Origin of the sequence: uncultured Roseovarius sp., from assembly GCF_963972555.1 — a bacterium.
GTDB classification, from domain to species: domain Bacteria; phylum Pseudomonadota; class Alphaproteobacteria; order Rhodobacterales; family Rhodobacteraceae; genus Roseovarius; species Roseovarius mucosus.
Genome location: NZ_CAXAUM010000001.1, coordinates 53,436 through 110,167, shown reverse-complemented (window position 1 = coordinate 110,167; position 56,732 = coordinate 53,436). Strand labels below are relative to the sequence as shown.

55 protein-coding genes (2 of these 55 cut by a window edge) are annotated in these 56,732 nt (G+C 61.9%); 32 read left to right on the top strand and 23 right to left on the bottom strand.

Annotated features, from left to right (window positions below; genetic code table 11):
- From AACZ65_RS00580 to AACZ65_RS00555, 6 genes are all read right to left on the bottom strand, one after another.
- Positions 1-1,051: the 5' portion of a CpaF family protein gene (locus tag AACZ65_RS00580; protein WP_037272221.1), read on the bottom strand. Its footprint begins 395 nt before the window's first position; 1,051 of the gene's 1,446 nt are visible here — the first part of the coding sequence; its start codon is at positions 1,049-1,051; its stop codon lies off the left edge, out of view.
- Between the two features lie 16 nt (positions 1,052-1,067).
- The gene (locus AACZ65_RS00575; protein ID WP_339667434.1) at positions 1,068-2,318 is read right to left on the bottom strand and encodes an AAA family ATPase; all 1,251 of its coding nucleotides are present in this window, start codon (positions 2,316-2,318) and stop codon (positions 1,068-1,070) included.
- Between the two features lie 256 nt (positions 2,319-2,574).
- On the bottom strand, positions 2,575-3,237 hold the full coding sequence (locus AACZ65_RS00570; protein WP_339667433.1) for an OmpA family protein: 663 nt from the start codon (positions 3,235-3,237) through the stop codon (positions 2,575-2,577).
- 16 nt (positions 3,238-3,253) lie between these two features.
- Entirely contained in the window at positions 3,254-4,672 is a 1,419-nt protein-coding gene (locus AACZ65_RS00565) for a type II and III secretion system protein family protein (protein WP_037272227.1), read from the bottom strand.
- Positions 4,673-4,863: 191 nt separating this feature from the next.
- Positions 4,864-5,733 carry a Flp pilus assembly protein CpaB gene (cpaB, locus tag AACZ65_RS00560; RefSeq protein ID WP_339667432.1) on the bottom strand — a complete coding sequence of 290 codons (870 nt, stop codon included), beginning with the start codon at positions 5,731-5,733 and terminating at the stop codon, positions 4,864-4,866.
- Between the two features lie 220 nt (positions 5,734-5,953).
- Positions 5,954-6,154 carry a hypothetical protein gene (locus AACZ65_RS00555; RefSeq protein WP_339667431.1) on the bottom strand — a complete coding sequence of 67 codons (201 nt, stop codon included), beginning with the start codon at positions 6,152-6,154 and terminating at the stop codon, positions 5,954-5,956.
- Between the two features lie 356 nt (positions 6,155-6,510).
- On the opposite strand from AACZ65_RS00555, the gene AACZ65_RS00550 reads away from it, so the two are divergent.
- Positions 6,511-7,329: a lytic transglycosylase domain-containing protein gene (locus AACZ65_RS00550; protein ID WP_339667430.1), complete on the top strand. Its 819-nt coding sequence runs from the start codon at positions 6,511-6,513 to the stop codon at positions 7,327-7,329.
- Between the two features lie 48 nt (positions 7,330-7,377).
- Here AACZ65_RS00550 and AACZ65_RS00545 read toward each other — a convergent pair whose 3' ends face one another.
- From AACZ65_RS00545 to tldD, 6 genes are all read right to left on the bottom strand, one after another.
- On the bottom strand, positions 7,378-8,007 hold the full coding sequence (locus AACZ65_RS00545; protein ID WP_339667429.1) for a 3-oxoacid CoA-transferase subunit B: 630 nt from the start codon (positions 8,005-8,007) through the stop codon (positions 7,378-7,380).
- Positions 8,007-8,702 carry a CoA transferase subunit A gene (locus AACZ65_RS00540; RefSeq protein ID WP_339667428.1) on the bottom strand — a complete coding sequence of 232 codons (696 nt, stop codon included), beginning with the start codon at positions 8,700-8,702 and terminating at the stop codon, positions 8,007-8,009. The genes AACZ65_RS00545 and AACZ65_RS00540 overlap by 1 nt, the downstream gene beginning before the upstream one ends.
- A 137-nt stretch (positions 8,703-8,839) precedes the next feature.
- Positions 8,840-11,518, bottom strand: coding sequence for a type I DNA topoisomerase (topA, locus tag AACZ65_RS00535; protein ID WP_339667427.1), 2,679 nt, complete (start codon positions 11,516-11,518; stop codon positions 8,840-8,842).
- Positions 11,519-11,642: 124 nt separating this feature from the next.
- Positions 11,643-12,776, bottom strand: a complete 1,134-nt coding sequence (gene dprA, locus AACZ65_RS00530) for a DNA-processing protein DprA (protein ID WP_339667426.1) — start codon at positions 12,774-12,776, stop codon at positions 11,643-11,645.
- Between the two features lie 489 nt (positions 12,777-13,265).
- Entirely contained in the window at positions 13,266-14,468 is a 1,203-nt protein-coding gene (locus AACZ65_RS00525) for a hypothetical protein (RefSeq protein WP_339667425.1), read from the bottom strand.
- A 506-nt stretch (positions 14,469-14,974) separates the two neighbouring features.
- A complete protein-coding gene (gene tldD, locus AACZ65_RS00520; RefSeq protein ID WP_339667424.1) occupies positions 14,975-16,396 on the bottom strand; it encodes a metalloprotease TldD in 1,422 nt (473 codons plus the stop codon).
- Positions 16,397-16,596: 200 nt separating this feature from the next.
- Between tldD and coxB the strand changes: the two genes are divergently transcribed.
- The 9 genes from coxB to AACZ65_RS00475 all read left to right on the top strand — a co-directional run bounded on the left by coxB (position 16,597) and on the right by AACZ65_RS00475 (position 24,105).
- Positions 16,597-17,481 (top strand): cytochrome c oxidase subunit II, encoded by an 885-nt coding sequence (coxB, locus tag AACZ65_RS00515; RefSeq protein ID WP_037272252.1) that lies wholly within the window; start codon positions 16,597-16,599, stop codon positions 17,479-17,481.
- Between the two features lie 85 nt (positions 17,482-17,566).
- Positions 17,567-18,523 (top strand): heme o synthase, encoded by a 957-nt coding sequence (gene cyoE / locus AACZ65_RS00510; protein ID WP_339667423.1) that lies wholly within the window; start codon positions 17,567-17,569, stop codon positions 18,521-18,523.
- Positions 18,520-18,684, top strand: coding sequence for a hypothetical protein (locus AACZ65_RS00505; protein ID WP_296630072.1), 165 nt, complete (start codon positions 18,520-18,522; stop codon positions 18,682-18,684). Before cyoE ends, AACZ65_RS00505 begins: the two co-directional genes overlap by 4 nt.
- Entirely contained in the window at positions 18,684-19,265 is a 582-nt protein-coding gene (locus AACZ65_RS00500; RefSeq protein WP_339667422.1) for a cytochrome c oxidase assembly protein, read from the top strand. The genes AACZ65_RS00505 and AACZ65_RS00500 overlap by 1 nt, the downstream gene beginning before the upstream one ends.
- A 25-nt stretch (positions 19,266-19,290) precedes the next feature.
- On the top strand, positions 19,291-20,091 hold the full coding sequence (locus AACZ65_RS00495) for a cytochrome c oxidase subunit 3 (RefSeq protein ID WP_339667421.1): 801 nt from the start codon (positions 19,291-19,293) through the stop codon (positions 20,089-20,091).
- A 99-nt stretch (positions 20,092-20,190) separates the two neighbouring features.
- A complete protein-coding gene (locus AACZ65_RS00490; RefSeq protein WP_339667420.1) occupies positions 20,191-20,874 on the top strand; it encodes an SURF1 family protein in 684 nt (227 codons plus the stop codon).
- Positions 20,871-22,259 carry a threonine synthase gene (gene thrC, locus AACZ65_RS00485; RefSeq protein ID WP_339667419.1) on the top strand — a complete coding sequence of 463 codons (1,389 nt, stop codon included), beginning with the start codon at positions 20,871-20,873 and terminating at the stop codon, positions 22,257-22,259. The genes AACZ65_RS00490 and thrC overlap by 4 nt, the downstream gene beginning before the upstream one ends.
- Positions 22,256-23,518: a pitrilysin family protein gene (locus tag AACZ65_RS00480; protein ID WP_339667418.1), complete on the top strand. Its 1,263-nt coding sequence runs from the start codon at positions 22,256-22,258 to the stop codon at positions 23,516-23,518. Before thrC ends, AACZ65_RS00480 begins: the two co-directional genes overlap by 4 nt.
- A gap of 2 nt (positions 23,519-23,520) precedes the next feature.
- The gene (locus AACZ65_RS00475) at positions 23,521-24,105 is read left to right on the top strand and encodes a GNAT family protein (RefSeq protein ID WP_037272956.1); all 585 of its coding nucleotides are present in this window, start codon (positions 23,521-23,523) and stop codon (positions 24,103-24,105) included.
- 9 nt (positions 24,106-24,114) lie between these two features.
- Here AACZ65_RS00475 and AACZ65_RS00470 read toward each other — a convergent pair whose 3' ends face one another.
- Together AACZ65_RS00470 and AACZ65_RS00465 are read right to left on the bottom strand one after the other, a co-directional pair.
- A complete protein-coding gene (locus tag AACZ65_RS00470) occupies positions 24,115-25,422 on the bottom strand; it encodes an HlyD family type I secretion periplasmic adaptor subunit (protein ID WP_037272290.1) in 1,308 nt (435 codons plus the stop codon).
- A complete protein-coding gene (locus AACZ65_RS00465; protein WP_037272295.1) occupies positions 25,419-27,143 on the bottom strand; it encodes a type I secretion system permease/ATPase in 1,725 nt (574 codons plus the stop codon). The genes AACZ65_RS00470 and AACZ65_RS00465 overlap by 4 nt, the downstream gene beginning before the upstream one ends.
- A 219-nt stretch (positions 27,144-27,362) precedes the next feature.
- Between AACZ65_RS00465 and AACZ65_RS00460 the strand changes: the two genes are divergently transcribed.
- Together AACZ65_RS00460 and AACZ65_RS00455 are read left to right on the top strand one after the other, a co-directional pair.
- Positions 27,363-28,127 (top strand): VacJ family lipoprotein, encoded by a 765-nt coding sequence (locus AACZ65_RS00460; protein ID WP_339667417.1) that lies wholly within the window; start codon positions 27,363-27,365, stop codon positions 28,125-28,127.
- A complete protein-coding gene (locus AACZ65_RS00455; RefSeq protein WP_339667416.1) occupies positions 28,117-28,722 on the top strand; it encodes an ABC transporter substrate-binding protein in 606 nt (201 codons plus the stop codon). Before AACZ65_RS00460 ends, AACZ65_RS00455 begins: the two co-directional genes overlap by 11 nt.
- Positions 28,723-28,774: 52 nt before the next feature.
- Here AACZ65_RS00455 and AACZ65_RS00450 read toward each other — a convergent pair whose 3' ends face one another.
- A complete protein-coding gene (locus AACZ65_RS00450) occupies positions 28,775-30,919 on the bottom strand; it encodes a transglycosylase domain-containing protein (RefSeq protein ID WP_339667415.1) in 2,145 nt (714 codons plus the stop codon).
- A gap of 255 nt (positions 30,920-31,174) precedes the next feature.
- Between AACZ65_RS00450 and AACZ65_RS00445 the strand changes: the two genes are divergently transcribed.
- The 5 genes from AACZ65_RS00445 (at position 31,175) to AACZ65_RS00425 (ending at position 36,885) form a co-directional block, all read left to right on the top strand.
- Positions 31,175-31,513, top strand: coding sequence for a P-II family nitrogen regulator (locus AACZ65_RS00445; RefSeq protein ID WP_008279099.1), 339 nt, complete (start codon positions 31,175-31,177; stop codon positions 31,511-31,513).
- 25 nt (positions 31,514-31,538) lie between these two features.
- Complete coding sequence (locus AACZ65_RS00440; protein ID WP_339667414.1) at positions 31,539-32,873, top strand: ammonium transporter; 1,335 nt, start codon at positions 31,539-31,541, stop codon at positions 32,871-32,873.
- 124 nt (positions 32,874-32,997) lie between these two features.
- Positions 32,998-34,833 (top strand): DNA mismatch repair endonuclease MutL, encoded by a 1,836-nt coding sequence (gene mutL, locus AACZ65_RS00435; RefSeq protein ID WP_339667413.1) that lies wholly within the window; start codon positions 32,998-33,000, stop codon positions 34,831-34,833.
- Positions 34,830-35,999 carry a DNA recombination protein RmuC gene (locus AACZ65_RS00430; RefSeq protein WP_339667412.1) on the top strand — a complete coding sequence of 390 codons (1,170 nt, stop codon included), beginning with the start codon at positions 34,830-34,832 and terminating at the stop codon, positions 35,997-35,999. The genes mutL and AACZ65_RS00430 overlap by 4 nt, the downstream gene beginning before the upstream one ends.
- A 73-nt stretch (positions 36,000-36,072) precedes the next feature.
- A complete protein-coding gene (locus tag AACZ65_RS00425; RefSeq protein WP_339667411.1) occupies positions 36,073-36,885 on the top strand; it encodes an MBL fold metallo-hydrolase in 813 nt (270 codons plus the stop codon).
- Between the two features lie 137 nt (positions 36,886-37,022).
- Here AACZ65_RS00425 and AACZ65_RS00420 read toward each other — a convergent pair whose 3' ends face one another.
- From AACZ65_RS00420 to AACZ65_RS00405, 4 genes are all read right to left on the bottom strand, one after another.
- On the bottom strand, positions 37,023-37,388 hold the full coding sequence (locus AACZ65_RS00420; protein ID WP_339667410.1) for a hypothetical protein: 366 nt from the start codon (positions 37,386-37,388) through the stop codon (positions 37,023-37,025).
- Between the two features lie 182 nt (positions 37,389-37,570).
- Positions 37,571-38,797, bottom strand: a complete 1,227-nt coding sequence (gene ispH / locus AACZ65_RS00415; RefSeq protein ID WP_339667409.1) for a 4-hydroxy-3-methylbut-2-enyl diphosphate reductase — start codon at positions 38,795-38,797, stop codon at positions 37,571-37,573.
- A gap of 132 nt (positions 38,798-38,929) precedes the next feature.
- A complete protein-coding gene (locus AACZ65_RS00410) occupies positions 38,930-39,382 on the bottom strand; it encodes a YqaA family protein (RefSeq protein ID WP_037272323.1) in 453 nt (150 codons plus the stop codon).
- A 42-nt stretch (positions 39,383-39,424) separates the two neighbouring features.
- Positions 39,425-39,997 (bottom strand): NYN domain-containing protein, encoded by a 573-nt coding sequence (locus AACZ65_RS00405; protein ID WP_297540858.1) that lies wholly within the window; start codon positions 39,995-39,997, stop codon positions 39,425-39,427.
- Positions 39,998-40,173: 176 nt separating this feature from the next.
- Between AACZ65_RS00405 and folK the strand changes: the two genes are divergently transcribed.
- The 13 genes from folK (at position 40,174) to recO (ending at position 50,649) form a co-directional block, all read left to right on the top strand.
- Complete coding sequence (folK, locus tag AACZ65_RS00400) at positions 40,174-40,710, top strand: 2-amino-4-hydroxy-6-hydroxymethyldihydropteridine diphosphokinase (protein WP_339667408.1); 537 nt, start codon at positions 40,174-40,176, stop codon at positions 40,708-40,710.
- Positions 40,711-40,789: 79 nt separating this feature from the next.
- A complete protein-coding gene (gene rpoZ, locus AACZ65_RS00395) occupies positions 40,790-41,143 on the top strand; it encodes a DNA-directed RNA polymerase subunit omega (RefSeq protein ID WP_037272337.1) in 354 nt (117 codons plus the stop codon).
- A gap of 30 nt (positions 41,144-41,173) precedes the next feature.
- Complete coding sequence (locus tag AACZ65_RS00390) at positions 41,174-43,300, top strand: bifunctional (p)ppGpp synthetase/guanosine-3',5'-bis(diphosphate) 3'-pyrophosphohydrolase (RefSeq protein WP_037272338.1); 2,127 nt, start codon at positions 41,174-41,176, stop codon at positions 43,298-43,300.
- A 23-nt stretch (positions 43,301-43,323) separates the two neighbouring features.
- Positions 43,324-44,004, top strand: a complete 681-nt coding sequence (locus AACZ65_RS00385; protein ID WP_037272339.1) for a DUF2062 domain-containing protein — start codon at positions 43,324-43,326, stop codon at positions 44,002-44,004.
- 39 nt (positions 44,005-44,043) lie between these two features.
- The gene (locus AACZ65_RS00380) at positions 44,044-44,793 is read left to right on the top strand and encodes a pyridoxine 5'-phosphate synthase (RefSeq protein ID WP_339667407.1); all 750 of its coding nucleotides are present in this window, start codon (positions 44,044-44,046) and stop codon (positions 44,791-44,793) included.
- Between the two features lie 22 nt (positions 44,794-44,815).
- Entirely contained in the window at positions 44,816-46,297 is a 1,482-nt protein-coding gene (locus AACZ65_RS00375) for an alpha/beta fold hydrolase (protein WP_339667406.1), read from the top strand.
- Complete coding sequence (gene acpS / locus AACZ65_RS00370) at positions 46,294-46,704, top strand: holo-ACP synthase (protein WP_339667405.1); 411 nt, start codon at positions 46,294-46,296, stop codon at positions 46,702-46,704. The genes AACZ65_RS00375 and acpS overlap by 4 nt, the downstream gene beginning before the upstream one ends.
- A gap of 53 nt (positions 46,705-46,757) precedes the next feature.
- Entirely contained in the window at positions 46,758-47,588 is an 831-nt protein-coding gene (gene lepB, locus AACZ65_RS00365; protein ID WP_339667404.1) for a signal peptidase I, read from the top strand.
- The gene (gene rnc, locus AACZ65_RS00360; protein WP_037272346.1) at positions 47,585-48,268 is read left to right on the top strand and encodes a ribonuclease III; all 684 of its coding nucleotides are present in this window, start codon (positions 47,585-47,587) and stop codon (positions 48,266-48,268) included. The genes lepB and rnc overlap by 4 nt, the downstream gene beginning before the upstream one ends.
- 22 nt (positions 48,269-48,290) lie before the next feature.
- Entirely contained in the window at positions 48,291-48,596 is a 306-nt protein-coding gene (locus AACZ65_RS00355) for a hypothetical protein (RefSeq protein WP_339667403.1), read from the top strand.
- A gap of 69 nt (positions 48,597-48,665) precedes the next feature.
- Entirely contained in the window at positions 48,666-49,571 is a 906-nt protein-coding gene (gene era, locus AACZ65_RS00350; RefSeq protein WP_339667402.1) for a GTPase Era, read from the top strand.
- A gap of 4 nt (positions 49,572-49,575) precedes the next feature.
- Complete coding sequence (locus AACZ65_RS00345; protein WP_339667401.1) at positions 49,576-49,908, top strand: DUF1491 family protein; 333 nt, start codon at positions 49,576-49,578, stop codon at positions 49,906-49,908.
- A gap of 6 nt (positions 49,909-49,914) precedes the next feature.
- On the top strand, positions 49,915-50,649 hold the full coding sequence (gene recO / locus AACZ65_RS00340) for a DNA repair protein RecO (RefSeq protein ID WP_339667400.1): 735 nt from the start codon (positions 49,915-49,917) through the stop codon (positions 50,647-50,649).
- Between the two features lie 116 nt (positions 50,650-50,765).
- Here the strand turns inward: recO and AACZ65_RS00335 are convergent, their stop codons facing one another.
- Positions 50,766-51,551 (bottom strand): sulfite exporter TauE/SafE family protein, encoded by a 786-nt coding sequence (locus AACZ65_RS00335; RefSeq protein ID WP_339667399.1) that lies wholly within the window; start codon positions 51,549-51,551, stop codon positions 50,766-50,768.
- Between the two features lie 165 nt (positions 51,552-51,716).
- Between AACZ65_RS00335 and AACZ65_RS00330 the strand changes: the two genes are divergently transcribed.
- Together AACZ65_RS00330 and AACZ65_RS00325 are read left to right on the top strand one after the other, a co-directional pair.
- Complete coding sequence (locus AACZ65_RS00330; protein ID WP_339667398.1) at positions 51,717-53,405, top strand: acyl-CoA dehydrogenase family protein; 1,689 nt, start codon at positions 51,717-51,719, stop codon at positions 53,403-53,405.
- A 58-nt stretch (positions 53,406-53,463) separates the two neighbouring features.
- Positions 53,464-54,588, top strand: coding sequence for a hypothetical protein (locus tag AACZ65_RS00325; protein WP_339667397.1), 1,125 nt, complete (start codon positions 53,464-53,466; stop codon positions 54,586-54,588).
- A 6-nt stretch (positions 54,589-54,594) separates the two neighbouring features.
- Here the strand turns inward: AACZ65_RS00325 and AACZ65_RS00320 are convergent, their stop codons facing one another.
- The 3 genes from AACZ65_RS00320 to AACZ65_RS00310 all read right to left on the bottom strand — a co-directional run.
- On the bottom strand, positions 54,595-55,557 hold the full coding sequence (locus tag AACZ65_RS00320; protein ID WP_339667396.1) for an SLAC1 anion channel family protein: 963 nt from the start codon (positions 55,555-55,557) through the stop codon (positions 54,595-54,597).
- Positions 55,558-55,562: 5 nt separating this feature from the next.
- Complete coding sequence (locus tag AACZ65_RS00315) at positions 55,563-56,261, bottom strand: fumarylacetoacetate hydrolase family protein (protein WP_339667395.1); 699 nt, start codon at positions 56,259-56,261, stop codon at positions 55,563-55,565.
- Positions 56,262-56,332: 71 nt separating this feature from the next.
- Positions 56,333-56,732: the final stretch of an alpha-D-ribose 1-methylphosphonate 5-triphosphate diphosphatase gene (locus AACZ65_RS00310; protein WP_339667394.1), read on the bottom strand. The gene runs 743 nt beyond the window's last position; the window shows 400 of its 1,143 coding nt (coding positions 744-1,143); its start codon lies beyond the right edge, outside the window; it ends in the stop codon at positions 56,333-56,335.

The following is a 56,732-nucleotide window of genomic DNA, read 5'->3' as shown; positions in this document are numbered from 1 at the left end:
TCATGGCCTGAAGCATGTCGATCACCTCTTCACCCCGCGTTTCGCCGACGATGATGCGGTCGGGGCGCATCCGCAGCGCGTTCTTGAGACAGTCGCGGGGAGACACCTCGCCCTTGCCTTCGACGTTGGGCGGGCGGCTTTCCATCCGGCCCACGTGGATCTGTTGCAGTTGCAATTCGGCAGTGTCCTCGATGGTGAGGATCCGCTCAGCATTGTCGATGAAGGAGGAAAGTGCGTTGAGCGTGGTGGTTTTGCCCGAGCCGGTGCCCCCCGAGACGATGACGTTGAGGCGGGTGGCGACGGCGGCCTGAAGATAGGCGGCCATTTCCTCGGAAAAGGCCCCGAATTTCACCAGATCGTCGATGCCCAGCTTGTCCTTCTTGAATTTCCGGATGGAAACCAGGCTGCCATCCACCGCGACGGGGGGCACCATGGCATTGAAGCGCGAGCCATCGGCAAGGCGGGCGTCGACATAGGGGTTGGATTCGTCCACGCGCCGACCCACCGCCGACACGATCTTGTCGATGATACGCAGGAGATGCTTTTCATCCTTGAAGGTGACGTCGCTGAGTTCGAGCTTGCCCGCGCGTTCGATAAAGATCTGGTGCGGGCCATTGACGAGAATATCGTTGACCGTGTCATCCTTGAGCAGGGTTTCAAGCGGACCGAGGCCCTTGACCTCGTCATAGAGTTCCTGGGTGAGTTGCGTACGGTCCTCGCGGTTGAGGACGATGCCTTTTTCTTCGAGAATCTCGCCGGCAATAGAGCTGATTTCGGCCCGCAGGTCGGATTCGGTGGCCGTATCGAGCGCGGCCAGATTGAGGTGATCGAGCATTGCGCGGTGCAATTCGATCTTGATCTCGCTGATCCGCTCTTTGCGCTTGCGTTCCTTGTCCATGCCCACAGGCACTGCCGCAACCTGTTGCGCGGGTTTGCGGAAGGAGGGGAGGGCGGCGGCCTCGACCGGGGCGGTTCGAGGGAGAGGCATAGGCGCTGCGGAGGCTTTTGGAGCGGTCCGGTCGTTGGCGGATTTCTTGTAACGAGAGAACATCTGGTCCTACCTCTGGTTAGGCGGCTTCGGCGTCGCTCTTGCCAAGAGCATGCAAGGAGCTGGCCAATTTGGCGATTTCGCGGCGCAGCGGATTCTTGGCGGAACTGGAGGCCAGCGGCAGGCCATGATCCGAGCTCTGGCAGACCGCCCGCCCGCCATCCGGCAAGAGAAGTTCGATGCGGATTTCCAAGCTCTCGGCCATGCGTTTAACGCGGCTCTTGCCGTTCAGGTCGGTGAATTTCGGCGACCGGTTAAGGCAATAGCGTAGTTTGTCCACTGGCAGATCCTCGGACTGCATGGCCCGTTTGAGCCGCAGCGCATTCTGGGCCGAGCGCATGTCAAGCTCGAGCGTGGCAAAATATATCTGGGAGGCGTGCAGCACCGCTTCGGTCCATTGGACCAACGAGCCGGGCATGTCGATCACGACGTAGTCGAAATGTTTGCGCGCAAGGCCGAGCAACTTGTTCACATCCTCGGAAGAAATCATGTCGAGTGGGAGCACATCGGCGGGGGCGGTCAGCACCCAGAGTTTGTCCTCGAAGGCGACAAGGGCCTGGCGGAATATGTCATCATCGAGCACCTCGGTATCGGACCACATCTCGAACACGACATCGCGGCGCGGCAAGTCGAGATAGGTCGCGACCGAGCCGAATTGCAGTCCGAAATCCAGCAGGCAGACGCGCGGCGGGCTGGCCTTGTCAACATTGGCCAGCTCCCACGCGAGGTTGACTGCGAGGGTGGTGGCTCCGGTGCCACCCGCGAGGCTTTGCACAGCAAGAATCACCCCGTCCCCAGCAGTCGGATTGGCAAGGGCAGGATGGGTATTTGCAGCAGCCGGGGCGGCATGCGCGGGCGGGGGCGCATGGCGCAGGCGGTCGATTGCGGCCTGAAGCTCGCCCTCGGGCAGGGGGTAGGGGACGAATTCATCGGCACCCTGACGCAGCAATTGGTGCAGGGCGGCTGGGCTGACATCCTCGGCGATGAGAATAACCTTGATGCCTTTCTTGTTGGCCAGTGAGATGATTTCGCCCAGCATGACAAGATCGTCTTCGTCGGCTTCGTCGATGGCAACTGCCACGAATTCCAAGGAGTTGGCCTCGGGCTGGTTGAAAAAGGCCAGCGCTTCGGCGAAGCCCAGATCGCCCCAGGATTCGCCCAGGGCGGCTTCCATATCCTCGATCAGCAGGTCAAAGTTCTGCACGTCGCGACTGATGGTACAGGCGACGATCGGGATGGGATCAGGCTGTTTCGCTACACTACTCGTCATTCTCTCGGTCCTGTTCTTGCCGTCGCCCCGGCGGTGATTGCCAATACGCGGGCTGGACATGGAAATATGGCCATCCAACCCGGCACCGCATGCGACGGAAACCTTTGGCTATGGTGCAAGATGCGCGGGAATATTGGCGACATTTGGGCCAAAAGATCGTAATTGTGCGGTCTTGAGAGACAAAAACCCGCCCAAGTGGGGGCGGGTTCGAGGTGGTCCGGACAGAGCCGAACAGGGAGAAACTGGTGTCGGCGCGTTATCCGCCGGAGTCTTCGGAGCCGGAAGACGATTCGACCATGAGCAAGGTCGAGCGCGGCGCAGCGCTGTTGATATATTCGCGGTAGACGACCTCGGCGTATTTGCCATCCATGATGATCGGATGGGACTGCACGAAGCCCGACACTTCGGTCACGGTGCGCCGGTTGCGGCGCTCGCGGCCTTGGGTCACGATCAGCGGTTGGGTTTCGCCAAAGGAGGCGACCGCCTCAAGCCGCGAGCGGCTTATGCCCTGGCTGGTGAGGAAAGCGACCACGGCCTGAGCACGGCGCATGCCGAGGGTCTTGTTATAACTGTCGGAGCCAACCGCATCGGTGTGGCCATAGACGCGAAAGCGCACTTCGGGGAATTGACGTATCCATCGGGCCTGTTCGCGCAATGTGTCGCGAGCACCTGCATCCAGCTCGGCCGAGTTGAAGGCGAAGTTGACGGTGCTCATCACCTCGCTGGCAAAGCGATTGGCGAGGTCGAAGGTATAGCTGCGCTCGCCGGTCATCACGAGGTGGTTGTTCATCACCGCCTCGCCGAAATGGCCGTTGTCCACATGCGCGCCAGCCTCACCGAAATAGGAGCGGTAGACGGCGTCCTGCGAGGTGCAGGCGGTGGCGGCTATCAGGCCGACGATTGCGAAAGCGTGTTTCATGGCCCGTTTCCCCCGCTCAATCCATCACATAGCCATAGGAGCCGGTGAAATCCTGCTTGGCCACTTCGCCCACGGCCCCCTTGTCACTGACGCCTCTTGCAACACGGCCATTAAGGAAAAGATCCTTTTCCGAGGGCAGTTTGACACGATCCGTGGGCAGGGCCAGCGCCTCACCACGGGAGGGCGACACGAGATGTGCCGAGATGATAATCACCAGTTCGGTTTGCGAACGCTGGTAATCGGCGCTGCGGAAGAGGGCACCCAGAACCGGCACATCGCCCAGCCATGGCACCTGACCGGCATTGTCGCGGAAATCATCCTGAAGCAGGCCCGCAATCGCGAAACTCTCGCCATCGCGTAGGGCCACGGTGGTCGAGGTGTCGCGGCGGCGGAAGGCGGGGATTGAAAACCCGTTTGAAACCAAGGCATTGGCCGTGTCGATCGAGGAGACGGCCGCAGCCATTTCAAGGTTGATGATGCCATCGTCGACGACGCGCGGCACGAAGTTCAGTTCGACCCCGAAAGGTTTGAATTCGATGGAGGTGGTATTGTTGTCCTGCGCCACGGGCACGGGAAATTCGCCACCCGCGAGGAACTTGGCCTCTTGGCCTGAAAGCGCGGTCAGGTTCGGCTCTGCCAGGGTGCGCACGACGCCCTTGGTTTCGAGCGCTTCGAGCAGGATGCCCACCTCGACCGAGCCCACGTCAAAGCCGAAGGCGAAGGCCGCGTTGTTTTCATTTGCGCCAGGAATGGCCCCGGCCAATGTGCCCAGAACGCCGCCTTGGGTGTTGGTGGTGTTGGTGCCGCCGATAATGCCCACTTTGTTGGCCCCGCGCGCGTCAATAGAGAGCGAGGACGAGAGCGCCTTGGACACGCTGCGCTGCATTTCGGCGAAGCGGACCTTGAGCATGACTTGCTGCTTGCCAGAGACCGACATCAGGTTTGACACGCGTTCGGGCGCATAGCGTTCGGCAAGATCAAGGGCGCGCTGCATGCGCGAGGTGCTGGACACGGTGCCGGAAATGACGATCCCGTCGTTGGCGCTGCGCACTTCGATGGGTTCGCCCGGCAGGATCTGTTTCAGCCGTTCCTTGAACTCTTCGATATCGGTGCTGACATGCACGTCGATATTCGTGATAAGTTGGCCCACGCCGTCAAAGAGGCTGAGCGTGGTGCGCCCCGGTGTCTTGCCCAGCACATAGATCGTGCGATCCGACAGGGTGGAGAAATCGGCAATCGCCGGGTTGGCGATGCTGAGTTCCGCGAAGGGCTGGTCGCTCTCGACTACCACGGCGCGGTTCATGGCAACGCTGAGGGCGCTCGAGGTGCCATTGCGCACCACGCGGATGTTTTCCGCCTGTGCAGGTTGCGGCGCATGCCCCGCAACAAGCGCAACCCCCAATAGGGCCGCGCAAATATGTCTACGCAATTTCATGTGACCTGCCTTTCCGATCACGCCTCATTTTTCGGGTCTTAGCGCCCGCATTTCGGTTACTCTGGGGCAGTTCGGGATTTTTTTCAAGAATCAATGCATTTTTGCGCATTTTTCTTGAGAGTGTGACCAAATTCCAGAATATGCAAAAGGCACCCGTGACCGGGTGCCCTTTCAGAATGTGGTGCAGCAGGTCAGTTGGTGCAGGGGATCGGGGTTTCGATCACCTCTGCCCCGCGCCGGGTGCGGATGGTGCAGGTCTCGGGCAGAGGGGCCTGTTCGACCACGGCCTCGGCGGTGATGCCAAGCAGCCTGTGTTGATCCACTTCGATCACCTCGGCCACCGTATCGTCAAGCGCGCCCACAAGCGACAGCGACAGACGCCCGGTCGATTGTGCCTGAGCAAGGGCCGCCACCTGTTGCGGTTTGACCGCGACCGTCACCGTGCGGGCGATGACCGTCTCGGAGGTATCCATGTCGGCCACCTGATCCACGGCGATGAGTTTGACCCCGTTTTCAATCAGTTTGGTGACTTCGCCAATGGAATTGCCTTCGGTGCGCATATTGCCCTCACCGACGTTGCCGGTCCAATAAATGTCGATGGTATCACCGGGCCGAAGAAAGCCCGAAACGCCGCTGGTCACATCGACCTTGATGGCAAAGGCACGCATGCCGCGTTCGAGTTGCGATGTGATGCCCACTTCGGCCCCCGGTTCCGTGACCTTGACAGCCAAAATGGGCTCGTTCATCTCCATCCGGCGCAGCGCGCGGCGCGCGACGACCTCACCCTTGGGAAACAGCTCTTCTTTCGATTTGAACACGCCTTCGGGCAGGGATGTTTTGGGGAAGGCGGTGAGGCGCACCGCGTCTTTGTCAATCGCTTCGCCATATTGCAAGGCGCGGGTTGCAACATAGATGTCAACGGTTTCGATGGCGGGCGCGCGTTGCTGACGCTCTGCCGCCAACTGGCGCTGATATCCGTCGATGTAATTCTTGGCCATGTAGACGGCAAATCCCGCGAGCCCGAGGCCCACGATCAGCACCAATCCGAAAACTGCTCGCATGGGGTTTCCCTTTCTTCGCAAGAGGAGGTCCGACAGGGGACCGGTGATCAAACCTCGTGATATCGCGCCATTGTGTCAAAATCAGGGACAAGCGGCGGCGATATAGCGCCTTTCAGCCCCGCGAGATGTGGCCGTGACACGAAAGAAAATGGCCACGGATAGGAGCTATCCGTGGCCATTTCTATGTGATTGCCCGGTTCAGGCCCGGGCCGTCAGGCGCTTATTGGCCGAGGGTGCCGAGGTCGACAACCGCCGAGGTGCCCACTTCGGTGCCGATGGTGGTGGCGAGGTTTTCAATGCCGGTGCTCACGGTGGACACGCCGGCGATGCCGAGGCCAACGACTGCTGCGGTCAGCACGACCCAGTCAACCGTCACTGCGCCGTCTTCGTCTTTCGAGAAGTTCTTGATGAATTTGATCATGGTTTGGTCCCTCCAAAGGATCAGTTGCTTGTGTTGTTACACCCGCTTCGGTTTAGGACCCCCAGTTTTTTATGGTCCGTTGCCGTCGTGGTGTGATGCCATATAGCGGGTCAAATCGGGCGGGAATTTGGCGTGACTGGATCGTTTTTGGAGTGGCCTGAAAAAAGCATTCGAAAAATCTTAAGATACTGAAAGATAACAAAAGAAACTCTGAATAAATGTCTGAAAAGGGCTTTGACGCGGTAAATGTGGCGCAAATGTGGGGGGTTCGCGATGTTATGTTGAACAATGCTGGCGTGGAGTCCGGATTTTTGCGATACTGGCGACAATCAATCAGAGGCAGAGCAGCGCTCGCTATGAAATTTTTAAGCCTTTTGGTTTCTGCTGCGATTCTCGCAGGGGCAAGTTCGGTTGCGGCGCAGGCCCCGCGGCCGTTCAAAGAATTCACGTTCAAGCGGGAAAAGGCCCCGGCACCGGGTATGCGGCGTGGCCCTCTGGTGCAGATCGAGCCCGCAGCGCCAGAGCCGCCGCGCGCAGCGCTGCCGGAAAAGGGACCAGATGGCCCGGTCACGCCGCGCGAGGCCGCCTATGGCTGGTTCTGGGAAAGGGTTCCTGCCGATATTGGCACGGATGGTGCTCTGCGCCTGCGCGCGGCGATGGAACATCTGGCCAAGCCGCCCGCAGGCAAGGGGGTGAGCGCGCCGCGCCTGCAATCGGTGCAAGAGATTGCCCGCGCCGAAGGCAGCCATATCCTGAGCCAGACCATTGGCACGCAGATTTCGCCCGCTCTAGTCTTGGCGGTGATCGCGGTGGAATCCTCGGGGCGCACAGCGGCGGTCAGTTCTGCCGGGGCGCAGGGGCTGATGCAGCTCATGCCGGATACCGCGCGCCGGTTCGGTGTGACCGATAGCCTGTCACCAGCCGAGAATATCCGGGGCGGGGTGGCCTATCTCGATTGGCTGATGAAGGAGTTCAAGGGCGACGTGCTGCTGGCCTTGGCGGGTTACAACGCAGGCGAGAATGCGGTCAAACAGCATGGCGGCGTGCCGCCCTATACCGAGACCCGCGATTACATTCCCAAGGTGCTGGCCGCCTATGAGGTGGCGCGTGGCCTGTGCAAGACGCAGCCAGAGCTGATCACGGACGCCTGCGCGCTCAATCTCGCGATGAAATAAGGGCCGGACCCTTGCGGTGTCCGGCCCCTGGATTTCCGGTCTTGCAGATCAGTTGACGATGGTCGCCTCAGTCGCGGCGCGCAGTTCCGCGTCGGTTACGCCTTCTGCCAGTTCAACAATCTTGAGCCCGCCCTCGACCACGTCGAGGACGCCAAGGTTCGAGATGATCCGGTTGACCACGCCCGTGCCGGTGAGCGGCAGGGTGCAGGATTTCAGCACTTTGGATTCACCATGCTTGTTGGTGTGATCCATGACAACGACCACGCGACCCACGCCCGCGACCAGATCCATGGCCCCACCCATGCCCTTGACCAGCTTGCCGGGGATCATCCAGTTGGCGAGATCGCCATTCTCGGCCACTTCCATCGCGCCAAGGATCGCCATGGCGATCTTGCCGCCCCGGATCATACCAAATGAGGTGGCACTGTCGAAATAAGAGGTGTCAGGCAGTTCGGTGATGGTCTGCTTGCCCGCGTTGATGAGGTCAGGGTCCTCGCTGCCGGCGATGGGAAAGGGCCCCATGCCGAGCATGCCATTTTCCGATTGCAGCGTGACATGCACGCCCTCCGGGATGAAATTGGGCACCAGTGTCGGGATGCCGATCCCGAGGTTCACATAGGTCCCGTCCTGAAGTTCGAGCGCCGCGCGTGCGGCCATCTGATTGCGATCCCAAGCCATTATGCAGCCCTCACGGTGCGTTGTTCGATGCGTTTTTCATGGGTGCCCTGCACAAGGCGATGCACGTAGATTCCCGGCAGATGGATGCAGTCGGGGTCGAGTTCGCCAGGCTGGACGATTTCCTCGACCTCCATCACGCAGATCTTGCCGCACATGGCGGCGGGCGGGTTGAAGTTGCGCGCGGTCTTGCGGAAAATTGCGTTGCCGGTGGTGTCGGCCTTCCATGCCTTGACGATGGACAGATCGGCAAAGATGCCGCGTTCGAGAATATAGGTCTCGCCGTTGAACTCTTTGTGTTCCTTGCCCTCGGCCACCTGGGTGCCCACGCCGGTTTTGGTGTAGAAGCCGGGGATGCCGCAGCCGCCTGCGCGCATCCGCTCGGCCAGCGTGCCCTGGGGGTTGAATTCCAGCTCAAGCTCGCCCGAGAGATACTGGCGCATGAATTCGGCGTTTTCGCCCACGTAAGAGGACATCATTTTGCGCACCTGCCGCGTTTGCAGCAGGATGCCGATGCCGAAATCATCGACGCCCGCATTGTTGGACGCGAAAGTCAGATCCTTGACGCCCGAGTCGCGGATCGCGGCCAAGAGCAATTCGGGGATGCCGCAGAGGCCAAAGCCGCCCGCCGCAATCAGCATGTCGTCGCGCAAAAGCCCGTCCAGCGCTTCGGCGGCCGAGCCGTAAACCTTGTTCATGTGGAACCTCCTCCAGACAGTGGGTTGCCCCTCCTATGCGGCGCAAGCCGGGCGCGAGTCAACGCGCGCCGCCGGTCATCGCAACGGAATAAGGATTTCTACGTAGCGCTTTACGTAGGGCGCACCGGCGCGCCGGGTTATTTCCCGGCGGCGGCGCGTTTGGCCGGGGCCTTTTTCGCGGCAGGCTTCTTGGTTGTGGTGGCCTTGGCAGCGGGTTTCTTGGCGGCGGTTTTGCGTGCCTTGCCGGGCTTGGTGGCCTTGGCGGCAATCGCTTCAACGGCCATCTCCATGGTCACGTCTTCGGGTTCGGTGCCCTTGGGCAGGGTCGCGTTGACCTTGTCCCATTTGATATAGGGGCCATAGCGCCCTTCGAGGATCTGGATGGGGCCGCCATGCTCGGGATGTTCGCCCAGATCCCGCAGCGCCTTGGCGGCGGCACGGCCGCGCCCGCCGGGATTGGCGCGCTTGGCCGCCAGAAGTTCGACGGCGCGATTCATGCCGATCTCGAACACATCATTCGGGTCTTTGAGATTGGCGTAGACGGGTTTGGCCTCGTCCGGCAATTGGTGCATGAGATAGGGGCCGAAGCGCCCGAAATTGGCCGAGATCATGCCGCCTTCGGGGTGCTGTCCGATCTCGCGCGGCAGGCTGAGCAGGGTCAGCGCCTTGTCCAGCGTCATCGCCTCGGCCGTCCAACCTTTGGGTAGGCTGGCGCGGTCGGGCTTCTTGTTCTCTTCCGTCGCTTCGCCGCGCTGGACATAGGGGCCAAAGCGGCCGGAGCGCAGCGAAATCTCGTTGCCCGCGTCATCCGCGCCCAGAATACGATCGCCATTTTCCCCGGCATCGCCACCAATGGGCCTGGTATAACGGCATTCGGGGTAATTGCCGCAGCCGACAAACCCGCCCGAACGGGAAGTTTTGAGATGCAATTGACCGGTGCCGCAGAGCGGGCATTGGCGCGGGTCGCTGCCATCCTCGCGCGGGGGATAGAGCGTGGGCGCGAGGGCCGCGTCGAGCACGTCGAGCACTTCGGTGATGCGCAGTTCCGAGGTTTCGGCAATGGCGGCAGAGAAATCGCGCCAGAAACGGGCGAGGATTTCCTTGTAATCCGCCTCGCCTGCACTGACGCGATCCAGATCCTCTTCGAGATTGGCGGTGAACTCGTAGCCCACGTATTTGCGGAAGAAATTGATCAGAAAGACCGTGACGATCCGGCCCTTGTCCTCTGGGAAGAGGCGGTTCTGTTCCTTGCGCACATATTCGCGGTCCTGGATCGTGGTCAGGACACTGGCATAGGTCGAGGGGCGGCCAATGCCCAGTTCTTCCATCTTCTTGACCAGCGTCGCCTCGGTATAGCGGGGCGGGGGCTGGGTGAAATGGCGCAGTGCGAGGATGGCTTCGTTGGGCGAGAGCACCGCGGCGGTTGTCTCGGCCCCGTCGCTGGCGCGGGCGAATTCGGCGCGGAGCGTGGATTTGGCAAAGTCGGCGGGCTCGCCTTGCATGATCTGGGGCAGGCGGCCATCGTCGTCGTCGCCGCTGATCACATCATCGCGGCCCTCTTCATAAACTTTGAGAAAGCCCTCGAACAGCATCACCTGACCGGTGGCGCGCAGGCCGACCTGACCATCAGAGCTGCCGATCTCGACGGTGGTGCGCTCCATCCGGGCGGCCTCCATCTGGCAGGCGAGGGTGCGCTTCCAGATGAGATCGTAGAGTTTGCGCTGATCCGCATCAGAGGTTTTGATGTGGCCTGCGTCGCGCGTCATGTCTGTGGGACGGATACATTCATGCGCTTCTTGGGCGTTCTTGGCCTTATTCTTGTACATGCGGGGCGATTTCGGCAGATATTCCGGGCCGAAGCGGTCCTTGATCGCATCGCGGGCGGCCATCACAGCCTCGGGGGCCATGTCGATCCCGTCGGTGCGCATATAGGTGATATATCCCGCCTCATAGAGCCGTTGCGCGGCGGACATGCACTGCTTGGCACCCATGCCAAATTTGCGGCTGGCCTCTTGTTGCAGGGTCGAGGTCATGAAGGGGGCGGAGGGGTTGCGGCTGGCCGGTTTCGCCTCGACCGAGGTGACGGTGAGGGACCGCGACGTCATGGCTTGCACCGCCATTTCGGCCTGAGTGGCGTTCTCCAAATCGAATTTGTCGAGCTTCTTGCCGGCGAGCGAGACAAGCCGCGCCTCATATTCTTGGCCGCGTGGCGTGGTCAGCAGCGCCTTGACGGACCAGTATTCGCGGGCGGTGAACGCCTCGATCTCCATCTCGCGCTCGACGATGAGGCGCAGGCAGACCGATTGCACACGCCCCGCAGAACGCGCGCCGGGCAGTTTGCGCCAGAGCACCGGCGAGAGGTTGAAGCCCACGAGATAATCCAGCGCACGGCGGGCGAGATAGGCCTCGACCAAGGGCGCATCGACCTGCCGGGGATTCTTCATCGCCTCGGTTACGGCGGATTTGGTGATGGCGTTGAACACCACGCGGCTGACGGGCGTATCCTTGTTGATCGCCTTGCGTTTGCGCAGGGTTTCTTCGAGGTGCCAGCTGATTGCCTCGCCTTCGCGGTCGGGGTCGGTGGCGAGGATAAGGGCGTTGTCATCCTTGAGCGCGTCGGCAATGGCCTTGACATGCTTGCGGCTGTCGGGACCGACTTCCCAAGTCATGTCAAAACCGTTTTCGGTATCGACCGAGCCATCTTTGGCGGGCAAATCGCGTACATGGCCATAGCTTGCCAAAACCGTGTAACCGTCGCCCAGATACTTGTTGATCGTCTTGGCTTTGGCGGGCGATTCGACAACGACAACGGGCATGGGCACTCCTTCCGACTCTGGTCGAGGCTTATGGCGGGGCACCATGTGGGCTGGCAAGGGGAATTGTCAATCTGGCCGCAAGGGCTGCAGGAGCGCGACCTTATGACCCTCTGTGGTGTAGTGGCTACCGTGCGAGGGCCAGAAGACCGCCCGGATGCCGCGTGATGCGCCCGTCGAGTTCCAGATCCAAGAGGGCGGGGGCGACCCGGTGGGCCGGCGTGGCCAGATCGCGGATAAGCTGATCCTCGGCCAGAGGAGACGGCCCGAGACGGTTGAGTATCTGAGCATGCAGGCTGGCGATGTCGCGGAGTGTGGGCGTGGGCGCCAGCGGCAGATCGGGCTGAGGAGCGGTTTTCGTGATCGGGACCTGTGGCAGCGCGTCGATCACATCCTCGGCGTTGCGGATGAGAGTGGCCCCGTCGCGGATCAGCATATTGCAGCCGCTGGCGCGGGCATCGATCGGGTGGCCGGGGACGGCCATCACTTCGCGCCCCTGATCGAGCGCGGTGCGGGCGGTGATGAGCGATCCGGATTTCGCGGCAGCCTCGACCACGACCACAGCCTGTGCGAGTCCACTGACCAGCCGATTGCGGCTGGGAAAATGGCGTGCCTGCGGAATGAGGCCGATCGGTTGTTCCGAGAGGCGCAGGCCGGTGGCGAGAATGTCGCCCGCGAGTTTGGTGTTTTCGGCTGGATAGATGACATCGGCGCCGCCCGCCATGACCGCGATGGTTCCCGCCTCGAGACTGCCGAGATGGGCGGCGGTGTCGATGCCGCGCGCGAGGCCCGAGACAATGAGATAGCCGCGCGCCGAGAGGTCGGCAGCGAGCGACCGGGCCATGCGGGTGCCGAGCGACGAGGCGTTGCGCGCGCCCACGAGGGCGATCATGGGCCGGTCGAGCACGGCCATATCGCCCATCACCCAGAGGACGGGCGGGGCGTCGGGAAGATCGCGTAAGGCCTTGGGATAGTTGGCATCTGCGTGCGTGAGCAGGGTCGCGCCCGCCGTTTTTCCGGCGCGCAATTCGGCCTCGGCGACGCCTGCAGGGCAAGGGGTGTAGTCGGTGACACCGGCGGCGCGGGCAACCTCGGGCAGGGCGTTGAGCGCCGCCTGGGCGGTGCCGTGTTCGCTGAGGAGCCGATGAAAGGTGGCCGGTCCGACCCGGCGAGAGCGCAAGAGGCGAAGCCACGACACCCGGTCATCTTCCGTGGTGGGTGGGAGTGGGGGGTGAGTGGAAGGATGAGTCGTCCTGGGCATCCGTGACCTCGCCTGCTTGCAAGACCATGGATAGCGCACGGGTGGTTAATGGGTGGTAAACCGAAATCGGGTGAGTCGCGGGTTTTTCGGGGGCTTCTTCTAAGTCTTTGGAATGTGGCGTTAATTATTTTTCGCTGCGGAATTGGGGGCTGTCTGTATTGCGTCGGTATCCTGTCGGAATCGCGTTGGTGGCGGATGCAGGGGGTGCTGCCGGGGGCCGGGTGTGAACCGGGCGCGCGGGGCTGGCACGGGATGGCAAGGGGTGCGCGGGGCGGCCCCGGGCGGGATCTGAGTATTTTTGGCAAGATGAAGCCGGGCGGGTGTGCTCGGGTTGGGTGGGGGGATGTGAGTATTTTTGGAAAGGTGAAAGGGGGGCTTGGGTGGCCCGGTTGTTGGGTTGACCTGCGGTTCATCCTACGGGATGCGATGTGGGCACCCAACCCCAAACACGACGTTGGCATCGTCGTCATTTTGGTGAACGCTATCTGTTCATACGCCAAAATACAGGCTGCTTCCTGCGATAAGCACGGATATACTCGCGATCACTATCGCAGCGATAGTGAGGCGTTCCATTTTTTGCTGAGCGCGGATGCTCTCTCGCGTGCTTAAAGTAGATGCGAACTCCTGAAACAGCTGCCGTGCGGAGCGTCCTTCAGCGTGAACACCATCGGCGATCCGGTTTGTGAAACTACACAGCGTGCTTGGAAGTTCTACTGTCTCACTACGACTCAAATTCCTAGAGATGAATTTTGTGCAATCCCATTCGAAATGACGTTCATCGAGCCCGGACAATTCTTCGGCAATAGCAGGGTCGCCAATCGAGTCGCGATAAAACGCCTCCAATCGGTCAAGGGTGTTGATTAAGGATAAACGGTTCTTAGACGCCTGGCCGATGCCTTCCCGTGTTTCGCGGATGCGTCGTCCTATCTCTCTCAAGTAACTCGATGCTGCAAGATAGATAGCTATTCCGCCCACATCTTCATAAACGATTTTGTTATAAGCACCCAATCCACGCCCGTTAGTGAATCTGAAATCGTCGTCGGAAAGGCTGCTTGTTTTCAAGGTAACGATGGAATGATACTTCTTGTGATTACGCTGCTCTTCGAGAATAAGCCCGAAACCCTCATGCTTTGGATGCAACCATCCATCAAACCATAGATTTATACCAAGCAGATTAGGCCATTCTGTGTCTTCGTCCTTTTTTTCCGCAGGGTCTTTCAGCGCGTCATGATTTTTCATCGTAATCAGTTCACCTGTAGGAAGCTCATCGACAAGTGGGCCGCCGGAAAACAGTCCCGGAAGATGATGAGCAAACCAGCTTGAGGCCATGCGCGCCCGTTCGAGCCGCGCCTTCTCAATTATCTCTCTCTTCTGGTTGAGTACCCCCGGAACTGAATACCCCTTACCGCCCTTAAATCGCCTGTAGATTGTTTTGCGGTCTGTATTGAGGATGCTCTCGTATATCTTCGATGAATCTTCATTGAGCACAAAGTGAACATGGATCGCAGTTAAAGACGGTGTAATCTGATTGACTGACACCAAGAGGTATTCACAGGCGTCAGGCATGGGCGCGAAATAGTCCCGCCCCGCTCCTTTGTCTTTTTGCCTATAAACAACGCCGAGATTTCGTTGCCCTGTGTGGCCATATCGCCGCATTCGCCGCAACCACTCGAGAACATCGGTTTCAGGCATATCAAAGCGGCATCCGGCCCAGCCTAGCTTTGCAAGATTCTCATAAAGGACCGAAATTTCCTTTGGTCCATATAGCTCAACGCCCCAAACACTGGCTTGCCGTAGTTCGTCATCTAACGGCACCTTGGAGAGACGGTTTTCTTTAGCGTCACGATCCCTACGAAATACCCTGTTTTCATGGACGTAGGGAAAAAGGTTAGGGAACCTAAGGTGAAGCCGCCACTGTAACTTTCGAAAGGCTTCTAGAGCATTCTCTAAGAGTTGGTCGCGCAAACCCTTCACTACAAATTCCTGACCTTCAGTAATTGGGCTGCACGAAATATAGCGCTTCGGTATAGAACGATACAGGGCTAAGTTGACAAAAGGCGCATGGCAAAGCGCTAGCAATTCGTGAGTGACGGTTAACGATCGTTGCTATTCTAATTCGCCAAACGCTCCATAATTTACAAACTCCGCTCCCGCGCCTTGCGGGCATTTGAGCGAACAGCATTATCGCGCACTCCCCCCTACGCCGCAGCCCCCCCCACCGTCAGTCCGCCGATCAGCACCGTGGGTTGGCCGACGCCCACCGGCACCCATTGTCCTTGTTTGCCGCAATTGCCCATGCCGGGATCGAGGGCCATGTCGTTGCCCAGGCCGCGGATCTGCTGAAGCGCGGTGGCGCCGTCGCCGATCAGGGTGGCGCCTTTGACGGGTGCGCCGATCTGGCCGTTCTTCACGCGGTAGGCCTCGGTGCAGGAAAAGACGAATTTGCCGTTGGTGATGTCGACCTGACCGCCGCCGAAGCCCACGGCATAGATGCCGTCCTTCAACTCGGCTACCAGATCGCCGGGTGTGGCGGAGCCACCCATCATATAGGTGTTGGTCATGCGCGGCATGGGGGCGTGGGCATAGCTCTCGCGGCGTCCATTGCCCGTCGGGGCCACGCCCATCAGGCGGGCGTTCTGGCGGTCCTGCATATAGCCCACGAGGACGCCATCCTCGATCAGGACATTGCGGGCGGAGGGCGTGCCTTCGTCGTCAATGGTGATGCTGCCGCGCCGGTCGGGGATGGTGCCGTCGTCGAGCACGGTAACACCGGGGGACGCGATCCGTTGGCCCATGAGGCCGGCAAAAGCGGACGAGCCCTTGCGGTTGAAATCGCCCTCAAGCCCGTGACCTATCGCCTCGTGCAAGAGGATGCCGGGCCAGCCGGGGCCAAGCACCACATCCATGGTGCCCGCGGGGGCCGGTTCGGCATCGAGGTTGACGAGCGCTATGCGCAGCGCCTCGCGGGTCTTGGCCTGCCAGTCGGCGGGATCAAGCAGGCCATCCAGCCCAACACGCCCGCCGCCCCCGGCGCTGCCGCTCTCGCGGCGGCCCTCCTGCTCGACGATGATCGAGACATTGACGCGGGTCATCGGGCGGACGTCCTGCAGCTCCTGTCCGTCGGGGCGCAGGATCACGACCTCTTGGCATGAGGCCGCAATCGAGGCTGTGACCTGTACGACGCGGGCATCAAGGCCGCGCGCGAAAGCGTCCATCTCGCGCAGTGTGTCAAGCTTGACCGGAAAGGATGCCCCGGCGATGGGATCGGCATCGGTATAGAGGCGACGATTGGTCGGGGTTGGCCCCGCTGCCAATGTGCCGCCGCCTGCACCCACGGCAAGACGCGCGGTCTCGACCGCGCGTTTCAGCGCGGCCTCGGTCACTTCGGAGGAATGGGCATAGCCTGTGACTTCGCCTCGCACGGCGCGCAGGCCAAACCCCTCGGAGGCGTCATAGGACGCGGTCTTGACCCGGCCATCGTCGAACATGAGCCCCTCGGCGCGGCGGCGTTCGAGAAACAGCTCGCCATCGTCGGCCCCATGGGTCGCCGCACGCAGGCGGGCGAGGGCGGTATCGCGGTCAAGCAGGGTCTCGAATGGGCGAAAGGCGGTGTCGTTCATGGGGATTCTTTCTCTGCCGTGCGGTCCGTGGGGGCGATAATTTGATTTAAATCAAAAAAGCGTCCGTTTGCCGCAATGGTCTTTCTTGTCGTTTCAGGCAGAATATGGTTTTAGACAGCACCGAGACAATGGGATTCCGCCCGGCGGCGGGATGACCTTCGCAAAAAGACATGAACCGCTTTAACCGATCAGGGTGTAAAATGCGACTAACTTCCAGCCTTATGGCGGCTCTGACCGCCTTTCTCGCCCTTCCTGCCATGGCTCAAGACGGGCTTGAGATCGTGGGTAAGCCCGTAGAGGGCAAGATGGGCTTTCAGCCGGCGGCGACCGAGCTTGCGCGCGACCTGCAATGGCTGGACGGGATGATCAACGTGATCATTATCGCGATCGTGCTTTTTGTGACGGCGCTGCTGGTGGTGGTGATGATCCGCTATAACCGCAAATCCAACGCAAAACCGGCGAGTTTTACACATAATTCACCGCTGGAAATTGCGTGGACGATCATCCCGATTGTGATTCTCGTCTTTATTGGTGCTTTCTCTTTGCCGGTGCTGTTCAAGCAGCAAGAAATCCCCGATGGCGAAATCAACATCAAAGTGACGGGCTATCAGTGGTATTGGGGGTATGAATATACCGACCACGATTTCGCCTTTGACAGCTACATGATCGGGGCGCCGGCAACGGGTGGCGACAACCGCATGACGCCCGAGGTCGAGGCGCAGTTGATTGAGGCCGGTTACAGCAAGGATGAGTTCCTGTTGGCCACCGACACTTCGGTCGTGGTTCCCGTGGGCAAGACCGTGGTCATGACTGTAACCGGGGCGGATGTGATCCATAGCTGGACGATCCCCGCCTTTGGCGTGAAGCAGGATGCGGTGCCCGGGCGTCTGGCGCAGCTGTGGTTCAAGGCCGAGAAGGAAGGTATCTATTTCGGACAGTGTTCCGAGCTTTGCGGTCAGGCGCACGCCTATATGCCTATCACCGTCAAGGTCGTGAGCGAGGCCGAGTATGAGACATGGCTGGATGGCGCGATCGAGGAATACGCGGGCACGCCGCGTTCCGTGACCGTGGCGCAAGCCGACTGAAAAGACCGGGGCGCGCGCCGCAAGGTTGAGCCCCACGCCTACCGCTGAGGGCCGCGCACCTTGCGCGTTCCGGCAGGAGAACAAAATGAGCGATGCGAGCCTGAACACAGCCAGCCCCGTGAGCCGCGCCCAAGAGGGTGAGGCAGGCTTTGGCGATTTCTTTGCCCTGCTCAAGCCGCGGGTGATGACGCTTGTCGTGTTCACGGCGCTGGTGGGTCTCTTGGCAGCACCGGTTGGCGTGCATCCGGTCATTGGCTTTGCCGCGATCCTGTTCATCGCCGTGGGCGGGGGCGCCGCAGGCGCGCTCAACATGTGGTGGGAATCCGACATCGACGCGCTGATGAAGCGTACGCAGAAGCGGCCGATTCCGGCGGGCAAGGTCACACGGGACGAGGCCTTCGCCTTTGGCATCACGCTGGCGGTGATGTCGGTTGTCATGCTGTGGCTGGCCACGAACGCGCTGGCGGCGGGTATCCTGGCGTTTACGATCTTCTTCTACGTCGTGATATACACGATCGGCCTGAAACGCTGGACGCCGCAGAATATCGTCATTGGCGGGGCGGCGGGCGCGTTCCCTCCGATGATCGGCTGGGCGGCGGCGACGGGCACGGTGAGCCTCGAGTCGGTTTTGATGTTCGCCCTGATCTTCATGTGGACACCGCCGCATTTCTGGGCCCTCGCCCTCTTCATGCGCGGCGATTACGACACGGCAGGCGTGCCGATGCTGACCGTGACGCATGGGCGGCGCGCCACGCGGGTGCACATTCTGGTCTACACCGTGCTCTTGGCGGCGCTGGCGATTGGCGCTGCGTTCACAGGTATTGGCGGGCCGGTTTATCTGGCTGTTGCGGTGGTCTTTAACGCGCTCTTCCTGCGCGATGCGATTGCGATCTGGCGGCGCGACGAGGATCAGGCCGAAGCGGACAATTACCGGGTCGAGAAACGGGCGTTCAAGCTGTCGCTCTGGTATCTCTTTGCACATTTCACGGCCATTCTGGCGGAGGCCGCGCTGGGCGGTCTTGGCCTTGGGGGATGGGCATGAGCTTTCGCGAGGAGCATGAGCTGCACAAGCGCCGGTTTGGCCGCAATCTGGGTCTTGGCCTCGTGCTGGCGGGGTTCGTGGCCTTGGTGTTCGGCATGACAATTGCCAAGGTTTCGGATGATGGATTTGCTGTTCCCAAGATCGAACAGGGGGAGAAGTGATGGCGATGGACCCGAAGCTCAAGACCGTGACCCAGACTGTTGGCGTGGTGGTGCTGATGGGCGGGCTCGCCTGGGCCTCGGTGCCGTTTTATGACTGGTTCTGCCGTGTCACCGGCTTTGGCGGGGCGACCGGCGTTTCCGAGGTAGCGAGCGAGGATGTGCTGGAGCAAACCGTCAAGGTGCGGTTCGACGCCAGCAAGGAGCGCGGAATGCCGTGGGAGTTCAAGCCGATGGAGCGCCAGATGGAGCTACGCATCGGCGAGACGGGGCTGGCGTTTTATGAGGCCTATAACCCAACCGACCGTGTCGTGGCGGGATCGGCCAGCTATAATGTGACACCTTACGAAGCGGGTGGCTTTTTCACCAAGATCGACTGTTTCTGTTTCGAACAACAGGTGCTACAGCCGGGCGAGCGGGTGCAGATGCCCGTGACCTTTTATGTTGACCCGGAAATCGTGACCGACCGTGACGCGAAATACGTGCATACGATCACGCTGTCCTATACGTTCCACGAAATTGACCTGCCCGAAGAGCAAGCTGCGCTTGAGCAGGGCACATCACAAGATAAAAACCTGAACTGAGCCTTCGACGAGGGATAATACAAAGATGGCACACGAGAAAAACCACGATTACCACATTCTGCCCCCCTCCATCTGGCCGTTGCTTGGCTCTTTGGCGGGGTTCGTCATGCTCTTCGGGGCGGTTCTGTTCTTTCACGATCATGGGCCGTGGATGCTGCTCGCGGGCGTCGTCGGCGTGCTCTATGTCATGTTCGGCTGGTGGGCCGATGTGGTGAACGAGGGCCAGACCGGCGATCACACCCCGGTCGTGCGGATTGGTCTGCGCTATGGCTTCATCATGTTCATCATGTCGGAAGTGATGTTCTTTGCCGCGTGGTTCTGGAGCTTTTTCAAGCACGCCATGTACCCGATGGGCGAAAACTCTCCGATGGTCGATGGCGTCTGGCCGCCTGCCGGGATCGAGACCTTTGATCCCTGGCACCTGCCGCTGATCAACACGCTGATCCTTTTGTGCTCGGGCTGTGCCGCCACTTGGGCGCATCATGCGCTGGTGCATGAGAACAACCGTCAGGACATGAAGCGAGGGCTGATTATCGCGATTGCCTTGGGCGCGATCTTTACCGTGTTCCAGGCCTATGAATACAGCCATGCGGCGTTTGGCTTCTCCGGCAATATCTACGGCGCCAACTTCTTCATGGCGACCGGGTTCCACGGCGCGCATGTGGTGATCGGCACGATCTTCCTCTTCGTTTGCCTCATTCGCGTGCAAAAAGGGCATTTCACGCCTCAGCAGCACGTAGGCTTTGAAGCCGCGGCTTGGTATTGGCACTTTGTCGATGTGGTGTGGCTGTTCCTCTTTGCTGCAGTCTACATCTGGGGTGCGTGACGATCTTCTGAAGGAGATCGGTGCCTGCGGCGCGGATATTTGAAGCAAGAAGAAGATGCGGGGTTTTCTTTCCCCGCATTTTCCTTTTGAGAGTGTGACATGCGGAAAAGCGTTCTGATCCCCCTGATCTTTGGCATTGCCGGTGTGGCAGTGCTGGTCGGCTTGGGCAAGTGGCAGGTCGAGCGGCTGGCGTGGAAAGAGGGTGTTCTGGCCGATATTGCCGCGCATATCAGCGCGGACCCGGTGGGTTTGCCCGAAGCGATAGAGCCGGAGCGGGATCGCTATCTGCCGGTCGCGGTGACGGGACGGATCGGCACGGAGGCGCTGCGGGTGCTGGTCAGCCAAAAGCAGGTTGGGGCGGGATACCGGGTGATTTCCGCTCTGGACACCGGCACGCGCCGGGTGCTGTTGGATCGGGGGTTTGTCAAGGTAAGTGCCGATATTCCGGCCCCGCCCGAGGAGGCGGTCACGGTGCAAGGCAATCTGCACTGGCCGGACGAACGGCTGAGTTCGACGCCCGAGAACGACGTGGCGGGCAATATCTGGTTCGCGCGCGACATCGCGCAGATGGCCGAAGTTCTGGGCACCGAGCCGGTGCTGGTGGTGACGCGAAAATTGTCGGAGCCGGAGGTGGGCGTGTCGCCCTTGCCCGTCGACACGAGCGGAATTCCGAACGATCACCTGAGTTACGCAATCACATGGTTTTCGCTGGCCGTGATATGGGCCGCGATGACAGGTTTTTTCATCTGGCGCATGCGGCAGGCAGAAAGAGGCACGACGTGAAATACATCTCGACACGGGGCCGCGCGCCCACGCTGAGTTTCGAAGAGGCGATGCTGACCGGGTTGGCGCGTGATGGCGGGCTTTATCTGCCGGAGAGCATTCCGGTGATGGCGGCGGATGATATCCGCGCGCTGCACGGGGTGAGCTATGAGGAGGCCGCGTTCCGGGTGATGCGGCCCTATATCGGCGATGCCTTTACCGACGACGAGTTTCGCGGGATCATCGCGCGGGCCTACGAGGGGTTCGGTCACGCGGCACGGGCCCCGTTGAAGCAGCTGGATAGTGGGCATTTCCTGTTGGAACTGTTCCACGGGCCGACGCTGGCGTTCAAGGATTTCGCCATGCAGCTAATCGGGCAGATGTTCGAATTCTCGCTGAAGCGGTCGGGGAGCCGGGTGAGCATCGTCGGCGCGACCTCCGGCGATACCGGGTCGGCGGCGATCGAGGCGTTTCGGGGTCTGGATGCGGTGGATGTGTTCATCCTCTATCCGCATGGGCGCGTCAGCGAGGTGCAGCGGCGGCAGATGACGACGCCGGTCGAGAGCAATGTGCATGCGCTGGCCATCGACGGGCATTTCGACGATGCCCAGGCGCGCGTCAAGGATATGTTCAACGATTTTGAGTTCCGCGACGGCGTGCGGTTGGCGGGGGTCAACAGCATCAACTGGGCGCGGGTTCTGGCGCAGGTGGTGTATTACTTCACCTCTGCCGTGAGCCTTGGTGCGCCGGACCGCAAGGTGAGTTTCACCGTGCCTACGGGCAATTTCGGCGACGTCTTTGCCGGGTATATCGCCAAGCGCATGGGCCTGCCGATTGACCGGCTGGTGGTGGCGACCAACCAGAATGACATTCTGCACCGCTGTCTGAGCACGGGCGACTATCGCCCTGATGGTGTGGCCCCGTCGATCAGCCCGTCGATGGATATTCAGGTCTCCTCGAATTTCGAGCGCGCGCTCTATTACGCCTACGGGCAGGATGGCAATGCCGTGGGGCAGGTGATGGACGAGCTGAAGGCGGGCGGATTTACCGTGAGCCAAGGCGCGCTGGAGGCGCTCCGCGAGACGTTCGATAGCGGGCGCTGTGACGAGGATCAGACCCGCGCCGCGATCCGGACTACATGGGCCGCGAGCGGTGAATTGTTATGCCCGCATAGCGCCGTGGGTGTGCATGTGGCCGAGGCGCAGCGTAGCCCCGGCGTACCGATGATCACGCTGGCCACGGCGCATCCTGCGAAATTCCCGGCGGCGGTCGAGGAGGCGAGCGGCATTCACCCCCCCTTGCCCGCGCGTATGGCGGACCTGTATGAGCGGGATGAACGTGTGACGCGTGTCGAGAACGATCTGAGCGCCATTGAAACACTGATCAAGGAACGGATTGCCCATTGAGTGTCCAACTGACCACCCTGCCGAACGGATTTCGCATCGTTTCGGAACATATGCCCGGCCTGCAATCGGCAGCGATTGGCGTCTGGGTTCTGGCCGGGGCCCGGCATGAAGAGGCCAGCCAGAATGGCATCGCGCATTTTCTGGAGCATATGGCCTTTAAGGGGACCAAGCGGCGCTCGGCCTTGCAGATTGCAGAGGCGATTGAGGATGTAGGCGGCTATATCAACGCCTACACGAGCCGCGAGGTCACGGCCTATTATGTGCGCGTCCTCAAGGAAGATGTGCCGCTGGCGCTAGACGTGGTGGCGGATATTTTGCGCAACCCGGTGTTTGATCCGCGCGAGATCGAAGTAGAGCGTGGCGTGATCCTGCAAGAGATCGGGCAGGCGGCGGATACGCCCGATGACATCATTTTCGACTGGCTGCAGGAAAAGGCCTATCCCGACCACCCGCTTGGCCGCACCATCCTGGGGGCGGAAGAGCGGGTGCGCGGCTTTGCCAAGCCCGATCTGGAGCGGTTCGTGGATCAGTATTATCGGCCCGGTCAGATGGTTCTGTCTGCGGCCGGAGCGGTGGATCATGATGCGCTGGTGCGCATGGCCGAAGACATGTTCGGCGACATGATCCCAAGCAATGTGATCGAACCGCCGGTTGCGCGATTTGCCGGGGGCGAGACGCGGCATGTCAAGGATCTGGAGCAGGCGCATTTCGCGCTGGCCTTCGAGAGCCCGGATTACGCGCATCCCGATATTTACACCGCGCAAATCTATGCCTCGGCGCTGGGCGGGTCGATGTCGTCGCGGCTGTTTCAGGAAATCCGCGAGCGGCGGGGCCTGTGCTATTCGATCTATGCGCAGGCCGGGGCCTATTCCGACACCGGCATGATGACGATTTATGCAGGCACTTCGGGCGAGCAATTGGGCGATCTTGCGGGGATTACCATCGACGAGATGAAGCGCGCTGCCGAGGATATGACTGCCGCCGAAGTCGAGCGGGCACGGGCGCAGATGAAGGCTGGGCTGTTGATGGGTCTTGAAAGCCCGAGCAACCGGGCGGAGCGTCTGGCGCGGATGTTGCAAATCTGGGGGCGGGTGCCGGACCTGCCTGAGGTTGTGGAACGAATCGACGCGGTGACGCTGGCGGATGTGCGGCGGTTGGCCGAAACGACGGTCGCACGCGCGCCTTCAGCGCTGGCGCTCTATGGTCCGGTTGAGCAGGCCCCGACGTTGGCCGCGCTTGATGCGAGGCGTGCCGCCTGATGATGCTCTTGCCGCGCCGCAAGCTCAGGATCGAGACAGAGCGTCTTACCCTGCGGCAGCCGGTGATTGGTGATTTTCGCAACTGGAGCAGTTTGCGGGCAGATAGCGCGGATTTCCTGACGCCGTGGGAACCGCTCTGGGCGGTGGACCATTTGGCGCGCAAGGGGTTCTCCAACCGGGTCTGGTGGGCGCAGCGTTCAATCGCCAGTGGCAGCGCGATGCCACTCTTTTTGGTGAGGCGCGAGGATCAGGCGCTATTGGGCGCGATCACGCTTGACAATATCCGGCGCGGGCCTGCGCAGGCGGGCACGCTGGGTTACTGGATCGGCCAGCCCTATGCGCGCCAAGGCTATATGCGCGAGGCGATTGCGGGGGTGGTGCACCACGCCTTTGACAGGCTGGATCTGAGCCGGATCGAAGCGGCGTGCCTGCCGGAGAATCAGGCATCACGCGCGCTGTTGGAAAAATGTGGCTTCAAATACGAAGGCGTCGCGCAGAGTTACTTGCAGATCAACGGACGCTGGCGGACGCATGTTCTTTATGCGCAGTTGCGGGCGGACCGGCGCGGGCGGACGGATGTGGGCTAAGCCCACAGGTCATTCGCGGAACGCCTTGGCCAGATAATCGGTGAAGGGTTTGACCAGATAGGCCAGCGGCGTGCGGTCGGCAGTGCGGATGAACGCCTCGACTGGCATGCCGGGGATGAGCGTGCTGCCCTCGGGCAAGCGGGCCTGTTCGCCTTCACTCAGCACGATCTCGGCGCGGTAATAGCTGGCGCGCGTGGCCTCATCCTCGAACGCATCGGCTGAAATTTGGGTCACACGACCAAAGAGTTCCGGCGTGGTGCGTTGATCCAGCGCCGAGAAACGCAGGGTGACTTCCTGTCCAACAAATAGTTTGTCGATATGGATGCTGTCGACTCGCGCGTTGATCACCAGCGGGCGGTCCTGTGGCACGATGAAGAGGACCGGATCGGCAGGACGAATGACCGAGCGCAGGGCAAAAACCTGAAGGTTATAGACCACACCGGAAAGCGGGGCTGGAATGTCCAGCCGCCCCATCTGTTCGATCAGGGCGCGGCGTTGTTCGCGCAGCTCTAGTTCGCGGAATTGCAGGTCGCGCAAGGTGGTGATTGCCTCTTCGCGCCGGTCGGTCCCAAGCTTGAGGATCGAGATTTCGATTTCGGTGATGCGGCCCTCGGCTTCGGCCTTTTGGGCGGCAAGATCGCCCATGGTGCCGCTCAGCCGTGCCTGTTCGCGTTGAAGCCCGAGCACGCGGGTTGCCTGTGCCAGGCCGCGATCCAGCAGCGATTGCTGGTCGGTCAGTTCCATCTCGATCAGTTCAAGCTGGCGGGCGAGGGCCACTTGTTGCGCCTCGATGCCGTCGATCTGGTTGGAAATCTGCCCGCGCCGCTTGTCGAGTTGGTCAATCTCGGCGGCAACGGTTTGGGCGCGGGCTTCGAACAGGGTTTTCTGACCTGTCATGAGATCGGCAGCATCGGCGTTCTGCGCCGAAAGTTCGATCAGGAGCGGATCGAACTTCAGGGTATCGCGCCCGTCACGCTCGGCCTCTAGACGGCCACGGCGCGCCATGAGTTCGGCAAGCTGGTTCTCGATGATCGAGAGCTCTGATTTCAGTTCGGTAGGATCGAGCCGCACGAGTACCTGACCGGTGGTGACCTTGTCGCCCTCCTTGACCTCGATGGCAGAGACGACACCCCCGTCGGGGTGTTGCACCACTTGCCGGTTCTGATCCACCTCGATGCGACCCGGCGCGATGATCGCCCCGGAAATCTGGGTGAAGCTGGCCCAAGTGCCAAAACCGCCCACCAGCAGAACAAGTCCAATGAGGCCGATAATCAGCGGCTTGCTTGCCGACCAAGCGCTATTGTTTGGGGCGCTCATCGCACACCTCCGGGTCCGGTTGATCCGGTGACTTGTTGATGGTTCTGGAGCACATCCTTGAGTACCTGTTCGCGTGGACCAAAGGCGCGCATGACGCCGGCCTCAAGCATCAGAAGCATGTCGCATTCCTTGATTGCGGCGGGGCGGTGGGCGACGACGATCACCGCCTTGCCTTCGGCCTTGAGGCTGCGAATGGCAAGATTGACCGCCTCGCTGCCTTCGTTGTCGAGATTGGAATTGGGTTCGTCGAGCACGAGGATCATCGGATCGCCATACATGGCACGGGCCAGTCCGATGCGTTGCATTTGACCGCCCGAGAGCCGTCCGCCATTGGCGCTGACCCGGGTATCATAGCCATTGGGCAGTTTGAGGATCATCTCATGCGCGTCGGCCTTGCGGGCGGCTGCGACGATCTTGGCAGGGTCGGGTTCGGGGGCCAGGCGGGCGATGTTTTCGGCTATGGTGCCGTCAAAAAGCTGCACACGCTGCGGCAGGTAGCCGATCAACTCGCCCAGCACGGAGGGTGCGTATTGGTCGAGTGTCGCCCCATCCAGCCGGATCTTGCCGCCCGCAGGCCGCCAGACACCGGTGATGGCGCGTGCGAGGGTGGATTTGCCCGCGCCAGAGGGTCCGATCACGCCCACGGCCTGCCCCGGTTCGATCTTGAAATTCAGGGTTTTCAGCACGGCTTGGCTCTCGCCCGGGGGGACCATGGTGAGCTGTTGCACCTCAAGCCGCGCCTTGGGGCGGGGCAGGGGCGTGCGCGGCTGTTCGGGCGGGACAGTGCCGAGAAGTTCGGCCAAGCTGCCCCAGCCCTTGCTGGCGCGCTGCACCAGGGCCCATTGACCGATGGCCTGTTCGATGGGCGCAAGTGCGCGCCCCATCAGGATCGAGCCTGCAATCATGGCACCGGGCGTCAACTCTCCACGCAGCACCAGCCACGCGCCAAGGCCCAGCATCGCCGATTGCAACAGCAGGCGCAGCGTCTTGGTGGTGGTTGTGAAGGTGCCACCGAGATCGGCGGCGTCGATTGCGGTCGAGAGGGCACGCCCGCGCATGGCCTGCCAGCGGTCAAAGGCGGCATCGCGCATACCCATGGCCTGAATCATCTCGGATTCGTTACGCAACTGTTCGGAAATCGCTTCAGCCTGAACGCTTGCGCTGGTGGCCTGCCCCGTGGGGCGGCGGGTCACGATCTGATTGACAAGGGTCACGACCACCAAGAGAGCGCCCCCGGCAAGGGCAAGTATGCCAAGCCAAGGGTGAAACACCCAGATTGCGGCCAGAAAGAACGGTGCCCATGGCATGTCGAAAATCGCCAGAAGCACTGGCGAGGTCATCAGGCGCTGGATCGATTCGAGGTCGCGCAGGCCGGTGGCGGTGTTGGCATCGGGTTGAACGGCGGATTTTCGAATCACCGCGTCGAACACCCGCCGGTCGAGCCGCGCCTGAAAGCGCGCGCCCACACGGCCCATGATGCGCCCTCGAGCATAATCGAGAAGGCCCATCATCGTATAGAGAAACAGCACCAGTACCGAGAGGGCGATCAGGGTTTCCAGTGAACGGCTGCCGAGGACACGATCATAGACCTGCAACATATAGATGGGACCGGTCAACATCAGCAGATTGGCGAAAAAGCTGAAGATGCCGACAAACCAGTAGAGACTACGGCTTTCACGTCGGGCCGCGCGCAATTCCTGGCGGCCCGCTTCCAGTTTCATCTTGTCCAAACTCGTATTCCGTCTTTTGTGTTCAAGTCTTTAAGGCATCAAAGCAATCCTGCCTTCCCTTACAGGCAATGTCACCATTCTGCCACAGCATTGTGAACATGGGGCGTAGGATGATGGGTTTGTTCGGGCTATAGTTTATGTAAGGCTGAGACTCGTTTAATGACGGATACCCCATTGCCAACCTTATCTTTCCCTGTGCCCGCCGGAGCTGTGCTGCGCCTGATCACCCTGTCAGGAGTGGTCGCGCTGAGCGCCTGCGCAAAGCCCAGCCCGTCTGAGGCCACGCGCGACGTGTTCGATCCCTACGAATCGCAGAACCGCGAGGTGCATGACTTTAACCGAGGTTTTGACCGTGCGCTCGTGCGGCCGGTCGCCAAAGGCTACAGCGCCGCAATTCCCGATGATATCGAAACGGTTATCGGGCGTTTTGCGACGAATCTCTCACTGCCCAGCGACATCGTGAATAACGTCCTGCAGTTGAACATGCGGGGTGCCATCCATGATACCGCGCGGCTGGTGGTGAATACCACCTTTGGCCTTGGCGGCCTGTTCGATCCCGCCAGCGAAATGGGGATGCCTGCGGGCACAAACACCGATTTCGGCGAAACCTTGCACGTCTGGGGCGCGCGGGAAGGGGCCTATGTGGAACTGCCGGTCTTGGGGCCGTCGACCGAGCGGGATACCTGGGGCATCGCCGTCGATCTCTTTACCAACCCCTTGAGTTATCTCGTCGAATCCCCCGAGAGCCTGATCGGCACTGGGGCGGGTGTGGCCGCAGGCCTGTCCAAGCGCGATAAGTTCAGCGAGACGATTGACGCCATTCTCTATGAGAGCGCCGACAGTTATGCACAGTCGCGGTCCATTTTCCTGCAAAACCGGCGCTTCAAACTGGGCGGCACGGCTGGTAGTGTCTACGACGACCCTTACGGCACTCTTGAGCCATCCGCGCCATTGGAGGACCCCTATGCTGAGTAAGATAAGCCGCCGCCATTTTTTCAACGCAGCCTTGGCTGCAACCGCGCTGACTGCGCTGCCCCGGATGGGTTGGGCACTGGACGATGCGCGCGCCCGAACGCTGGTGGATGAGGTGGTTGTGAACATCAACCGCGTGATCGCCTCGGGCAAGCCGCTATCAGGGATGATCAAGGATTTCGAGCGTATCTTTAACACCTATGCCGATGTGAACATCATCGCGCGTTCGACCCTTGGGGCCGATGCCAACCGGGTGTCGGCGGCGCAGATGCGCGCCTTTACCGATGCGTTCCGCGGCTATATTGCGCGAAAATACGGCAAGCGGTTCAACGAATTCGCCGGCGGTCGTATCGAGGTCAATTCGGTCAAGCCTGTGAAATCCTGGCATGAGGTGAAATCCACCGCCTATTTGCGCGGGCAGTCGCCGTTCGAGGTGAGTTTCCTTGTGTCTGACCGGTCGGGCAAGGACCTGTTCTTCGATATGATCATCGAAGGCATCAGCCTGCGGCTGAGCGAACGCACCGAGATTGGCGCGATGCTGGACCGTCGCAATGGTGATGTGAACGCGCTGATTGCGGACCTCAAGCAAGCGGGCTGAGGCGCCCTGCCCATTACGATTATCGAGAACGGCGCCCCTGCGGGCGCCGTTTTCAATTTCCGCCAAAGATGCTGCGCAGGATGTTTTCAATTGGGTTGCCGCTGGCCAGTGGCGCGCGGCGTTGCTGGTTCTGCGGGGCGGGGGTGGGCGCGGGCCGGGGTTGCGGGCGCAGCATCGGCAGGGGTTTGGGATCAATCCCCTCATGCACGCGCACCATGGTTTCCTGCCAGATTTCCGCAGGCAGTCCGCCGCCGGTCACGCCTTTGAGGGGCGTATTGTCGTCATAGCCCATCCAGACCCCGGCCACGTAATCGGCGGTAAAGCCGAGAAACCATGCATCGCGGGCGGCCTGGGTGGTGCCGGTCTTGCCCGCGGCCTCGCGGCCCGGAAGGCGGGCACGGCTGCCGGTGCCGCCTTCGATCACCTTGGTCATCATGTAGATGAGTTCCTGCGCCGCGCTTTCCTGAATGACACGTTCGCCGATGCCGCCGCCGGTGCCCATGAGCGGTTCTGACTCGCCCAGAAGTTTCAATTCGACCAGGCCGTAGGGCGTGACCGACGAGCCGCCGTTGAGGATACCCGCATAGGCGCCGGTCATTTCCAGCAACGTGCTCTCGGAGGCCCCAAGCGCCAAGGCCGGACCCGCGGCCAGATCGCTGTCGATGCCGAAATCGCTGGCCACCTTGCGCACGAGATCACGTCCGACGCTTTCGGAGATTTTGACCGCCGGGATGTTGAGCGATTGCGCCAATGCGTCGGTAAGGGTGACGCGGCCTTTGTAGTTTCGGGTGTAGTTTTCCGGGCACCAGCGGCCCGAACCGGGGATGTCGATGCAATAGGGCTCGTCCACCACGACCGAATCATAGCTGTAGCCCAGCTCGACGGCGGTGGCGTAGACAAAGGGCTTGAAGGCCGATCCGGTCTGGCGCTTGGCCTGTGTGGCGCGGTTAAAGGCGCCCACCACCTTGGTTTTGCGCCCGCCGACCATGGCCCGCACCGCGCCATCGGCGGACATGACCACAATGGCGGCTTGCGCCTTGGAGCCTTCACGCACCTTTTCGTCAAAGATATAGGTCAGCGCGTCCTCGGCCGCGCGCTGGATGCGCTGATCGAGGGTGGTGCGGATGATCACATCCTCGGTGGTGTCTCGGGTAAAGAATTCGGGGCCGGAGGCCATCACCCAATCGGCGAAATAGCCGCCTGCCTGGCGTTCTGCGGCCTCGGAGAGTTCGGCAGGATTGGCGAGGGCGAGGGCCGCTTCCTGATCGGTGAGATAGCCCTGACGGCGCATGAGCCCCACCACGACCGAGGCACGGTTGCGCGAGCGTTCCAGATTGGCAGTGGGCGCGAGGGTCGAGGGCGCGGTCAGCAGACCCGCGATCATCGCACCCTCGGCGGGGTTGAGATTGGCCGCAGATTTGCCGAAATAGCGCTGTGCTGCGGCCTCTGCGCCATAGGCTCCGCCGCCCAGATAGGCCCGGTTGAGATAGACCGACAGGATCTGATCCTTGGTGTATTTTGCTTCCATTGCCATGGCATAGATCGCCTCGCGCGCCTTGCGCGACAGCGATGTGCGGCGGCAGTCGGCGATATAGTCGGCCTCGCTCTCCCACTCGCTCTCATCATAGGCGTTGCCAAAGCACAGAAGTTTTGCGGTCTGCTGGGTGATGGTCGAGCCGCCGTTGCCTTGCAGGGGGCCACGGCCCTCGTTCAGGTTGATGCGGATGGCGCTGGCGATGCCAATGGGATCGACGCCGGGATGCAGGTAAAAGCGCCGGTCTTCGGTGGCGATGACCGCGTTCTTGAGATGCGGGCTGACGGTGTCGGCGGTCACGACGCCGCCAAATTGATCGCCGCGCCAGGCAAAGACCTCGCCCCCGTGATCGAGAAGGGTGACAGAGCCTTTGGCGCGGCCATCCATAAGAGTCTGGTATTCGGGCAGGCTTGAATAAGTGATGGCCACCAGAGTGCCTACGACAAGGGCGACGATCGCCGTTACCCGCCATGTGATCCACCAGGTTACGCGCAATACCCCCCGCAACAGCCCGCCGACAAGCCGCACCATCACGTTGTTGGAGCGTGGACGAGCGCGGCGCCGCGCACCTTTAGCCTTGCGCGCGGGCGCAGGCTTGGGGCGCGCCTTGGGGGTGCGCTTGGGGGCCACCAGAGGCGGTTTTTTCGGTCCTGTCGTGCTCATTGTTGCCCTGCTCGGCCTCATGTGTTCGGCTCAGTTTATAGTGTGGGATCACAAAAGTAGAGACCCCACGCGTACCGATCGCGCTTTCCGATGTGCACAAAAATAGTGCAAATTAACCAATATGCCTAAATTTTATGCATATGAGGCGAATTCGAGCGGCGAATTCCCGCCTTGACCCTTCCAGACTCTGCCATCTGCGCCTTTTCTGCATGTGCAAACAACGCGCTGAGACACCGCAAACCGAAAGGGGCAGACGTGAAACTCATCATTGCAACGATAAAGCCGTTCAAGCTGGAAGAGGTCCGCGAGGCGCTGACCGACATCGGCGTGCGCGGCATGATGGTGACCGAAATCAAGGGCTTCGGCTCACAATCCGGGCACACGGAAATCTATCGCGGTGCGGAATACGCCGTGAATTTCGTGCCCAAGATCAAGCTGGAAATCGCGGTCTCCGCCGCGATGGCCGATCAGGTCGTCGAGACAATCACCAAAACCGCCCGCACTGGCAAAATCGGTGACGGCAAGATTTTCGTGCTCGACATCCAGCAAGCCGTGCGTGTCCGCACCGGCGAAACCAACGATGACGCGCTCTGAGCGCGCAGGGGAAAGGATAAATACCATGAAATCCATGCTAAAACTCGGCCTTGCCGCAACGCTGATCGCGTTGCCGCAGATGGGGCTGGCTCAAGAGGCGGCGGCGGAGGCCGTGCCGAGCTTTGATGAAATCGGCCCCTATATCATGACGACGCTGCTGTTCTGCATGGCAGGCTTTCTGGTCTTCTTCATGGCGGCGGGCTTTGCCATGCTCGAAGGCGGGCTGGTGCGCTCAAAGAACGTCACGATGCAGATGACCAAGAACGTCGTGCTCTATTCCTTTGCAACGATCATGTATTGGCTGGTTGGCTTCAACCTCATGTATCCCGGCGACGGCTGGTTGGTGGCCGGTTGGGTCGGGCCGTTCTTCTCGATGACCGAGCTGGACCCGGTGGGTGTCGCGGCGGCGGATGCCGCGCTGGATTATGCCTCGGTCGGCTCTGACTTCTTCTTCCAGTTGGTGTTCGTTGCGGCGACAGCTTCGATCGTGTCGGGCGCTCTGGCAGAGCGGATCAAGCTCTGGCCGTTCCTCGTGTTCGTCATCCTTCTGACCGGCTTCATGTATCCGATTTCCGGGTCCTGGCAGTGGGGCGGTGGCTGGTTGTCCGAAGCTGGCTTCTCCGACTTCGCCGGTTCGACCATTGTGCACTCCGTTGGTGGCTGGGCTGCTCTGGCCGGTGCGATCATCCTCGGGCCGCGCCTTGGGAAATACGGCAAGGATGGCAAGGTCACGCCGATGCCGGGCTCGAACCTCGCGCTTGCCACTCTGGGCACGTTCATCCTGTGGCTGGGTTGGTTCGGCTTCAATGGCGGCTCGCAGCTGGCCATGGGCACCGTGGGCGATGTCTCGGACGTGTCGCGGATCTTTGCCAACACCAATATGGCTGCGGCGGCGGGCTCGATTGCGGCACTCATCCTGACGCAAGTGCTCTACAAGAAGCCTGACCTTACGATGGTTCTCAACGGTGCCTTGGCTGGCCTTGTGTCGATCACCGCCGAGCCGCTTGCGCCCAGCCTCTTTGGCGCCCTCTGGATCGGTGCTGTTGGCGGCGTGATCGTGGTGCTGGCCGTGCCCATGCTCGACAAGTTCAAGATCGACGACGTGGTCGGCGCCATTCCGGTGCACCTCTTCTGCGGGATCTGGGGCACGATTGCGGTGGTGTTCTACGGCGATGCCAGCCTCGGCACGCAGCTTCTGGGGATCCTTGCCTACGGTGCCTTCACCTTTGTCGTGAGCTTCGTGCTCTGGCTGATCATCAAAGGCACCATGGGTCTGCGGGTCGATCAAGAGACCGAGATCAACGGGCTCGACATGGCGGAAATGGGCATGGAAGCCTATCCTGAATTCTCCAAGGGCTGATCCTTCTCTTTCCTGACAGATCTTGAGAGAGCTTGCCCGGGCGTTCGCGCCCGGGTTTTTTATATGCGGCTGCGAATATGCCTTCTCTGGCAGAATCGCGGTAATCCGTGCTAAGTGTTGCGGTATGAACAGCCCAAGCCCCAAGATAAGCGCCGCACACCCGCAGATTCGCCAGTTGGACGAGGCTGCGATCAATCGTATCGCGGCGGGCGAGGTGGTCGAGCGCCCGGCTTCGGCGGTCAAGGAACTGGTGGAAAACGCGCTCGATGCCGGGGCCACCCGGATCGAGGTGAGCTATGCGGACGGCGGCAAGACCCTGATCCGTGTGGGGGATGATGGTTGCGGCATGACGCCCGACCAACTGCCGCTCTCGCTTGCGCGGCATGCGACGTCAAAGATCGACGGCTCGGACCTTTTGAACATCCATTCCTTTGGATTTCGCGGTGAGGCGCTGCCGTCCCTGGGGGCGGTGGGGCGGCTGACGATCGCATCGCGCGCAGGGGGCGAGGCCGCCGAAATCACGGTTGCGGGTGGGCAAATGGGGGCGGTGAAGCCCACGGCCCTCAATGCGGGCACGGTGGTGACGCTGCGCGATCTTTTCTACGCCACGCCTGCGCGGCTCAAATTCATGCGTTCGGACCGGGCCGAGGCGCAGGCGATTGCCGACACCGTCAAGCGGCTGGCGATGGCGGAACCGTTCGTGGGCTTCGTGCTGCGCGACGTGTCGGGCGGGGGTGAGGGGCGGATCGTGTTCCGTGCCGACCCGGAGAATGGTGATCTCTTTGACGCGCTGCATGGGCGGTTGGCGCGGGTGCTGGGGGCCGAGTTTGCCGAGAATGCGTTGAGAATTGATGCCACGCGCGAGGGGCTGCGCCTGACCGGCTATGCCGCGCTGCCCACCTATGCGCGCGGATCGGCGGTGGCGCAGTATCTCTTTGTCAATGGCCGCCCGGTGCGGGACAAGATGCTCTACGGCGCGCTGCGCGCCGCCTACCAGGATGTGCTGAGCCGCGACCGTCATCCGGCGGCGGCGCTGTTTCTGGGCTGTGATCCCACGCTGGTCGATGTGAATGTGCACCCGGCGAAATCGGAAGTGCGGTTTCGCGATCCGGGGCTGGCGCGGGGGCTGATTGTTTCGGGCTTGCGGCATGCCTTGGCCGACGCCGGGCATCGGGCCTCGACCACGGTGGCGGGGGCGACATTGGGCGCGTTCCGGGCAGAGCCGGTGGGGCGCATCTATCAGATGGATCGCCCGTCACCGCAGGCGCGGGCCCTTGCCTATAACGCACAGGCGCCCGGGTTTGCCGATATGGGCGTAGAGTGGAGCGCGCGGGTCGAATCCGCGCCAGAGCCTGAGGCGCAAGAGGTGCCGGCCACAGCGCTGCCGCTTGGGGCCGCGCGGGCGCAGGTGCATGAGAATTACATCATCGCGCAAACTGAAACGGGGATGGTGATCGTGGATCAGCACGCCGCCCATGAGCGGTTGGTCTATGAGCGTTTGAAGCGTCAGATGGCCGAGAGTGGGATTGCGGCGCAGGCGCTGTTGATCCCGGAAATTGTCGACTTTTCTGAGGCCGATTGCGCGCTGTTGATGGACCATGCCGAGGAGTTGGCGGGCATGGGGCTCGGGATCGAGCCGTTTGGGCCAGGCAGCCTTGCCGTGCGCGAAACCCCGGCCATTCTGGGGCCGGTCAACGCCAAGGCGCTGTTGCGCGACATTCTGGACGAATTGCAGGACGAGGGCGCAAGCGGCACGCTGAAATCGCGGATCGACGCGATCCTGAGCCGGGTTGCCTGCCATGGCTCGGTCCGCTCGGGGCGCCGGATGAGCGCGGACGAGATGAACGCCCTTTTGCGCGAGATGGAGCGCACGCCGATGTCCGGGCAATGCAACCACGGGCGGCCCACCTATGTGGAATTGCGGCTGGCGGATATTGAGCGGCTGTTCGGGCGCACATGATCCAGATCGGTACGCAAACCTATGCCTTTGATGATCCTGTTGTTCTGGCGGGGCTCGTTGGCGTGGTGGTGTTACTGCTCATCCTGCTGCTGCTCATTCTCGGCTTGCGGGCTGCCAATCGCTCGGCGCGGCTGGCAGAGCCTTTGGCCTATCAGGTTGGGCAATTGGGCCAGCGGGTGCAGGGCCTGTCGGATGGGCAGCATCAGCTGGCGGGGGGCCTCAACCATGTGTCCGAGGCGCAGGCGGCGGCGCAATCGCATCTGTTGCAACTGATGGAAAGGCGGCTGGCGCAGGTGAGCCACGCCATGACCGAGAACCTGCAAGGCACGTCGCGGCGCACGGCGCAATCGCTCGGCGAATTGCAGCAGCGCCTACAAGCCATCGACAAGGCGCAGGACAATATCACCAAGCTCTCGGGTGATGTGCTGTCGTTGCAGGATATTCTGTCGAACAAGCAGACGCGGGGGGCGTTTGGGGAAATCCAGCTCACCGATATTGTCACCAAGGCACTGCCGTCGGACAGCTACACGTTACAGGCGACGCTCTCGAACGGGCGGCGGGCGGATTGTCTCCTCCATCTGCCCAACCCGCCGGGGCCGATCTGCATCGACAGCAAATTCCCGCTCGAGGCCTATGAGGCGCTGCGCCGGGCCAAGACAGACGGGGAATTGGCCGAGGCGGCACGCGGGATGCGCACAGCAGTGCGCAAGCATATCAAGGATATTTCCGAGAAATACATCATTGAGGGCGAAACCGCTGACGGGGCGTTGATGTTCCTGCCCTCCGAGGCAGTCTATGCCGAGTTGCACGCCAATTTCCCCGAGGTGGTGCGCGATGGATTTGCCGCGCGCGTCTGGATCGTGTCGCCCACGACCTGCATGGCCACGCTCAATACCATGCGCGCGATCCTCAAGGATGCGCGGATGCGGGAACAGGCAGGCGCGATCCGGCGTGAATTGGGTCTTCTCTTTGCTGATGTGGAGCGTTTGGGCGCGCGGGTCGAGAACCTCGACCGGCATTTCACGCAGGCCGCCAAGGATGTGGCGGAGATCAAGATTTCGGCGGACAAGGCCGGGCGGCGGGCGCGGCGGTTGGACAATTTCGATTTCGAGGAATTGGCGCCCGAAACCGATCCAGCGATCGTACCGTTGGTCAAGGAAAGCTGAGCGCGCCCCTTCGGAAAAGATGACGCTTTTGCAAAGCGTGCTATCTTGCACAGGACCAAGAGGAGGACCGCCCATGATCCGACTTGTCTTGTTCGTCTTGATGCTGGCCGCGCCTGCCACCGCGCAGGATCGCCGCCCGAGCCATTGTATCGCGCTTGCCGATGCCGCGCCGGGGCTGGAATATCTGCACCGGGCCAGTTTTCGCGCGCCTTTGCCGGAGTATACGGTTCGGCTACGCTACATCGCGCATGCGTCCTTTCTCATTCAGGCGGGCGGATACAATGCGGTGACGGATTTCACCGGCTTTATCGGCAGCGCAAATCTGATCCCCGATGTTGTTACGATGAACCACGCGCATGAAACGCATTGGACCGCCTTTCCCGACCCGGCAATCCCGCATGTGCTGCGCGGTTGGGGGGAATATGGCGTGGGGGCCGATCATCACCTTGATCTGGGCGGGTTGGTGGTGCGCAATGTGCCCACAGACATCCGATCCGGTGGCGGGGTGGAGGCGAATGGCAATTCGATTTTCGTCTTCGAGGCGGAGGGGCTGTGCATCGCGCATCTGGGCCATCTGCATCACGAGCCGTCGGACGATCAATATGCGGCACTCGGGCGGATGGATGTGGTGATGGCCCCGGTCGATGGCGGCTATACCATGAATATCGAGAACATGATGAACGTGCTCCGGCGGGTGAAAGCGTCGATCGTGCTGCCGATGCACTGGTTTGGCGATAGCACGCTGGAGCGGTTTCTGGCGGGGATGGAGGGTGAGTTCGCCATCTCGCGTCCCGGTGTGAGCGAGATCGAAGTGTCCCTGCGCAGCCTGCCGGACCGGCCCACCATCGTGGTGTTGCGGCCTGCGTGGCTCAGGGATAACGAGTGAGGGGTTGGCGGTCTGTGACGGGATCGCGGCTATTGGGCCGCAAGAAGATGGTCTGCCGATGGCGATGGCGCGCTCGCAATTTGATGGTGTCTGACACGGCAGTTTCCGTGCCAGACGCAAGGGCCACTCACAGCCAATCAGACGTTGGTTTCGATCCGATCATACAAGAGATTGCCGGATTTTGAGCCCGTGATTTCAATGATCACCATCGAGCCGCTGGCGCGTTCATACTCGACCAGACGCGCCCCGCTGCGCCACGCGGCGCACGTCGCGGAGAAAGCTGTCAGGCCATCTTCGCGCGGTTGCGTGTTGAACCCTCCAAGCGCGCCCGTGCAGGTTTCGGCCACCACCTTGCGGACCTCCTTGGCGGAGAAACCGGCAGGGTTGAACGCGCCGAGCATCGTTCCTTCGGAAACGCGCGAAGAAAAGAAATTCGGATTACTGGTCGACAGGCTCGGACCAGATGTGCCGCCGCATGCGGACAGGATCGAAAACGCCGCCAAAACAGCACTCGTGCGAGCGATAGAAAAAAGTTTCAATGAAGGTCTCCTGCTTGATATTCAAGCGTTTTCAGCACGAACCACTGAGGCGGTCAATCCATGATCCCCACGTTTCATGTCAAGCGCGCCCTGAAGCGGAATGAGCGCAACGGATTAAGAACTGTCCTAACCCTTTGTTTCCCGGCTCACACCTTCTCGCGCAGGACCCTTGGCACTTTGAACTCGACGTTTTCCTGTGCGGTTTCGATCACTTCGACTGTCACATCATAGCGGGCGCGGAAGGCGTCGATCACCTCGTTCACCAGCACTTCGGGGGCAGAGGCCCCCGCCGTGATACCCATGCTGCGGATACCGTCGAGTGCGCGCCAGTCGATGTCGGAAGCGCGCTGCACAAGCTGGGCATAGGCGCAGCCCGCACGCGCGCCGACCTCGACCAGACGTTTGGAATTGGACGAGTTTGGCGCGCCCACCACGAGCATGGCCTCAGCCCGTTCGGCCATGGCCTTGACCGCCTCCTGGCGGTTGGTGGTGGCGTAGCAGATGTCCTCCTTGTGGGGGGCGGCCATCAGGGGAAAGCGGGCGCGCAGGGCTGCGACGATGCCGGCCGTGTCGTCCACCGAAAGCGTGGTCTGGGTGGCGAAGGCCAGATTGGCCGGGTCCTTCGGCGTGAAGGCCAAGGCGTCCTCCACGGTCTCGATCAGGGTCACCGCGCCGTCGGGCAGCTGGCCCATGGTGCCGATGACCTCGGGATGGCCGGCGTGGCCGATCAGCACGATCTCCTTGCCGGCCTCATGGCGGTTGGTGGTGGCGTAGCAGATGTCTTCCTTGTGCGGGCCGACGATGGCTGGAAAGCGCGTCTGGAGGGCGGCCACGACCTCGGCCGTGTCATCGACCGAGAGTGTGGTTTGGGTGACAAAGGCGAGGCGGTTCGCATCGCGCACGTCTAGCGTGGCCACATCGGCGGGGGTCTCGACCAAGAGCACCTCGCCATCCGGCAGTTGCCCCATGGTGCCGACGGTTTCGGGGTGGCCCGCGTGGCCGATCATCACGATTTGCAGCCCGTTTTCATGGTGCCGCTCTGCCTCGATATGCACCTTCGAGACCAGCGGGCAGGTTGCATCGACATAGAGCATTTGCCGCGCGGCGGCCTCTGCCGGGACCGATTTGGGCACGCCGTGGGCGGAAAAGATCACCGGGCGGTCGGTGGGGCACTCGTCGAGTTCCTCGACAAAGACGGCCCCCTTGGTGCGCAGATCGTCGACCACGTATTTGTTATGCACGATCTCGTGGCGCACGTAGACGGGCGCGCCCCATTTCGAGAGCGCCATTTCCACGATCTTGATGGCACGGTCCACACCGGCGCAAAAACCACGCGGCGCCGCGAGATAGAGGGTGAGGGGGGGCTTGGTCATCGCGCGTCTCCTGATCCCGCATAGAGGTAAGGCAGGTGGGCGCGCAGGTAAAGGGTGGGGTTGGAAATAGGCTTTGTGACGTCTGTCGAACCACACGGGAAGTGAATGAAGCTCTCTTGCCTGCCCCGCCCCTCAGCCCATCGCCTGCGCCGTGATCCAGGCCAGCACGATGTAACGCCCGGTCTTGGCAATCGTGACGAGCAGAAGGAATAGCCAGACTGGTGTGCGCAAGACCCCGGCGATCACGGTAAAGGCATCGCCCAAGGGGGCCCAGCTGAGCAGCAGGGTCCAGACGCCCCATCGCGCATACCACCGCTCTGCCCGTGCCATTTGCGCGGCATTGGCCGGGAACCAGCGGCGGTGGCGAAACCGTTCGATCCCACGCCCCATCGCGTAATTGACTACGGCGCCCAGCGTGTTGCCGACGCTGGCCACGACAATGAGTGTCGTGAAAGAGATCGTGCCTGCCAGTTGTAGGCCGACAAACACCACTTCCGACTGAAAGGGCAGGATGGTCGCTGCGCCAAAGGCCGCAGCAAAAAGCCCTGCCAATTGTGCGAAAACGCCCGGATCACCCATGTTCATGCAGGGGCAATCCGGGCGGTGTCGCAGGGCCGAGGAACCAGATCAGTTGGTTTCGGCATAGGCCTCTTGGCGGTCGTTCTGGGTGTCACGCGGCGGGCGGCCGATGACATCCTTGAGGTCTGCCAGCTCGATGAAATTATCCGCCTGACGGCGCAATTCATCCGAGATCATCGGCGGCTGGCTGCGGATGGTCGAGACCACCGAAACGCGCACGCCCTGACGTTGCAGGCTCTCGACCAGGGGCCGGAAATCACCATCGCCAGAGAACAGCACGATATGATCGACGCGCGGGGCGAGTTCCATCGCATCCACGGTCAACTCGATATCCATGTTGCCCTTGACCTTGCGGCGGCCTTGGCTGTCGGTGTATTCCTTGGCCGGTTTGGTGACCATGGAATAGCCGTTGTAATGCAGCCAATCGACCAGCGGGCGGATCGGTGAATACTCGTCATTTTCCAACAGGGCAGTGTAGTAAAACGCACGCAGCAGCTTGCCACGGCGCATGAACTCGGATCTCAGCAACTTGTAGTCGATGTCGAACCCAAGCGCCTTGCCCGCAGCGTAGAGATTCGAGCCGTCGATGAACAAGGCTAAACGCTCGTCCTTGTAAAACATCTTAAATGTCCTTCCGAATGGTCATGTCTTGCCTGGGAGTGTGTGAGTGGTGTGAGTGGTGAAGGCAGGACAGGGTAGCAGCGATAATTAGGGGTTAAGAATTCTGCATGCAAGGGCATGTTACGTCGGGATAGGATAGGGGAGTGATGACTTTGGATCAACAATGCTTGATCGCGATGGGTGGAAACTTGCCGTTCGGCACGTTGGACCCGAAAGCGATCCTGACGGAGGCCCTTGTGCGCTTGCGCGAAGAGGGGGCGGAAATCCAAGCGGTGAGTCGGTTTTTCCGAACACCGGCCTTTCCTGCCGGGGCTGGCCCGGATTTTGTCAATGCGGCGGCCGTGCTGCGGGTGGCGCTCGATCCGGGGGCGGTTCTGGCGCTCTTGCACCGGGTTGAGGCGGTCTTTGGTCGCAGGCGCGAGACACGTTGGGGCGAGCGCACGCTGGATCTTGATCTCATAGCAATGGGCGCGCATGTTCTGCCGGACCGGACGGGGTTCGAGGCGTGGCGCGGTCTGACACCCGAGGCGCAGCAGAGCCGCGCGCCGGACCGGCTGATCCTGCCGCATCCGCGCCTGCATGAGCGGGCCTTTGTGTTGGTGCCGCTGGCGGATGTGGCCCCCGACTGGGTGCATCCGGTGCTGGGCCGGTCCGTGCAACAGATGCTGGACGACTTGCCGCAAGCCGCGCGCGACGAGGTCGAGGCGCTTTGATTCTCTGCTTGTAAATCCCGGTTTGACGCCCTAAATACAAGGCTTCTTGAAATCCGCCCCAACCCGTTCCGGAGGTCTGATGGCCCGCGTTACCACAGAAGATTGCGTTGACAAGGTTCCAAACCGTTTTGATCTGGTGATGCTTGCCGCACACCGCGCCCGTGAAATTGCGGCGGGATCGCCACTGACGGTGGACCGCGACAACGACAAGAACCCGGTCGTGGCGCTACGCGAAATCGCCGAAGAAACCCAATCGGCGGATGACCTGCGCGAGCGGCTGATCGAATCGAATCAGACCCAGATCGAGGTGGACGAGCCGGAAGAGGATTCCATGGCTCTCCTGATGGGTGGTGATGTGGACAAGCCCGACACTGACGATATGTCGGAAGAAAAGCTGCTGCGCGCCCTGATGGAAGCACAGGGTCAGGGATAACTCCGACCCCTACGGCAAGGCGCGACCCCGATGATCGCCGTTGATGACCTGATCACGCTGGTGCGCCACTACAACCCCCGCACGGACGAGGCGCTCATTCGTGCGGCCTATGATTTTGGTCGCGCCATGCATGAAGGGCAGTTTCGCCATTCGGGCGAGCCCTATTTTACCCATCCCGTTGCCGTGGCCGCGATCCTGACCGAGCAGCGGCTGGACGATGCCACCATCATCACCGCCCTCTTGCACGATACGATCGAGGACACCAAAGCGTCCTATCAGATCGTTGCTGAGAAGTTTGGCCGCGAAGTGGCCGATCTGGTGGATGGCGTCACCAAGCTGACCAATCTGCAACTCTCGAATTCCGAGACCAAGCAGGCCGAGAATTTCCGCAAGCTGTTCATGGCGATGTCCAAGGATCTGCGGGTCATTCTGGTCAAGCTTGCCGACCGGCTTCACAATATGCGCACCATCAAGGCGATGCGCCCGGAAAAGCAGGCGCAAAAGGCGCGTGAAACCATGGATATCTATGGGCCGCTGGCGGGGCGCATGGGTATGCAATGGATGCGCGAAGAACTCGAGGATCTGGCCTTTCGCGTGCTCAACCCCGAGGCGCGCGCCAGCATCATCCGCCGGTTCATCACCCTGCAACGCGAGACCGGCGATGTGGTCGAGCGGATCACCGGCGACATGCGGCACGAATTGGACAAGGCTGGCATCGAGGCCGATGTCTTTGGCCGTGCCAAGAAGCCTTATTCGATCTGGCGCAAGATGCAGGAAAAGGAGATGGGGTTCTCGCGGCTGTCGGACATCTACGGCTTTCGCGTGATCACCCGCTCCGAGAATGATTGCTACCGCGCGCTCGGGGCCATTCACCAACGCTGGCGCGCGGTGCCGGGGCGTTTCAAAGATTACATCAGTCAACCGAAATCGAACGGTTACCGCTCGATTCACACCACGGTGTCGGGGCGGGACGGCAAGCGGGTCGAGGTGCAGATCCGCACGCAAGCGATGCATGACGTGGCCGAAACCGGCGTGGCGGCGCATTGGTCCTATCGGGACGGGGTTCGCTCGGAAAACCCCTTTGCCGTTGATCCCGCCAAGTGGATTTCCAGCGTCAGCGAGCAGTTCGACGCCGAGGAGGATCACGAGGACTTTCTTGAAGCGGTCAAGCTCGAGATGTATGCGGATCAGGTGTTCTGTTTCACCCCCAAGGGTGATGTGATCAAGCTGCCGCGCGGGGCCACGCCGATCGACTTTGCCTATGCGATCCACACGCGGATCGGCCATGCCTGTGTCGGGGCCAAGGTGGACGGCATGCGCGTGCCCCTGTGGACCAGGATCAAGAACGGTCAATCGGTCGAGGTGATCACCGCCGATGGGCAGACGCCGCAGGCCACCTGGCTCGATATCGCCACCACTGGCAAGGCGCGGGCGGCCATTCGTCGTGCGCTGCGTGAGCTGGACCGCGACCGCTATATCAAGCTGGGTCGCGAGCTCGCCCGCTCGGCGTTCGAGCATGTGGGCAAGAAGGCCACCGACAAGGCGCTTGAGGCTGCTGCGCGCACGTTGCGCCTACGCGATGCCGACGAGGTGCGCGCAAGGCTGGGCAGCGCCGAACTGACCGCGCATCAGGTGCTCCATGCCGTTTATCCCGATCTCATGCCCGAGGCTGGTAACGAGGTGACGCGCGACCGTGCGGTGATCGGTCTGGAGGCAGACCAGAGTTTTGAGCGGGCGCGCTGCTGTCAGCCGCTACCGGGTGAACGGATCGTGGGCATCACCTATCGTGGGCGGGGTGTGGTGATCCATGCCATCGACTGCGAAACGCTGTCGCAATATGACCAGCAACCCGACCGCTGGATGGACCTGCACTGGCATACCGGCACGCATCCGGCGGCCTATGATGTGACGCTCGATTTGACGATCGGGAATGATGCCGGGGTTCTGGGGCGGATTTGTACCTTGATCGGCGAGCAGAAGGCCAATATCTCGGACCTGACATTCGTTGACCGGAAACCGGATTTCTATCGTCTTTTGATTGATGTCGAGTTGCGCGATGCCGAGCATTTGCACGGCGTGCTCTCGGCGCTTGATGCGGAAAGCGATGTCGCCGCTGTCGAGCGCTATCGTGATCCGTCCCGCGTGGGGGCGGGCTGAGACCAATTCAAGGAGCCGCGCAGGTGGTATTCAGACGTCGTGACAGACGCCCCTGGTGGAAGGTCATTGCCGGGTTTCTCTGGCCCAAGGGCGGATGGGGGCGGGCCTTTACCTATGTCCGCCATCGACTGAACCGGCTGCCTGATCCGCCCGACCGCATCGCGCGTGGAATTTTCGCAGGCGTGTTCACAACCTTTACACCGTTTTACGGGTTGCATTTCATCGTGGCCGCGACGCTGGCGTGGATTTTGCGTGGCAATATCCCGGCGGCTCTCCTGGGGACGTTCTTTGGCAATCCGCTGACCTATGTGCCCATCGGGGTTGTCTCGCTTCAGACCGGGCACGCGATGCTGGGGCGCGGCGCCATGGCTGAGGATGAAATCAGCCGCTCGCTCGGGGGCAAGTTTCTGGACGCGGGCGATGATCTCAAGAATAACTTTCTGGCCATTTTCATGGACCACAAGGCTGACTGGAGCAGTCTCAAGCTCTTTTATGACGATGTTTTCTTTCCCTATATGATCGGGGGAATTGTGCCGGGGATCGTGACGGCACTCGCGGCCTATTACATCAGCCTGCCGGTGATCACCGCCTATCAGCACCGTCGCAAGGGGGCGCTCAAGGCGAAATGGGTGGCGATGAAGGAAAAGAAGGCGACCAAGGAAAAACAGGCGCACGCGGCTGACGAGGCGGGTAAATCGGACTAGCTTGCATCACGAGTCGCGGATCAATTACGGGAGAGGCCGATGTCGGCAGGAAAGAAGCTACGCCTAGGCGTCAATATCGACCATGTGGCCACGGTGCGCAATGCGCGCGGCGGGGCCTATCCTGACCCCCTGCGCGCCGCCAAGATTGCGCAAGAGGCGGGGGCAGATGGCATTACCGCGCATCTGCGCGAGGATCGCCGCCATATCTCGGACGCGGATATCGACGGGCTGATGGAGGTGCTGACAGTGCCGCTCAACTTCGAGATGGCTGCGACCGAGGAAATGCAGCGGATTGCCCTGCGCCACAAGCCGCACGCCGTCTGCATCGTGCCGGAAAAGCGCGAGGAGCGCACGACCGAGGGCGGGCTCGAGGTCGCGCGTGAGGAAAACCGGCTGGCGCATTTCATCGCTCCCTTGCGCGAGGCCGGATGCCGAGTGTCGATCTTTATCGCGGCCGACAAACGGCAAATCGAGGCCGCGCACCGGATCGGGGCCGAGGTGATCGAATTGCACACCGGCGCCTATTGCGATGCCCATGCCGAGGGGCATTTCGACGCCCGCGACCGCGAACTGGAGAGTTTGCGCGAGATGTCTGCCTATGCCCATTCCTTGGGGCTCGAGGTGCACGCGGGCCATGGGCTCAGCTATGACACGGTGCAGCCGGTCGCGGCTTTCCCCGAGGTGATGGAACTCAATATCGGGCATTTCCTCATTGGCGAGTCGATCTTTCGCGGGCTGGGACCGGCGATTGCAGAGATGCGGCGGCTGATGGACGAGGCGCGGGGGTGAGGCCGCGCCGGGCCGCTCGGGCATGACACCATGGCGAGGCCTTTTGGCCGCGGTGGCCGTTCTTGTTGCCTGCCTTGCCCTCTGGCAGCTTGAGGGGCAGCGGCGTGGCGTGGACATCACCAGCTTTACGGTCTCGGACACGCCGATCACGCGGATGGCCATGCCGGGGGCCGATGGGCCGGTGGTTGTCGTCGCGCATGGCTTTGCCGGGTCGCGGCAGATGATGCAGGCCTATGGGCTTGATCTGGCGCGGGCGGGTTATCGGGTCTGGGCGTTTGATTTCGAAGGGCACGGGCGCAACCGGGTGCCGATGTCGGGCGATGTGACCCGCATCGACGGCACGTCGCGGCTCTTGATGGCGCAGACGGGCCGGGTTGTCACAGCAGCCATGGCGCAAGAAGGCTTTGCGGGCGAGGTCGCGCTCTTGGGGCATTCCATGGCCACGGATATCATCATCCGAACCGCGCTGGAGGATGCAAGGATCGGTCCCGTGGTGGTGATTTCGGCATTCTCCCAAGCGGTGACAGCGACAGAGCCAGACAATCTTCTGCTTATCACCGGCGCGTGGGAGGCGGGACTGCGCAGCTTTGCCCGCGCGGCGGTGGCGATGGTCGCGCCCGGCGCGGGCGAGGGCGATACCGTGCAGGCCGGGGCGGTCACGCGCCGCGCGGTGGTGGCACCCTGGTCCGAGCATGTGGCGGTCCTGCACAGCCGTCTGGGCCGGGCCGAGGCGATTGGCTGGCTCGATGCCGCCTATGGCCGCACGAGTGATGTCGCGGTGCGTGCAACAGGGCCATGGTTTCTGGTGCTGATGGCTGCGATCGTGGCGCTCGCGGCCCCATTGGCGCGGCTTTTGCCGCAGACGGCGCCGCGCGCGCCGAGGGCCTTGCGCGGGGGGCAATTCACCCTTGTCGTTCTGGTGCCTGCGCTGCTTGCGCCGCTTTTGGCGGTGCAGGTGCAAACGCGGCTCTTGCCGGTCTTGGTGGCGGATTATCTGGCGCTGCATCTGGTGCTCTACGGGCTGATCCAGGTGGGCTTGCTGGGCTCCGTTGGGCGGCGTCCAAGCGGGTTTCACCCCGTCGCGGTGCTGGCGCTTCTGGTGTGGGGGCTCGGTGTCTTTGGCTTGGCCCTCGACCGGTATGGCGCGAATTTCTGGCCCACGCCCGAACGGTTGGCGATCATCGCCGCGCTGAGCCTTGGTGCGGTTCCTTTCATGGTGGCGGATGCGGTTTTGACACGCGGCGCGCCGCTCTGGCAGAGGTTGACGGCGCGGGCGGGCTTTCTGGCCTCGTTGGGGTTGGCCATCCTGCTCGATACCGAGCGGCTTTTCTTCTTGGCGATGATTGCGCCGGTGATCCTGCTCTTTTTCCTGATATACGGGCTGATGGGCCGTTGGGTAGCGGCACGGGCAGGGGCACTGAGCGCGGGTCTGGCGCTTGGCCTCATCCTCGCTTGGGCGCTTGGCGTCAGTTTTCCGCTGTTTGTAACGGGGATGAATGGATGATCTTGGGGATTGGCACGGATCTGGCGAATATCGAGCGGATCGCGCGCACGCTGGAGCGGTTCGGCGACCGGTTTCGTAACCGGGTTTTCACGCCGGTGGAGCAGGCCAAGGCCGAACGTCGCGCCGATGTTGCGGGCACCTATGCGAAACGCTGGGCCGCGAAAGAAGCCTGTTCCAAAGCGCTTGGCACTGGCCTGCGCATGGGCATCGCGTGGAAGGACATGGCGGTCACGAACCTGCCCACGGGCCAGCCTGTCATGCAGGTTACGGGCTGGGCCGCGACACGTCTGGCCGAGATGACGCCGCCGGGGCACGAGGCGATCATCCATGTGACACTGACCGACGATCACCCTTGGGCACAGGCCTTTGTGGTGATCGAGGCGCGGCCCGTCGCAGGCCCGGCTTGACACCATGGCCCCGGCCCCGCATGTAGCGCCGGAGAGATAGCGGAGGACGCCAAATGGCCGCCACAGGCAAGACATCGAGCTCTATCTGGGAAACCGTCAAGACGGTGTTCTGGGCCCTCGTGATCGCGGGGCTGTTCCGCACACTGTTCTTTCAGCCGTTCTGGATTCCCTCCGGCTCGATGAAGGACACGCTGCTGATCGGTGACTTTCTCTTCGTCAACAAGATGGCCTATGGATATTCCTATGCCTCTTGCCCGTCGATCCGGCTGGGCGGCTTGAACCTCGATGCGCAAAAGATCTGCGCCTTCATCGACGGCGACAATACCCGCATCTTTGGCTCCGAGCCCGAGCGCGGCGACATCATCGTCTTTCGCCAGCCGACCGATGGCACCGATTTCATCAAGCGGGTGATCGGCCTGCCGGGGGATCGCATCCAGATGAAGGATGGCGTGCTGCATATCAACGAGGTTGCTGTCGGTCTGGAACCGGCGGGAGATTTCGTCGAGGAATTCACCCGCCAAGGGCCCATGGGCATTCGCCCGCGCTGTGAGAATGGCGTGGTGGGCGAGGGGGCCGATTGCATCAAATCCCGCCAGATCGAGACGCTGCCCAACGGTCGGTCACACTCGATCCTGAACATCGGAGACCAGCGCTCGGACCACACGGGCGTCTTTACCGTGCCGGCGGGGCATTATTTCTTCATGGGCGACAACCGCGACAATTCCACCGACTCGCGCTTTCCGCAGGCGGTAGGCGGTGTCGGGTTTGTGCCCTTCGAGAACCTGATCGGGCGTGCGAACCGGGTGATCTTTTCCTCGGGTGGGCGTTCGATGCTGGCCTTCTGGACATGGCGCGGCGATCGCTTCTTCAAGAGGCTTGAGTGAAGATTTCAGCGGAAACAAAGGCGTTTCAGGCGCGGCTCGGGCATCAGTTTTCCGATGCGGGCCTCTTGGTGCGGGCGCTGACCCATTCCTCGATGGCGACGCCCAATCGCGATGACAATCAGCGGCTGGAGTTTTTGGGTGATCGGGTCCTCGGCCTTGTGATGGCCGAGGCGCTCTTGTCGCAGGATCAGGCGGCCACCGAGGGGCAGCTTGCGCCACGGTTCAACGCGTTGGTGCGCAAGGAGGCCTGCGCCGATGTTGCACGTGAGATCGACCTTGGTGCGGTGCTGAAATTGGGGCGCTCCGAAATGCTCTCGGGCGGGAGGCGCAAAGAGGCGTTGTTGGGCGATGCGATGGAGGCGGTGATTGCTGCCGTCTATCTCGATGCCGGGTTCGAGGCGGCGCGCGCGGTGGTGCTGCGACTCTGGGGTGCGCGGGTGGGTGCTGTCAAGGAAGATGCGCGCGATGCCAAGACCGCGTTGCAGGAATGGGCGCAGGCGCGTGGGCTGCCGCCGCCCGATTATGTCGAACTGGCCCGTACGGGACCAGATCACGCGCCAGTCTTTACCATTGCCGCGCAATTGAAAAGCGGCCAGAGCGCCGAGGCCACCGCCGGGTCCAAGCGGCAGGCGGAACAGGCAGCGGCGCGCGCGCTGCTGGATGAATTGCAGGCGGAGTGAGCTTGTGCGCAGGGCCGTCTTTTTGACCGTTATCGTCGCCTTGGGGTCGGTTGCCAAGGCGGAAGAGGCACCCGCCGATGCCTGGACGCTCCGCAAATGCGCGCTCTATGCGCAGGCGACCGAAGATGCCTTGGCCGCCCTTGGCCAAGAGGGGCTAAGTCCAAGATTTTTAGAGGAAAACCAAACCTTTATAAGGTCTGGATGTGTCGCGCCCGCGCGCATTTGTGCACAGACTGCACAGGACTATGCGTTGGCCGATTTGCTGACCATGATGACGATGAACGAGGGCATGGCGAGCACCTTTGTCCCCTTCGGATGCGCGAATTGACGCTCTGCTCTGGTCGCGGGGCGTCAAATCGGCTAGAGCCTGTCAATCATAACAGTCGAGACGCATCCCATGACCACGCGCGCCGGATTTATTGCCCTGATCGGAGAGCCCAACGCGGGCAAATCCACCCTGCTCAACCGCATGGTGGGGGCCAAGGTCAGCATCGTCACCCACAAGGTACAGACCACCCGTGCGCGCATCCGGGGCGTGGCGATGGAGGGCGAGAGCCAGTTGGTGTTCGTGGACACGCCCGGCCTCTTTCAGCCGCGCCGCAGGCTGGACCGCGCGATGGTCGCGGCCGCTTGGGGGGGGGCATCGGATGCCGATGTGGTGATCCTGCTCATCGAGGCGCATCGCGGTATCACCGAAGGGGTGGAGCGTATCCTTGAGGGGCTGAGCGGGATTGCGAAGGGTCGCAAGGTGGCGCTTGCGATCAACAAGATAGACCGGGTGCAGGCCCCGGTTCTGCTGGCCTTGACCAAGGACATGAACGAGCGCTTTGCCTTTGAAAAGACGTTCTTAATTTCCGCCGAGAAGGGGCACGGAGTGGACGATCTGCGGCAATGGCTGGCGGGTGAGGTGCCCGAGGGACCATGGCTTTATCCCGAGGATCAGATCGCCGATCTGCCGATGCGGATGATCGCCGCCGAGATGACCCGCGAAAAGCTGACGCTGCGGCTGCATCAGGAATTGCCCTATCAATTGACCGTCGAAACCGAGAATTGGGAAGAGCGCAAGGATGGCTCTGCCCGGATTGATCAGGTGGTCTATGTGGTGCGCGACGGGCACAAGGGCATCGTTCTGGGCAACAAGGGTGAGACCATCAAGGCCGTCTCCAAGGCCGCGCGCGAAGAGTTGGAAGAATTCCTTGGTCGCCGTATCCACCTGTTTTTGCAGGTAAAAGTACGAGAGAACTGGCAAGAGGAATCCGAGCGCTATTCCGAGATGGGGCTGGATTTCAAGGACGGGAACTAAGCCCATGGCCCGACTGAGCGCGCGCTTTTGGGTGGATGCCTATCTGGCGCGTCTCAGGTTGGCGGATGTCCCCGCCTTCGTGGTTGCGCATGGTGACGACACGGGCGGCGCGGTTCTGGTCAAGCTTAATACGCTGGATGGAAAAGCGAAGGTTTTTCAACGCTCTATCGACCTCATGAGTGGCGCGCGGGTCTGGATCACCTTGGCCGAGGGCGCGGAATCCGACGTGGATGCGGCGGTCGCGCGGCAAAAGGGCTATGATCCCGACCTGTGGGTGATCGAGGTGGAGGACCGGGAGGGGCGGCATCTGCTCGATCAGGATGGTTTGGCGGGGTGAGGGCCGATGGATTGGCGCGATCAGGGCATTCTTCTGAGCAGCCGAAGCCACGGGGAAACCTCTGTAATCATTGAAGTTTTCACGCCTGAGCGGGGGCGGCATGCGGGTGTTGTGCGGGGTGGCGCATCGCGCAAGATGGCCCCTGTGCTGCAACCGGGGGCGCAACTGGATGTGGAATGGCGCGCGCGGCTGGAGGATCATATCGGGACATTCCGGGTTGAGCCTTTGAAATCAAGGGCTTGGACCATGGGAGACCGGATGGCGCTGGCCGGGTTGAACGCGGTTTGTGCGCTCTTGCTGTTTGTGCTGCCAGAGCGCGAGGCACATGCGGAGCTATACCACAAGACATTGATATTGCTTGATCTTCTGGATCAGCCCGAGATCTGGACGCTGGCCTATCTCAATTGGGAAATGGCGCTATTGGAGGAAATGGGCTTTGGTTTGGACCTGCGGCGCTGTGCGGTTCTGGGAGAAAAGGCCAATGATCTCAGTTACATATCCCCCAAGACCGGGCGCGCTGTGTCACGCGCTGGGGCGGGGGAGTGGGCGGATCGCCTCTTGCCGCTGCCGCCCTGTCTGATGGGGCATGGTCCGGCGCCCGATGCGGAAATCCTGCAAGGGTTTGAAGTAACGGGACATTTCCTGAAAAATCACCTTGCCCCACAACTGGGCAATCGGCCTCTGCCCGAGGCGCGGGCGCGCTATGTGGCGCGGTTCGCGGCAGAGGTGGCGCGGGGCTGAGCCGCGTGTAAGCTCTGTAAGGTTTGCCCCTGGATTTTGTAAGGTCCGGGGCCTGTCACATCGCCCCGGCCTCCGCCCCGCCGTGGCGAGGTCCCGGGTCGAGCCCGGGGCGGGTGTTAAAGCAGCATCACCCCGCGCCGGACGAGATTGAGCCCGGCAATCAGCAGCACCCAGAGCGTGATCTTGCGAAAGGTGGCCTGATCAAACCGGTCCTGAAGGCGAAAGCCGATCCAGATCCCGAAGAGCGCCGGGGCGACCATGGCCGCCGAGAGCGGCAGGGTTTCGGCGCGCAACACGCCCGATCCGATATGCGAGCCAAGCAGCACCAGCGCGCCCAGACCGTAGATCACGCCCTGCACGCGCATCTGTTCGGTTTTCTCGGTGCTGCGCGCGATCAGCATGGCGACGGTAGGTGGCCCCCAGATGCCAGAGAGGCCGCCAAAGAGACCGGCGAGCGCGCCCATGCCCGCCTCGCCCTTGATCCCCGGCTCTGGCGGCAGGCGCAACCCGCGCCCGAGCAGGGTAGAGGCGGCGTAGAGCGTGATCAGCGGGCCGATGAAGAGCAGCATCGCGGAGGGCGGCAGCACCGGCACCAATTGCGCGGCGCAAACCATGACCAGACCGCCCGCAATGAGAAACACCCGGAAGCGGGCGATAGAAGCTATGGCGGCGCGCGGACCCTGGCGCAGCGCCTGCCACAGGTTGGTGGCCAGTGTCGGCAGGATCAGCCCGGCAAGGGCCAGATCGGGGGGCATCATCGTGCTGAGCCCCGCGATCATCACCGTGGGCATGGCAAAGCCCACCACGCCCTTGACCATGCCGGCACAGACCGCCACGGTAAAGGCCATGGCCCAACCCCAAAGCGGAGTCCAGAGAGGGCTTATGTCGAAAAATGCGTCCATTTCGCCTCTTATCATGGCGTTTGGGCGGCTGACCATGGCGTTAGTGCTGCGCTGCAAAAAATCAACGCGCAATTTTCGAACAAAAGCCTGCGACAAAAAGCATAATAGTTGCGCTGCACCTGCATAATGGATAAAAGGCACCAGATCAGGAAAAGGATGCGATTCATGGCACATGACGGACAGGATCTTGCGATGGCACAACCGATCATTCTGGGCGACCTGCTGGCGCTGACGGGTGTGGCTCTGGCCCCAGCCGAGGCACTGCTGGAGCGGGCCACGGGGGCGGTGCGTGCCATGGTGACGGTCGAGGGCCGTGTGTCGGGGGCGGCGATCGAGGCGCATCAGACGGCGGCGCATGGTCTGGCCTGGCTGGCGACTTATGTCGAATCGCTGCGCCAGATGCAGAACTGGGCGGTGCGGCTCGACGAGAAGGGGCAGTTTGGCGAGGTCGAGCAATTGATCCTGCAAATCGCCTTTGGCGAATACCTGAGCCAGATCGCGGGCGGCATCCAGATGAACCAGGGCGAGATGGTGCGGCTTCAGGATCTGGGCCTGAGCCCGGATGATGCGCATCTGCTGATGGATCCGGCCGCGCAAATGCTGATGCAAGCGGGCAATACCCAAGCGGCGCGGACCCGGTTGGTGGCGTTGATGCAGGAACGTGCCGCCGAGATCACCGTGGGGCGCACGGGGCTGGATGACGAGCTGGAGATGATCCGCGAGCAGTTCCGCCGCTTTTCCGTCGAGAAGGTCGAACCGCACGCGCATGAGTGGCATCTCAAGGATGAGCTGATCCCGATGGAGATCATCGAGGAATTGGCGGAAATGGGCGTGTTCGGCCTGACCATTCCCGAGGAATTCGGTGGCTTTGGTCTCTCCAAGGCGTCGATGGTGGTGGTGTCAGAGGAGTTGAGCCGGGGCTATATCGGTGTGGGCTCTCTGGGCACACGGTCCGAGATTGCCGCCGAATTGATCCTCTGCGGGGGCACCGACGAACAAAAGGCACAGTGGCTGCCGAAGCTGGCCAGTGCCGAGATTTTGCCGACGGCGGTCTTTACCGAGCCAAACACCGGATCGGATCTGGGCAGTCTGCGCACCCGCGCGGTCAAGGACGAGAATGGCGACTGGAAGGTGACGGGCAACAAGACCTGGATCACCCATGCCGCGCGCACCCATGTGATGACGCTTCTGGCGCGCACCGTGCCGGACACCACCGATCACCGGGGGCTGTCGATGTTTCTGGCCGAGAAGACGCCGGGCACGGATGAGGCCCCGTTCCCGACCCCCGGCATGACCGGCGGCGAGATCGAGGTGCTGGGCTATCGCGGCATGAAGGAATACGAACTTGGCTTCGACAATTTCCATGTGAAGGGCGAGAACCTGCTCGGCGGCGAAGAAGGCAAGGGATTCAAGCAGTTGATGGAGACCTTTGAATCCGCGCGCATTCAGACCGCCGCGCGGGCCGTGGGGGTGGCGCAATCGGCGCTCGATGTGGCGATGCGCTATGCGCAGGACCGCAAGCAGTTCGGTCGCGCGCTGATCGAGTTTCCGCGCGTGTCGGGCAAGCTGGCGATGATGGCGGTCGAAATCATGGTGGCGCGGCAATTGACCTATTTCTCGGCCTGGGAAAAGGATCACGGGCGGCGCTGTGACCTGGAGGCGGGGATGGCCAAGCTGCTGGGTGCGCGCGTGGCGTGGGCGGCGGCGGATAACGGGTTGCAGATCCATGGTGGCAACGGCTTTGCGCTGGAATACACGATCAGCCGGATTCTGTGTGATGCGCGGATTTTGAACATCTTTGAAGGGGCGGCCGAGATTCAGGCGCAGGTGATCGCGCGGCGGCTGTTGGGCTGAGGGTGAGTTGGAATTAGCCGTGATTGACTAATTAGTCATTGATGACTAGTTTCGGCTCATGGCCCCGTCTGATTGGCATTTTCCCCGGCGTGAGTTCACCCATAGTGTGTTTGTAACGCTGACGCAGGGGCCGGCCCCGGCGCTGCGGCTCTTTGGACCGCGCCGCACCGGCAAGACCGAGTTTCTGCAACGCGATCTGGGGCATATGGCGGCAGAGGTCTATGGGCACCGCGTGCTCTATGCCAGTTTCTGGCAGGCCAGTGCCGCGCCTCTGGCGCTGTTGCTTTATGCCTGTGATCTCGCGCTGCGCCCGCAGAGTTTCCCCGAGCGCTTGCTGACTTGGACGCAGACGCCGCCGGTCAAGATCCGGCTTGGCTCGCTCAAGGGGCTGGCAGGGATCGAGATCGACCTTGGCCAACGCCAGAGCGCGCGCCCGGCGGATGAATTGCTGCTGTTGGATCAGCATCTTGATCGGCTTGCCGATGCCAAGCGGCCCGCGCTCTTGCTGCTGGATGAGGTGCAGGAACTGGTCAGCCACCCGCAGGGGGCCGAGATCATGGCGGGGCTGCGCACGTCCTTGGATCGGCGGCGCGAGGGGCTGCGCACGGTCTTTACCGGCTCGTCGCAAGTGGGGCTGAACAAGGTGTTCTCTGCTCGAAATGCACCGCTTTACCGGTTCGCGGCCCCCTTGCATCTGCCGCCCATGGGGGCAGAGTTTGTCGAACACCAACTCAAGGTCTTTCACGGGGTCTATCGCCGGACGTTGGACCGCGAGACGGCGCTGGGGTTCTTCGAGCGATTTCAGGGAAATCCGATGTTCTTTCAGCGGTGGCTAACGGCGCTGGGCCTGTCGCCGCATCTGTCAGAGGCAGACGCCGCGCAGCAGACAGCACAGGATTTGGCTGCGGATCTGGAGTTTGACCGCAAATGGTTGGAACTTGAGGCGGGGCATCGGGCGATGGCGCGAATCCTTGCCGAGCGGGTGGCTGATCCGTTTGGCGCCGGTGGGGCTGCGCGCTATGCGGCCTTGACGGGGGGGGATGCGCCCATTCCCCAGACCCGGCAAAGCTATTTGCGCACCCTTTTGCGGCGTGGCATCGCCGATCAATGGGAGGGGGAGTGGCGCATCAGTGACCCGGTCTTTGAGGTTTGGATCAAGGAGCGCGGGGCGGATGATTTCTGAGCGCTGTCAATCCGGCTGAAAGATCGCATCCGCGCGCAGGGCCTTGAGCGTGCGCCACAGGAGCCCGCCAATGATCACGCAGAGGGCGCCGAGCAGGGCAAGGCCGATCAGGCGATGCCCGAGTGATCCCACCGCCTCGGCATAGGTGAAACTGGCGATGGTGACGCCCGCCATGGGAAAGCTGAGGGCCCAGAAGCTGAGGGAAAACTGCAACTTCAAGAGTCGGGGCAGCTGCACCGCGACAATCAGCGTGAAGAGATAGGCACAATTGAGCAGCACATGGGCGAAGGCATCGACCCCGCCCACCAATTGCACCCAGGCGAGAAAGCCCACCGAGGGCGGCGCGATCAGGATCACGAGCGAGGGTTGCAGGCGTTCGGGCAGGGGATCGTGAAAGATCAGGCGGTTCATCACCAGCGAGAGCAGCACGAGCCAGAAGATGAGGCCCACGCTGGTGAAGAACCAGCTTATTTCGGGGTAGCCGAGCGGCACGCCCCCGATGGCCACAATCACATTGCCCACCGCCGGGATGAACCATGCCGGTGACAGGTGCCCGTGTTGAAAGGCGCGCGCGCTGATCCAGCCGCTGACCACCGCGAGGGTGAGGACCAGTTGCATCGGCACGGCGATCAGCCACATGACATGGGCGATGGCCGGGGCGGGGGCGAGCATGACGATGGACATCAGCACGAGCGCGATTGAAATCGCCGGGAAGAAGGCGAGTTTCACCGGGTGCCGCCATTCGGCGGCGACGGCGGCGGGGTGGCGGATCGCCTTGGCGAGATAGCCGAGCGCCACGGCGGCAAAGACCGCCATGGTCAGCGAATGCGCGGCCCAAGAGGCCGCGTGCGTCAGGCCAAGGGAGTTTTCGCCCGCGCGGAGCGCGAGGGTAAAGCCGCAGAGGCCCATGACGATGGTAAAGAGTGTCACCGGCACATATTGCAGGTGGCTTTGTGTCGGGTCTGACATTGCGATTACTCTGCGGCGGTGATGGTCAGATGCAGGGATGCGAGACCGTCGATTTCGCCCAAAAGCACGTTGCCGGGCAGCACCGGGCCGACCCCTGCGGGCGTGCCGGTATAGATCAGATCGCCGGGGGCGAGGTGGTAAAAGCGCGACAGATGCGCGATGATTTCGGGCACGGACCAGATCATGTCGGCGAGGGTCGCCTCTTGGGCGATGCGCCCGTCCACCGAGAGGCGGATGCTTTGGTCCGCGATGTCGCCAAATTCGGACTTGGGGGTCAGCGGGGCGATGATCGAGGCGTTTTCGAAATCCTTGCCGATGTCCCAGGGGCGGCGCTTTTCCTTGGCCACGCCTTGCAGGTCGCGACGGGTGAGGTCGATGCCGCAGGCATAGCCGTAGACTGCGTCCATCGCGTCAGACACGCTGACGCGGAAGGCGGGGGCACTGAGGGCCACGACAAATTCCATCTCGTGATGGCAATCCGAGGTTTCCAGCGGATAGGGGATGCTGGCGCCACTCAGGCAGAGGGTTTGCGGCGCCTTGTTGAAGTAGAAGGGCGCTTCGCGGTCCACCTCGTTGCCCATTTCAAGCGCATGGGCGGCATAGTTGCGCCCGACGCAGAAAATGCGCTGCACCGGATAGCCCAGGTCCGTGCCGGAGATCGGCACGAGGGGCGGCTGTGGCAGGGTGAAAAGCGGTTGGGTCATCGGGGCCTCCGGGGCAAGCGATTGAATTCGCGCCTCTTATGCGCCCCGATTTGGCCCTTGTCAAAGCGGGGTCAGGCGACGCGGCGGCCCTGAGACCAGACACCGCGCAGCGCCGGTGCGCCGCCACGCAGGCGAAAGCGGATGAGGTCGGCACGGGCGTCCACCGCCAGTTGACCACGATCCGACAGGCCCACGGCACGGGCGGGATTGGCGGTGACGGTGGCCAGACCGCGCGCCATGTCGCCCCAGCGCGTGCCCAGTTGCACCGCGCTCAGGAGAAGGGCCGAGGGCACGTAATCGGACGAGAGAATATCGAGGTAGCCCAGATCGGCCAGCTCGGCGGCGGCGACATTGCCCGAGTGCGAGCCGCCCCGGATGAGATTGGGCGCGCCCATGATGACGCTGATGGTATGGGCATGGCAGGCGCGTGCCGCCTCGACCGTTGTGGGAAATTCGGCCAGGCGGATGCCG

Bases quoted from the DNA above. Each gene is read 5' to 3' on its own strand.
- era (WP_339667402.1), top strand. From the start codon at position 48,666: ATGACCACGCGCGCCGGATTTATTGCCCTGATCGGAGAGCCCAACGCG.
- AACZ65_RS00475 (WP_037272956.1), top strand. From the start codon at position 23,521: ATGCTCTTGCCGCGCCGCAAGCTCAGGATCGAGACAGAGCGTCTTACC.
- AACZ65_RS00345 (WP_339667401.1), top strand. From the start codon at position 49,576: ATGGCCCGACTGAGCGCGCGCTTTTGGGTGGATGCCTATCTGGCGCGT.
- dprA (WP_339667426.1), bottom strand. From the start codon at position 12,776: ATGCCCAGGACGACTCATCCTTCCACTCACCCCCCACTCCCACCCACC.
- cpaB (WP_339667432.1), bottom strand. From the start codon at position 5,733: ATGCGAGCAGTTTTCGGATTGGTGCTGATCGTGGGCCTCGGGCTCGCG.
- acpS (WP_339667405.1), top strand. From the start codon at position 46,294: ATGATCTTGGGGATTGGCACGGATCTGGCGAATATCGAGCGGATCGCG.
- cyoE (WP_339667423.1), top strand. From the start codon at position 17,567: ATGAGCGATGCGAGCCTGAACACAGCCAGCCCCGTGAGCCGCGCCCAA.
- coxB (WP_037272252.1), top strand. From the start codon at position 16,597: ATGCGACTAACTTCCAGCCTTATGGCGGCTCTGACCGCCTTTCTCGCC.
- AACZ65_RS00335 (WP_339667399.1), bottom strand. From the start codon at position 51,551: ATGGACGCATTTTTCGACATAAGCCCTCTCTGGACTCCGCTTTGGGGT.
- AACZ65_RS00315 (WP_339667395.1), bottom strand. From the start codon at position 56,261: ATGACCCAACCGCTTTTCACCCTGCCACAGCCGCCCCTCGTGCCGATC.
- AACZ65_RS00325 (WP_339667397.1), top strand. From the start codon at position 53,464: ATGGCCCCGTCTGATTGGCATTTTCCCCGGCGTGAGTTCACCCATAGT.
- AACZ65_RS00555 (WP_339667431.1), bottom strand. From the start codon at position 6,154: ATGATCAAATTCATCAAGAACTTCTCGAAAGACGAAGACGGCGCAGTG.
- AACZ65_RS00375 (WP_339667406.1), top strand. From the start codon at position 44,816: ATGACACCATGGCGAGGCCTTTTGGCCGCGGTGGCCGTTCTTGTTGCC.
- AACZ65_RS00430 (WP_339667412.1), top strand. From the start codon at position 34,830: ATGATCCAGATCGGTACGCAAACCTATGCCTTTGATGATCCTGTTGTT.
- AACZ65_RS00410 (WP_037272323.1), bottom strand. From the start codon at position 39,382: ATGAACATGGGTGATCCGGGCGTTTTCGCACAATTGGCAGGGCTTTTT.
- rpoZ (WP_037272337.1), top strand. From the start codon at position 40,790: ATGGCCCGCGTTACCACAGAAGATTGCGTTGACAAGGTTCCAAACCGT.
- AACZ65_RS00320 (WP_339667396.1), bottom strand. From the start codon at position 55,557: ATGTCAGACCCGACACAAAGCCACCTGCAATATGTGCCGGTGACACTC.
- AACZ65_RS00405 (WP_297540858.1), bottom strand. From the start codon at position 39,997: ATGTTTTACAAGGACGAGCGTTTAGCCTTGTTCATCGACGGCTCGAAT.
- AACZ65_RS00390 (WP_037272338.1), top strand. From the start codon at position 41,174: ATGATCGCCGTTGATGACCTGATCACGCTGGTGCGCCACTACAACCCC.
- AACZ65_RS00500 (WP_339667422.1), top strand. From the start codon at position 18,684: ATGGCGATGGACCCGAAGCTCAAGACCGTGACCCAGACTGTTGGCGTG.
- AACZ65_RS00440 (WP_339667414.1), top strand. From the start codon at position 31,539: ATGAAATCCATGCTAAAACTCGGCCTTGCCGCAACGCTGATCGCGTTG.
- AACZ65_RS00490 (WP_339667420.1), top strand. From the start codon at position 20,191: ATGCGGAAAAGCGTTCTGATCCCCCTGATCTTTGGCATTGCCGGTGTG.
- AACZ65_RS00450 (WP_339667415.1), bottom strand. From the start codon at position 30,919: ATGAGCACGACAGGACCGAAAAAACCGCCTCTGGTGGCCCCCAAGCGC.
- AACZ65_RS00565 (WP_037272227.1), bottom strand. From the start codon at position 4,672: ATGAAATTGCGTAGACATATTTGCGCGGCCCTATTGGGGGTTGCGCTT.
- AACZ65_RS00540 (WP_339667428.1), bottom strand. From the start codon at position 8,702: ATGAACAAGGTTTACGGCTCGGCCGCCGAAGCGCTGGACGGGCTTTTG.
- AACZ65_RS00455 (WP_339667416.1), top strand. From the start codon at position 28,117: ATGCTGAGTAAGATAAGCCGCCGCCATTTTTTCAACGCAGCCTTGGCT.
- AACZ65_RS00525 (WP_339667425.1), bottom strand. From the start codon at position 14,468: ATGCCTGAAACCGATGTTCTCGAGTGGTTGCGGCGAATGCGGCGATAT.
- AACZ65_RS00495 (WP_339667421.1), top strand. From the start codon at position 19,291: ATGGCACACGAGAAAAACCACGATTACCACATTCTGCCCCCCTCCATC.
- lepB (WP_339667404.1), top strand. From the start codon at position 46,758: ATGGCCGCCACAGGCAAGACATCGAGCTCTATCTGGGAAACCGTCAAG.
- mutL (WP_339667413.1), top strand. From the start codon at position 32,998: ATGAACAGCCCAAGCCCCAAGATAAGCGCCGCACACCCGCAGATTCGC.
- AACZ65_RS00330 (WP_339667398.1), top strand. From the start codon at position 51,717: ATGGCACATGACGGACAGGATCTTGCGATGGCACAACCGATCATTCTG.
- recO (WP_339667400.1), top strand. From the start codon at position 49,915: ATGGATTGGCGCGATCAGGGCATTCTTCTGAGCAGCCGAAGCCACGGG.
- AACZ65_RS00570 (WP_339667433.1), bottom strand. From the start codon at position 3,237: ATGAAACACGCTTTCGCAATCGTCGGCCTGATAGCCGCCACCGCCTGC.
- AACZ65_RS00470 (WP_037272290.1), bottom strand. From the start codon at position 25,422: ATGAGCGCCCCAAACAATAGCGCTTGGTCGGCAAGCAAGCCGCTGATT.
- folK (WP_339667408.1), top strand. From the start codon at position 40,174: ATGGGTGGAAACTTGCCGTTCGGCACGTTGGACCCGAAAGCGATCCTG.
- ispH (WP_339667409.1), bottom strand. From the start codon at position 38,797: ATGACCAAGCCCCCCCTCACCCTCTATCTCGCGGCGCCGCGTGGTTTT.
- AACZ65_RS00465 (WP_037272295.1), bottom strand. From the start codon at position 27,143: ATGAAACTGGAAGCGGGCCGCCAGGAATTGCGCGCGGCCCGACGTGAA.
- AACZ65_RS00505 (WP_296630072.1), top strand. From the start codon at position 18,520: ATGAGCTTTCGCGAGGAGCATGAGCTGCACAAGCGCCGGTTTGGCCGC.
- AACZ65_RS00380 (WP_339667407.1), top strand. From the start codon at position 44,044: ATGTCGGCAGGAAAGAAGCTACGCCTAGGCGTCAATATCGACCATGTG.
- tldD (WP_339667424.1), bottom strand. From the start codon at position 16,396: ATGAACGACACCGCCTTTCGCCCATTCGAGACCCTGCTTGACCGCGAT.
- AACZ65_RS00550 (WP_339667430.1), top strand. From the start codon at position 6,511: ATGAAATTTTTAAGCCTTTTGGTTTCTGCTGCGATTCTCGCAGGGGCA.
- AACZ65_RS00545 (WP_339667429.1), bottom strand. From the start codon at position 8,007: ATGGCTTGGGATCGCAATCAGATGGCCGCACGCGCGGCGCTCGAACTT.
- AACZ65_RS00575 (WP_339667434.1), bottom strand. From the start codon at position 2,318: ATGACGAGTAGTGTAGCGAAACAGCCTGATCCCATCCCGATCGTCGCC.
- topA (WP_339667427.1), bottom strand. From the start codon at position 11,518: ATGCCCGTTGTCGTTGTCGAATCGCCCGCCAAAGCCAAGACGATCAAC.
- AACZ65_RS00425 (WP_339667411.1), top strand. From the start codon at position 36,073: ATGATCCGACTTGTCTTGTTCGTCTTGATGCTGGCCGCGCCTGCCACC.